The 57671-nt window shown below is 36.2% G+C and carries 53 protein-coding genes and 3 pseudogenes (1 of these 56 running past the window's edge); 43 read left to right on the top strand and 13 right to left on the bottom strand.

What is annotated here, in order from left to right; genetic code table 11:
- The 5 genes from AC6CHS_RS15085 to AC6CHS_RS15065 all read left to right on the top strand — a co-directional run.
- Window positions 1–244, top strand: the 3' portion of a protein-coding gene (locus AC6CHS_RS15085; protein ID WP_498237317.1) for a thioesterase family protein. 236 nt of this gene lie to the left of the window's left edge; 244 of the gene's 480 nt are visible here — the last part of the coding sequence; the start codon falls outside the window, past its left edge; its stop codon occupies window positions 242–244.
- Between the two features lie 47 nt (window positions 245–291).
- Complete coding sequence (locus tag AC6CHS_RS15080) at window positions 292–1494, top strand: quaternary amine ABC transporter ATP-binding protein (protein WP_498237315.1); 1203 nt, start codon at window positions 292–294, stop codon at window positions 1492–1494.
- Window positions 1491–2321 (top strand): ABC transporter permease, encoded by an 831-nt coding sequence (locus AC6CHS_RS15075; protein WP_498237313.1) that lies wholly within the window; start codon window positions 1491–1493, stop codon window positions 2319–2321. Before AC6CHS_RS15080 ends, AC6CHS_RS15075 begins: the two co-directional genes overlap by 4 nt.
- Before the next feature lie 56 nt (window positions 2322–2377).
- Complete coding sequence (locus AC6CHS_RS15070) at window positions 2378–3253, top strand: glycine betaine ABC transporter substrate-binding protein (RefSeq protein ID WP_498237311.1); 876 nt, start codon at window positions 2378–2380, stop codon at window positions 3251–3253.
- Window positions 3254–3353: 100 nt separating this feature from the next.
- Window positions 3354–5078, top strand: coding sequence for a CocE/NonD family hydrolase (locus AC6CHS_RS15065; protein WP_498237310.1), 1725 nt, complete (start codon window positions 3354–3356; stop codon window positions 5076–5078).
- Between the two features lie 132 nt (window positions 5079–5210).
- Here the strand turns inward: AC6CHS_RS15065 and AC6CHS_RS15060 are convergent, their stop codons facing one another.
- The 3 genes from AC6CHS_RS15060 to AC6CHS_RS15050 all read right to left on the bottom strand — a co-directional run bounded on the left by AC6CHS_RS15060 (window position 5211) and on the right by AC6CHS_RS15050 (window position 7174).
- Window positions 5211–5618 (bottom strand): DUF2000 family protein, encoded by a 408-nt coding sequence (locus AC6CHS_RS15060; protein WP_498237308.1) that lies wholly within the window; start codon window positions 5616–5618, stop codon window positions 5211–5213.
- Window positions 5619–5782: 164 nt separating this feature from the next.
- Entirely contained in the window at window positions 5783–6571 is a 789-nt protein-coding gene (locus tag AC6CHS_RS15055) for a helix-turn-helix domain-containing protein (RefSeq protein WP_498237306.1), read from the bottom strand.
- A gap of 27 nt (window positions 6572–6598) precedes the next feature.
- Complete coding sequence (locus AC6CHS_RS15050; RefSeq protein WP_498237304.1) at window positions 6599–7174, bottom strand: LysE family translocator; 576 nt, start codon at window positions 7172–7174, stop codon at window positions 6599–6601.
- Between the two features lie 209 nt (window positions 7175–7383).
- Between AC6CHS_RS15050 and AC6CHS_RS15045 the strand changes: the two genes are divergently transcribed.
- From AC6CHS_RS15045 to AC6CHS_RS15035, 3 genes are all read left to right on the top strand, one after another.
- A complete protein-coding gene (locus AC6CHS_RS15045; RefSeq protein WP_498237302.1) occupies window positions 7384–7932 on the top strand; it encodes a sigma-70 family RNA polymerase sigma factor in 549 nt (182 codons plus the stop codon).
- Window positions 7905–8645, top strand: a complete 741-nt coding sequence (locus AC6CHS_RS15040) for a hypothetical protein (RefSeq protein ID WP_498237301.1) — start codon at window positions 7905–7907, stop codon at window positions 8643–8645. The genes AC6CHS_RS15045 and AC6CHS_RS15040 overlap by 28 nt, the downstream gene beginning before the upstream one ends.
- A gap of 305 nt (window positions 8646–8950) precedes the next feature.
- The gene (locus AC6CHS_RS15035; RefSeq protein ID WP_498237300.1) at window positions 8951–9382 is read left to right on the top strand and encodes a hypothetical protein; all 432 of its coding nucleotides are present in this window, start codon (window positions 8951–8953) and stop codon (window positions 9380–9382) included.
- A 128-nt stretch (window positions 9383–9510) separates the two neighbouring features.
- Here the strand turns inward: AC6CHS_RS15035 and AC6CHS_RS15030 are convergent, their stop codons facing one another.
- The 4 genes from AC6CHS_RS15030 to proC all read right to left on the bottom strand — a co-directional run bounded on the left by AC6CHS_RS15030 (window position 9511) and on the right by proC (window position 13379).
- A complete protein-coding gene (locus AC6CHS_RS15030; RefSeq protein ID WP_498237298.1) occupies window positions 9511–9618 on the bottom strand; it encodes a DUF2000 family protein in 108 nt (35 codons plus the stop codon).
- 308 nt (window positions 9619–9926) lie between these two features.
- Window positions 9927–11186 (bottom strand): glutamate-5-semialdehyde dehydrogenase, encoded by a 1260-nt coding sequence (locus tag AC6CHS_RS15025; protein WP_498237296.1) that lies wholly within the window; start codon window positions 11184–11186, stop codon window positions 9927–9929.
- A 19-nt stretch (window positions 11187–11205) separates the two neighbouring features.
- Window positions 11206–12339 carry a glutamate 5-kinase gene (proB, locus tag AC6CHS_RS15020; protein ID WP_498237294.1) on the bottom strand — a complete coding sequence of 378 codons (1134 nt, stop codon included), beginning with the start codon at window positions 12337–12339 and terminating at the stop codon, window positions 11206–11208.
- A 173-nt stretch (window positions 12340–12512) separates the two neighbouring features.
- Window positions 12513–13379 carry a pyrroline-5-carboxylate reductase gene (gene proC / locus AC6CHS_RS15015; protein ID WP_498237365.1) on the bottom strand — a complete coding sequence of 289 codons (867 nt, stop codon included), beginning with the start codon at window positions 13377–13379 and terminating at the stop codon, window positions 12513–12515.
- Window positions 13380–13962: 583 nt separating this feature from the next.
- Between proC and AC6CHS_RS15010 the strand changes: the two genes are divergently transcribed.
- The 17 genes from AC6CHS_RS15010 (at window position 13963) to AC6CHS_RS14930 (ending at window position 24843) form a co-directional block, all read left to right on the top strand.
- The gene (locus AC6CHS_RS15010; protein WP_498237292.1) at window positions 13963–14739 is read left to right on the top strand and encodes a transporter substrate-binding domain-containing protein; all 777 of its coding nucleotides are present in this window, start codon (window positions 13963–13965) and stop codon (window positions 14737–14739) included.
- A gap of 76 nt (window positions 14740–14815) precedes the next feature.
- Window positions 14816–15478, top strand: coding sequence for an amino acid ABC transporter permease (locus tag AC6CHS_RS15005; protein WP_036574530.1), 663 nt, complete (start codon window positions 14816–14818; stop codon window positions 15476–15478).
- A complete protein-coding gene (locus AC6CHS_RS15000; protein WP_379553902.1) occupies window positions 15479–16201 on the top strand; it encodes an amino acid ABC transporter ATP-binding protein in 723 nt (240 codons plus the stop codon). It abuts the gene before it with no gap.
- A 416-nt stretch (window positions 16202–16617) separates the two neighbouring features.
- Window positions 16618–16740 carry a hypothetical protein gene (locus AC6CHS_RS14995; RefSeq protein ID WP_498237289.1) on the top strand — a complete coding sequence of 41 codons (123 nt, stop codon included), beginning with the start codon at window positions 16618–16620 and terminating at the stop codon, window positions 16738–16740.
- 371 nt (window positions 16741–17111) lie between these two features.
- Window positions 17112–17441, top strand: a complete 330-nt coding sequence (locus AC6CHS_RS14990; protein ID WP_498237288.1) for a GNAT family N-acetyltransferase — start codon at window positions 17112–17114, stop codon at window positions 17439–17441.
- Window positions 17442–17476: 35 nt separating this feature from the next.
- The gene (locus tag AC6CHS_RS14985) at window positions 17477–17650 is read left to right on the top strand and encodes a hypothetical protein (RefSeq protein ID WP_498237286.1); all 174 of its coding nucleotides are present in this window, start codon (window positions 17477–17479) and stop codon (window positions 17648–17650) included.
- A 66-nt stretch (window positions 17651–17716) separates the two neighbouring features.
- Window positions 17717–18256, top strand: coding sequence for a DUF1572 domain-containing protein (locus tag AC6CHS_RS14980; protein ID WP_498237284.1), 540 nt, complete (start codon window positions 17717–17719; stop codon window positions 18254–18256).
- Between the two features lie 440 nt (window positions 18257–18696).
- Entirely contained in the window at window positions 18697–19326 is a 630-nt protein-coding gene (locus AC6CHS_RS14975) for a TetR/AcrR family transcriptional regulator (RefSeq protein WP_498237282.1), read from the top strand.
- Window positions 19327–19352: 26 nt separating this feature from the next.
- Window positions 19353–20198, top strand: coding sequence for a transporter substrate-binding domain-containing protein (locus AC6CHS_RS14970; protein ID WP_498237280.1), 846 nt, complete (start codon window positions 19353–19355; stop codon window positions 20196–20198).
- 18 nt (window positions 20199–20216) lie between these two features.
- Window positions 20217–20861, top strand: coding sequence for an amino acid ABC transporter permease (locus AC6CHS_RS14965; protein WP_036574520.1), 645 nt, complete (start codon window positions 20217–20219; stop codon window positions 20859–20861).
- A 15-nt stretch (window positions 20862–20876) separates the two neighbouring features.
- Window positions 20877–21614 carry an amino acid ABC transporter ATP-binding protein gene (locus AC6CHS_RS14960; RefSeq protein WP_498237278.1) on the top strand — a complete coding sequence of 246 codons (738 nt, stop codon included), beginning with the start codon at window positions 20877–20879 and terminating at the stop codon, window positions 21612–21614.
- Window positions 21615–21648: 34 nt separating this feature from the next.
- Window positions 21649–22080 carry an OsmC family protein gene (locus AC6CHS_RS14955; protein WP_498237276.1) on the top strand — a complete coding sequence of 144 codons (432 nt, stop codon included), beginning with the start codon at window positions 21649–21651 and terminating at the stop codon, window positions 22078–22080.
- 384 nt (window positions 22081–22464) lie between these two features.
- Window positions 22465–22647, top strand: a complete 183-nt coding sequence (locus AC6CHS_RS14950; protein ID WP_498237274.1) for a hypothetical protein — start codon at window positions 22465–22467, stop codon at window positions 22645–22647.
- A 54-nt stretch (window positions 22648–22701) separates the two neighbouring features.
- Complete coding sequence (locus AC6CHS_RS14945; RefSeq protein WP_498237272.1) at window positions 22702–23163, top strand: NUDIX hydrolase; 462 nt, start codon at window positions 22702–22704, stop codon at window positions 23161–23163.
- A gap of 81 nt (window positions 23164–23244) precedes the next feature.
- A complete protein-coding gene (locus AC6CHS_RS14940) occupies window positions 23245–23664 on the top strand; it encodes a hypothetical protein (protein ID WP_498237271.1) in 420 nt (139 codons plus the stop codon).
- A 30-nt stretch (window positions 23665–23694) separates the two neighbouring features.
- A complete protein-coding gene (locus AC6CHS_RS14935) occupies window positions 23695–24429 on the top strand; it encodes a DUF1295 domain-containing protein (RefSeq protein WP_498237270.1) in 735 nt (244 codons plus the stop codon).
- A 183-nt stretch (window positions 24430–24612) separates the two neighbouring features.
- Complete coding sequence (locus AC6CHS_RS14930) at window positions 24613–24843, top strand: hypothetical protein (RefSeq protein WP_498237268.1); 231 nt, start codon at window positions 24613–24615, stop codon at window positions 24841–24843.
- Between the two features lie 407 nt (window positions 24844–25250).
- Here AC6CHS_RS14930 and arr read toward each other — a convergent pair.
- A pseudogene (gene arr, locus AC6CHS_RS14925) lies at window positions 25251–25666 on the bottom strand (NAD(+)--rifampin ADP-ribosyltransferase).
- A 321-nt stretch (window positions 25667–25987) separates the two neighbouring features.
- Here arr and AC6CHS_RS14920 point away from each other — a divergent pair.
- The 8 genes from AC6CHS_RS14920 (at window position 25988) to brxL (ending at window position 41362) form a co-directional block, all read left to right on the top strand.
- On the top strand, window positions 25988–26224 hold the full coding sequence (locus tag AC6CHS_RS14920) for a TIGR04540 family protein (protein WP_498237267.1): 237 nt from the start codon (window positions 25988–25990) through the stop codon (window positions 26222–26224).
- Between the two features lie 31 nt (window positions 26225–26255).
- Window positions 26256–26852 carry a DUF1819 family protein gene (locus tag AC6CHS_RS14915; RefSeq protein ID WP_498237266.1) on the top strand — a complete coding sequence of 199 codons (597 nt, stop codon included), beginning with the start codon at window positions 26256–26258 and terminating at the stop codon, window positions 26850–26852.
- A 12-nt stretch (window positions 26853–26864) separates the two neighbouring features.
- Window positions 26865–27431 carry a DUF1788 domain-containing protein gene (locus AC6CHS_RS14910; RefSeq protein WP_498237265.1) on the top strand — a complete coding sequence of 189 codons (567 nt, stop codon included), beginning with the start codon at window positions 26865–26867 and terminating at the stop codon, window positions 27429–27431.
- A 21-nt stretch (window positions 27432–27452) separates the two neighbouring features.
- Window positions 27453–31025 (top strand): BREX system P-loop protein BrxC, encoded by a 3573-nt coding sequence (gene brxC / locus AC6CHS_RS14905; RefSeq protein ID WP_498237264.1) that lies wholly within the window; start codon window positions 27453–27455, stop codon window positions 31023–31025.
- Between the two features lie 15 nt (window positions 31026–31040).
- On the top strand, window positions 31041–34589 hold the full coding sequence (gene pglX / locus AC6CHS_RS14900) for a BREX-1 system adenine-specific DNA-methyltransferase PglX (protein ID WP_498237262.1): 3549 nt from the start codon (window positions 31041–31043) through the stop codon (window positions 34587–34589).
- Window positions 34590–34683: 94 nt separating this feature from the next.
- Window positions 34684–36657: a DUF262 domain-containing protein gene (locus tag AC6CHS_RS14895; protein ID WP_498237261.1), complete on the top strand. Its 1974-nt coding sequence runs from the start codon at window positions 34684–34686 to the stop codon at window positions 36655–36657.
- A gap of 70 nt (window positions 36658–36727) precedes the next feature.
- On the top strand, window positions 36728–39286 hold the full coding sequence (pglZ, locus tag AC6CHS_RS14890) for a BREX-1 system phosphatase PglZ type A (protein ID WP_498237259.1): 2559 nt from the start codon (window positions 36728–36730) through the stop codon (window positions 39284–39286).
- Window positions 39287–39304: 18 nt separating this feature from the next.
- Window positions 39305–41362 (top strand): protease Lon-related BREX system protein BrxL, encoded by a 2058-nt coding sequence (gene brxL / locus AC6CHS_RS14885; RefSeq protein WP_498237257.1) that lies wholly within the window; start codon window positions 39305–39307, stop codon window positions 41360–41362.
- 452 nt (window positions 41363–41814) lie between these two features.
- Here the strand turns inward: brxL and AC6CHS_RS14880 are convergent.
- A pseudogene (locus AC6CHS_RS14880) lies at window positions 41815–42897 on the bottom strand (transposase).
- A gap of 430 nt (window positions 42898–43327) precedes the next feature.
- Between AC6CHS_RS14880 and AC6CHS_RS14875 the strand changes: the two are divergent.
- The 4 genes from AC6CHS_RS14875 to AC6CHS_RS14860 all read left to right on the top strand — a co-directional run bounded on the left by AC6CHS_RS14875 (window position 43328) and on the right by AC6CHS_RS14860 (window position 49763).
- The gene (locus AC6CHS_RS14875; RefSeq protein WP_498237255.1) at window positions 43328–47074 is read left to right on the top strand and encodes a PDDEXK-like endonuclease domain-containing protein; all 3747 of its coding nucleotides are present in this window, start codon (window positions 43328–43330) and stop codon (window positions 47072–47074) included.
- 157 nt (window positions 47075–47231) lie between these two features.
- Window positions 47232–47888 carry a hypothetical protein gene (locus tag AC6CHS_RS14870; protein ID WP_498237253.1) on the top strand — a complete coding sequence of 219 codons (657 nt, stop codon included), beginning with the start codon at window positions 47232–47234 and terminating at the stop codon, window positions 47886–47888.
- Between the two features lie 350 nt (window positions 47889–48238).
- Window positions 48239–49516, top strand: coding sequence for an Nramp family divalent metal transporter (locus AC6CHS_RS14865; protein WP_498237251.1), 1278 nt, complete (start codon window positions 48239–48241; stop codon window positions 49514–49516).
- Window positions 49517–49574: 58 nt separating this feature from the next.
- Window positions 49575–49763, top strand: coding sequence for a DUF4177 domain-containing protein (locus tag AC6CHS_RS14860; RefSeq protein ID WP_498237249.1), 189 nt, complete (start codon window positions 49575–49577; stop codon window positions 49761–49763).
- Window positions 49764–50216: 453 nt separating this feature from the next.
- On the opposite strand, the gene AC6CHS_RS14855 is transcribed toward AC6CHS_RS14860, so the two are convergent.
- Both AC6CHS_RS14855 and AC6CHS_RS14850 read right to left on the bottom strand, forming a co-directional pair.
- Window positions 50217–50777, bottom strand: a complete 561-nt coding sequence (locus tag AC6CHS_RS14855) for a DUF5412 family protein (RefSeq protein WP_498237247.1) — start codon at window positions 50775–50777, stop codon at window positions 50217–50219.
- 62 nt (window positions 50778–50839) lie between these two features.
- Window positions 50840–51292, bottom strand: a pseudogene (locus tag AC6CHS_RS14850) (NUDIX hydrolase).
- 404 nt (window positions 51293–51696) lie between these two features.
- Between AC6CHS_RS14850 and AC6CHS_RS14845 the strand changes: the two are divergent.
- The 6 genes from AC6CHS_RS14845 (at window position 51697) to AC6CHS_RS14820 (ending at window position 56413) form a co-directional block, all read left to right on the top strand.
- Window positions 51697–52470 (top strand): ABC transporter ATP-binding protein, encoded by a 774-nt coding sequence (locus tag AC6CHS_RS14845; protein WP_498237245.1) that lies wholly within the window; start codon window positions 51697–51699, stop codon window positions 52468–52470.
- A gap of 1 nt (window position 52471) precedes the next feature.
- Complete coding sequence (locus AC6CHS_RS14840) at window positions 52472–53227, top strand: ABC transporter permease (RefSeq protein ID WP_498237243.1); 756 nt, start codon at window positions 52472–52474, stop codon at window positions 53225–53227.
- Window positions 53228–53464: 237 nt separating this feature from the next.
- Window positions 53465–54055 (top strand): DNA-3-methyladenine glycosylase I, encoded by a 591-nt coding sequence (locus AC6CHS_RS14835; protein ID WP_498237241.1) that lies wholly within the window; start codon window positions 53465–53467, stop codon window positions 54053–54055.
- The gene (locus AC6CHS_RS14830; RefSeq protein ID WP_498237240.1) at window positions 54045–54359 is read left to right on the top strand and encodes a MazG-like protein; all 315 of its coding nucleotides are present in this window, start codon (window positions 54045–54047) and stop codon (window positions 54357–54359) included. Before AC6CHS_RS14835 ends, AC6CHS_RS14830 begins: the two co-directional genes overlap by 11 nt.
- 21 nt (window positions 54360–54380) lie before the next feature.
- Entirely contained in the window at window positions 54381–55292 is a 912-nt protein-coding gene (locus AC6CHS_RS14825) for a helix-turn-helix transcriptional regulator (RefSeq protein ID WP_498237238.1), read from the top strand.
- A 116-nt stretch (window positions 55293–55408) separates the two neighbouring features.
- Complete coding sequence (locus AC6CHS_RS14820; RefSeq protein ID WP_498237236.1) at window positions 55409–56413, top strand: DUF3231 family protein; 1005 nt, start codon at window positions 55409–55411, stop codon at window positions 56411–56413.
- Window positions 56414–56613: 200 nt separating this feature from the next.
- Here AC6CHS_RS14820 and AC6CHS_RS14815 read toward each other — a convergent pair whose 3' ends face one another.
- A complete protein-coding gene (locus tag AC6CHS_RS14815; RefSeq protein WP_498237235.1) occupies window positions 56614–57084 on the bottom strand; it encodes an SRPBCC family protein in 471 nt (156 codons plus the stop codon).
- Window positions 57068–57418, bottom strand: coding sequence for a MerR family transcriptional regulator (locus tag AC6CHS_RS14810; protein WP_498237233.1), 351 nt, complete (start codon window positions 57416–57418; stop codon window positions 57068–57070). The genes AC6CHS_RS14815 and AC6CHS_RS14810 overlap by 17 nt, the downstream gene beginning before the upstream one ends.
- Window positions 57419–57671: the final 253 nt, after the last annotated feature.

Below are 57671 nucleotides of genomic sequence, written 5' to 3'. Positions count from 1 at the left end.
GACTATACAGCTTTTAGACGTCGACAGCAAGCGTCTACACGTAATTTTCACAATGAAAAATGAAATGAACGAAGCAATCGCAACAAGTGAACAAATGTTAATGGGGATCAATACGGATCAAGAAAGACCTGCTCCCTTTCCTGCTCCTGTAGCAAATAGTATAGAAGTAATGTGGGACAAGGATAAGCAACTAAAAGCACCGAAGCAAGTGGGTAGAACGATAGGTATTAAGCGAAAAAGTTAAAGCGGTGCTTTTCCAAAAAGTATCTCTAAAAGAATAGGAGAATGTAGATGAATAAGATTGAAGTGAATCATTTGACGAAAATCTTTGGCTCTCATCCACAGCAAGGCCTAAAACGTTTGAGAAATGGAGAACAAAAAAATGAAATTCTAAAAAAAACTGGAATGACAGTTGGTGTTAACCAAGCATCGTTTGCAGTAAAACCTGGAGAAATTTTCGTTATTATGGGCCTTTCTGGAAGTGGTAAATCAACATTAATAAGATTAGTCAATCGGTTGATCGAACCCACAGATGGGGAAGTTTTAATCGATGGGGAAGACATTACCAAGATGGATAAACATACTCTAATTGAAACGAGACGTAAAAAATTAGGTATGGTCTTCCAAAAGTTTGGGCTACTACCACATAAAACAATTATGAACAATGTCGCTTATGGCTTAGAAATCCAAGGAATTGAAAGAGAAAAACGGGAAAAAATAGCACTAGAAACAATTGAGGATGTTGGGCTAAATGGATATGAAGATAGCTATCCTAGCGAATTAAGTGGAGGAATGCAGCAACGCGTCGGCATAGCTCGCGCACTTGCAAATGATACGGATATTCTATTGATGGATGAGGCGTTTAGTGCGCTAGATCCTATTATTCGTAAAGAAATGCAAGACGAACTCTTAAAGATCCAGAACAAATTGGGGAAAACTGTGTTATTTATTACCCATGATTTGGATGAGGCTCTAAAGCTTGGTGATCGGATTGCAATAATGAAGGACGGAAAAATTGTACAAATAGGAACATCAGAAGAGATTTTAGAAAATCCAGCAGATGATTATGTCTCCAACTTTGTAAAAGATGTAGACCGTTCCAAAGTCCTTGAAGCGTCCCATGTAATGAAAAAACCAGAAGTATTGTTATCATACAAGGACGGCCCTCGTTTAGCTGTAAGAAAAATGGAAGAAGCAAGTGTTTCTAGTATCTTTGTTACAGATAAAGAAAAGAATTTTAAGGGCCTCTTAACGATCGATGATGCAGTTAAAGCTTATCAAAACAATATCTCTATGGAAGAAATGCTTATAACAGAGGATGTTTATACTACTTCGCCAGATACACCATTAAATGATTTAATCGGCATTGCTGCTAATGTAAAGTATCCGATTGTCATTGTTGAAGATGGAAAGCTACTGGGTATCGTGTCACGCGTTTCCATATTGTCAGGCTTAGTGCTAGGGAAAGAGAAAGATGAGGTGGAGTCTATATGAACTATATCGACTTACCATTAGAAGAATGGACAAACAATTTTGTTAATGGTTGGTTACTGCCAGTCATGAGTGGTTTCTTTGATAGTATTAGTACTGCACTTAGTTCCTTTATAGACGGTGTTACGAATCTCATCATTTCTATCCCTCCTGAAATTATCGCAGTCGTCCTCATATTATTAGCTTGGAAACTTGCTGGAAGAGGTATCGCATTATTTACGTTAATAGGTTGTCTATATATCGGTTCTGTTGATTTATGGGCTGAAACAATGCAAACTGTTGCCATTGTAATCGTCTCGACAATTATATCCGTTATTTTTGGAGTTCCTGTTGGTATAGCAAGTGCAAAAAGTAGCCTCATAGATAAAATTGTCCGTCCAGTATTGGACTTTATGCAAACACTACCTATTTTCGTTTATTTAATTCCATCGATTCTATTATTTGGGCTTGGTGGTGTCCCAGCTGTTATAGCAACATTTGTATTTGCGGCTCCACCTGCCGTGCGTATGACTCGGTTGGGGATTTTACAAGTGCCTGAAGAAGTAGTTGAGGCATCAAAAGCATTTGGTACAACATCAAAACAATTACTATTTAAAGTTCAATTACCACTTGCTATACCAACCATCATGGCTGGTATAAACCAAACAATTATGTTGGCATTATCTATGGCAGTTGTGGCCTCCATGATTGGGGCTCCAGGACTTGGTTCGGTAGTATTGTCAGGGATTTCGACAGTTAACGTAGGACTGGGATTAACTGGCGGTTTAGCCATCGTTGTAATTGCCATTATACTTGACCGCATCACACAAGGTGTAGGGAATAAATTATAAACTAAATCTAATACTTCGGCGTATCAAGAAAATAGAAAATTAAAAGGAGAGTTATTATGAAAAAGGTATTACTAGGTATGATTAGTGCATTATTCGTAATGTTTGTCGTTGGTTGTTCCCAACAAAACGAAGATAGTGAAAATCAGACAGGTGCTGAAGAACAGCAAACAATCACATTAGGTGTAACGCCATGGACAAGCACTGTACCCCCTACAGAAATAGCTCAAATTTTATTGGAAGATATGGGTTATAACGTAGAACAAACACAAGCAGATGCTGGAAGCACCTATATTGGACTATCACGTGGTGATATCGATGTATTCATGGATGGGTGGTTCCCAGTCCATGACGTATATATCGAAAAGTATGGTGACTCTATTGAAGAAACAGCGGTTAGTTATACAGATGCTGATGCTGGTTTAGTCGTTCCGAGTTATATGGAAGATGTGAATTCAGTTGAGGACATCGTAGGTATGGAAGATCAGTTTAATAATGAATTGTATGGAATTGAAGAAGGAGCAAGTGTAACTGGTATCATTGATGACTTGATTGAAGGATATGGCCTGGATATGGAGCAAGTCAATTCATCTGAAGGTGGTATGCTTGCACAAGCTATGCGTAAATTGGAAAATGAAGAACCAGTTGTTTTCTATGGCTGGCGTCCACACACAATGTTTAATAAGTTAGACATTAAAGTAATTGAAGACACCAAAGGTTTCTTTGAAACAGCTACCGTTAAAGTGATTACGAACAAAGAACTGCAAGAAACAGCGCCTGACGCATACGAATTCTTAAGTAATTGGAGTATCCCACTTGATGATGTGGAAGAAATGATTGTTAAAATTGAGGAAGAAGACGTACCTGCCAGAGAAGTAGCGCAAGAGTGGATTGACAATAATCAAGATAAAGTAAATGAAATGTTAGGCAAATAATGGAGCGTCTGTGTTGACTGAGTCAGCACAGACCTTGTTTGTTTCTACTCTCTTAATCAAGTGTATGGTAAATTTCACCTTATTCGAAAGGAAGTTAAATATGTCAGACATAAATCAAGTAATCGTCGACCGAGAAGTTCCTTGTAAGTTAAGAGACGGAGTGATACTCTATGCAAATATTTATCGTCCACAAGCAAACGGAAACTTTCCTGTACTTTTAACTCGCTTACCTTACAATAAAAATCTTCCTAACTTTTCACATCGGTGGATTGATCCTATTCGTACCGCAATGGAAGGCTACATCGTTATAATCCAAGATGTTCGTGGCCGTTTTGCATCAGAAGGAGAATTTGAACCCTTTGTTCAAGAGGTAAAAGATGGCTATGACACCGTGGATTGGGCAGAGAGCTTACCCTATTCCAATGGTAAAGTAGGTATGTTTGGCCTCTCATATTATGCATTCACACAATTGTATGCAATGGTAGAACATCCCCCTGCTCTAAAAGCAATTTTCCCCGCGATGACAGGAAACATTTTTAAGGATGCCTTTGAGGAAAACGGCATACTCTCTTTAGCTGCAGCAGAAACGTGGATGCTCGATTCGTTAGCGCCTGATTATTTAAAACGAAAGCTAAGTCCAGAAGATTTTGCAAAAGCGATGGAGGAGATAGCCAACGACCTAAATCAGATTGAAAAATGGCATACATTCACTCCGATTAAAGAATTACCAGCAGTCATGAAGCATCCCGCGCTACAAGATATTTACCAGAAATATATTCATCAAGATTACAATAATAAAGCCATTGAGCATAAGAGTGTAAAGAGGTATTTTGATTTAATGGATATTCCAGCCTATCATCTTGCTGGTTGGTATGATAATTTTTTAAGTCAGACCCTATTGAATTATGAACAGATGCAGGCATATAGTCAAAATCAAAAGTTAATCATTGGTCCATGGGGACACGGAATGACTGGTACCGACTTAGGAGAACGTTCTTTTGGCGTAAATAGTTCAGGCGACTCTATTGATGGTAAAGATGACCTCACATCTTTGCATATTAAATGGTTTAACCATTGGTTGAAAGAAGAGAACGAGGTTCGAATAGATGATGAAGACCCTGTTAAAATTTTTGTTATGGGTATTAATCAATGGCGCTCTGAAAAGTCATGGCCATTGCAGCGTACTACATACACCAATTTCTATTTTCATAGTGATGGACAAGCAAATCTCAAGTCTGGCATCTTAAATACTACCCTTCCTGGAAATGAGCAAAAGGATCAATTTATTCATGATCCAACCAGCCCAGTACCAACAAATGGTGGTGGAACGCTATTTTATAACGGTAGAAACGCTGGGCCACGTGATCAAAGAAAAATAGAAGAACGAGAAGATGTTGTCGTCTACACGTCTGAAGAATTAGAACAGGAAGTAGAAGTAACTGGAACAGCAAAAGTAATTTTGTGGGCGTCTACAGATGCTCCAGATACTGATTTTACAGCAAAGTTAATCGATGTTTTCCCAGATGGAACTGCTTATAATTTAGCTGATGGTATTATCCGCGCCAAATATCGAAGTGGAAAAAGGGAACAAGAAAGTTTGAATGGTGAAATTATCCGTTATGAAATAGATTTATGTGCAACAAGCAATGTATTCTTACCAGGACACTCCATTCGAATTGAGATAGCTTCCAGTGATTTCCCGCGCTATGATGTGAATCCTAACACTGGCAATACAACATTAGAATCAAGAGAAATGAAAAAGGCAACCCAAAGTCTTTTTCATCAAAAAGAATACCCATCACATGTTATCCTGCCAATAGTGTAGCGAGAGATTTAATATTCGATGCAACTAAAAAAGCCCTTCGCCAAGAAGGGCTTTTAAATTTATGTTCTACCTAGTAAATCAACCTTCAAATAGGACTGTCCCTCAGGTTACCCTTCGTTTCATATTGCCCCTTTATTTATGTAAATCAAACCCCTTCAATAACTTATCAACATGAGTTTTCTTACCTCGAATTCCTATTCCAACGAGATTTAGTTCATCTGTTTGAAATGTTAAGACCACAGCTCGATTATCCTCATCATTATAAGTGTTAAATAATTCTTCCGTGTATATGGAAATAACTACTTCTTTTGTGGTTGCTTTTTGCAATAGCTCCTTCATACGTTCGCCCGTAGAGGAATGGATCATTATTGGTTGCTGTGACATAGGTAAATATTCAAGACCATCCCTATCTATATAAGGTTGTCCAATAATATTTTGAGTACCCGCAATTCCACTCATTAGAAAAGCTGTTACATTTAATTTTTGCCACATCTCAAGATCATCTCTTAAAACTAGTTTAATTTTGGTATCAAATGCCATTATTTCTTTGCTCCTTTCGAGGTGAATCCTTGAATGTTATCTTAATACCAAAATGTTGAAGTATATAGTATATTATTGCGCTCTTACTCTACTTCATTAGAGAATCTTGCCCGATAAAAAAGAGCCTAAATATCCTCTAGAGTTTGGCCCTTCATTTACAAACATTATCTACGATTTGATTTTAAGTAGGACATATATTCAAACGCAGTTGTTCCATATACGCTTTTGAAGTGTTTATTTAAATGGGTTAAATCAACAAACCCGCATTCAGCTACTGCAGCGTAAATATCTCTATTATTTTCAATTAATTGCTTGGCACGCTCAACCTTGCAGTTTAGAAAGTATTGGTATGGAGTTATACCAGTATGGGCCTTGAACAATCTGATAAATTGAAACTTGGATAAGTTTAACTCTTTACCTATCTCATCAAGTTTTAGTACATTTTCTAAGTTGCTATGAAGTAAATCCTTTGCTCTTCTAATTAAAACGTTGTCTTTCTTATAATTTGTCGTAAAATCGTTCTGGACAAGGCTATCTGTAAGGGATACGAGTAATTCATTACACAAAGCATCATCGCTTTCGTTTAATATTGCTTTAGAAAGATCCAATATTCTTTGTTCTAGTCCATAATTATAAACAATCGGCTTCGAGAATCGTACTAGCTCCTTTTTCTGGGTAACCTCTAAAAGCATTTGTGGATCAATATACAACATGACATAATCAAGGCCTGCCTTATCATGAGCCATTCCGTCGTGTGCTTGTTCTGGATTAAAAAGCATCACACCATTTTGATGGGATAAATGTAAACTACCATCTAAGTGATAGTGCTGAATTCCACGCAATGTTACGCCTATTGCATACTCTTGATGCGCATGCTTTTTATACTTAAAATCTGTCATACTTGCTGATAACGCTGTAATTCCAGCGGCTTTTTTATAAATAAATTTATCCATCTTATCACCTCTTAGAACGGTCTCCTATTAAACCCAAATCATAACTGTAGCGTAAAGTAAGCCTAGAGACATTATAACATTCACGATTTTTGTGTACTTCTGTAATAACTGTTTGAGGATAGCACCGAAAAAAATCCATGTAACAAATGCTAAAAAACCGATGATGGTTATTACGATAACACTTACTGATACAGCTTGAATGTTGTGATAGTAAGGCAGGACAAAGTTGGGAATGACCGTTAACGTAAATAATAGTACCTTTGGATTTAAAAATTGCATAAGAAATCCTGTAGTAAAAGTCCCAGCATTATAGTTCGTTGGTTTTGATGTATCCATTTTGTAGATTTGGTAAGCCAGATATAGCATGTATATGGTGCCGATAATTTGCATGCCTATTAAAACTTTGGGTAGGACGTTCATCAGCACCGTATTCAACATAGCAGAAATACCAAGTAATAAACCAAAAGCAATCGTTGCTCCATATGTATATGCCACAGCTTTTTTCACCCCAAAATTGTGGACGGTCGTTAAGATGACGATATTCGTAGGACCAGGAGTAAACGTAACAATAAAGCAATACAGGATAAAAGATGTTATATCCAAGATGAAGTCTCCCTTCAAGGTACTTTCATGAATATTACATCTTTCAGTTGAATGTATATAGTATATTATTGCGGGTTTGAGGATAAGACAATCTGCTTGTTTCTGTAGCCTAACTTTATTGAAAGTGAAACAGAGTATGTTTTATATCTTAAAAAAATGAATCTATAAATCTTTTTTCTCGTCTAATATATAGAAAGGAGGAAGAAAATTTGGAGGCAAACAAAGAACATCTAATCGTATTGATGGAAAAATACGGAACAGAGATCAAACGCTTAATTTATACATATGTAAACGATGAGAAAACAGCGGAAGATTTAACGCAAGATACTTTCGTCAAAGTATATAAAGAGGTTCATAATTTTGAGTTTAGATCAGATATCAATACTTGGATAACTAGGATTGCTATTAATGTATCAAAAGATTACTTAAAGAGTTCTTTTTATAAAAAAATCCAACTTACAAGATCTTCTAAAGAGAAAGATATAAGTAAGCACACAAGTAATACTCCAGAACAAATCACAATACAAAAGGAAGTAAGCGATGAGCTATCTAAGCACGTGTTGAGACTTCCTATTAAATATAAAGAAGTTATTATACTATTTTATTATAAAGATTATTCTATTCTTGAAATAAGTAACATCCTAAATACTCCAACTAATACGATCAAAACTCGGTTAAGACGTGCTAAAAAGAAATTACAAGAGAAATTAGTTAGTAAGGAGGATCAAGAATGGGTAAAAAGTTACATGAGAGTTTAAAAAGGGAGCTCTCGGGGATAGAATTTAAAAAAACTAGTTATAATGAAGTTTTGCAAAGAACAGAAAGGAATCAAAAAAGTAAAAAGAAATATAAAGGATTAAAGTCATTACTTACATACGGGTACGCCCTCATAGCCTTTAGTTTAATCTTAATTCTACTTTTGGATGGTTTTACAGAGTCAAACCTAACAATACCTGATCCATCAGACGAAGAATCGCAAACAACAGCACCCAGCTCAAACATTGGAAAGGAAGATAACACAAAGTCTCAGTTAGCCGATAATAAAACAATAGAGGGGCCTATGAACGGAAAGCCTTCACAGGAAGAAATAGAACAACTTGATATTCCTACTAATCTTAATATCGGAGAGCAAAAATCCTCATCTAAAGAGCCGCAGTTTTTAAAAACTAGAGATTCTGAATCCCTAAACATACGAGCTTATTTTCCAATAGGAGATAATATTGAGGTTCTAGTATCAGAAACAACTTATTTTAATGGCATTAATATCCTTGAGTTTACAGAAGAAGTAAAGAGTTGGTTTCCTGCCGAAACAATTGAAGACTTAACAATTAAAGGTCATATTGCTGTTTTGCACCAGCCTGACCCAGAGGTTTGTGAGTTGCAAATCATTACGGAAAAAAAGCTATTCACTGTAGCAGGCGCCGACAAAGAAACACTTATTAACATTGCTGAACAAATTAACTTTAAATAAGTGAAGCGAAGTAATAGACACGGGTTGGAAGGATTATAAATATGGTCGCCTCTAAAGTACTCTATCCCATCACAGAAGCGGCTCGATCCACCCGCAATAATGAGCTACCTTATGTTTTTCTTAAAGAACCGTATTGCTATTTTTCAAAGAAAAACCGCCTGTATAAATACAGGCGTTTTCTACGTATATTTGTGGCGAAGAATTATGTGTTCACATTCACATGTATTGCATTCCTCGTCTTACACAAATCAGCTCATCGCTTTATCATTTTAACACTAATGTGTAATTGAAGCCATTAGTAAAAAGTGGGTGAGGTTTCTAGTTTTTTTGAAGGGAGCGGGTCCAGAGTAGGGGAACGAATAGCGGATCGAGGTCAATATGGTACACCAGCCTTACTATATACGTACCCAGGAATGGCTTTACATCATGAGTTGGAAATATTTGTTGAAATTGGCTTTACCAAACTAGTGGATCTACAAGCAGCAATATTGATTACGGCTAAGTCTATTAATCAAGATAATATTGACACAATTCAAGAAGGAAAAATTGAAGATCTCGTCGTCTTAAACAAGAATCCATTAGAGAATATTAAACATACCAAGGAGATCGATTTCATCGTGAAAGGCGGAAAGGCATATAACCAAGATGAAATATTGAGCAGTATTCCAAGTGAGGAAGATGTTAATAGAGCTCTCCAAGCATTTATGGAGGAATGGGAAGCGGAACATGTGAAATGAATTTTGTGGAAATAAAGGGTCAGTCCCAAGTACATGAATTTACATTGGACTGTCCCATTTTCCATGTTGGGAACTTATCGTTCCTACAATAACTAAGTATAAAGGGTAACTGCTCTAGAATTGCCCTTTTATTTATGTAAATCAAATCCCTTCAATAACTTATCAACATGCGTTTTCTTACCTCGAATGCCTATTCCAACAAGATTTAGTTCATCTGTTTGAAATTTTGAAACCATAGCAAGATTATCCCGTCATTATAAGTATTAAATAATTCTTCGGTATAAATGGAAATAAGGTGCTTTTTACAGTGGCCTCGGACAGATCCTTTATCCTTGTCATGCAAAAACCCCAGTACTTGCCTACCAACAATCATGGGGTTTCAAATTTATATTTATCCCGGTGCAACCGTCCGTAAGTCTCCCACTTCAAAACATGAAGTGAAACCGTAAGTTTTTAGTGGGAGTAAACGGACGCTAACACCCCGATTCGTTCATCTAACAATCAGTGGGGAGGAACGAAAACCCCCACTGATTGAAGTTTCACTTTATCTAATCTGTCCGTTCCCGTGCATCATATATTTAATCGTTGTTAAAGCAGGTAATCCCATTGGGCCACGTGCGTGCAGCTTTTGTGTGGAAATTCCTATTTCAGCACCAAAGCCAAGTGCGCCTCCATCGGTAAAACGGGTGGAAGCATTGTGGTACAATGCTGCTGCATCGACTAGTTTCATGAATGTGTCAGCAGTTTGAACATTTTCCGTAATAATTGCTTCTGAGTGCTTGGTTCCATAGGTATCAATGTGGTCAATAGCATTACCCAGATTGTTTACCGTTTTGACAGCAATGTCTGTGCTTAAATATTCATTAGCCCAGTCATCTTCTCCTGCCAGAACAGCGTCAGGAAAAACCTGTACAGCGGCCTTGTCACCATGAACGTTGATGTTATTTTCGTTAAAAGCCTGGATTAAAGCAGCCTTGTTTGTTTCCAGCCAATCTTCATGAATGATGGCAGTTTCGACAGCGTTACAAACAGCGGGACGATCTGTTTTCGCATTGACAAGAATGGCTAAAGCCTTGTCTACATCCGCTTCTGTGTCAATGTAAATATGACAATTTCCCACACCCGTTTCCAAAACAGGAACGGTTGCATTGTTGACGACTGCCTGAATCAACGAGCCGCCACCACGAGGTATAAGCACATCGATGTGCTGTTTCATCGTGAATAACTGCTGTGTGGCTTCTCGATCGGTACTATCAATGAATTGTACGGCCTCTTTTGGTATTTTTGTTTTTTCCAATCCACGATGCATCACTTCGACAATCTGCTTATTGGATGTAATCGCAGATGAACCACCCTTCAGCACAATCGCGTTTCCAGATTTTAACGCTAATCCAGTCGCATCAACCGTTACATTGGGACGCGCTTCATAAATCATACCGATGACCCCAAGAGGGACGGTTACCTTTTGAACATTTAATCGATTGTCCAGTGTCCAATCGGAATCCACTATACCAGTTGGATCTTCGAGATTCGCTACGTCACGTAATCCTTGGGCGAACTCTTCGACACGTTCTTTGGTAAGCGTCAATCGATCTATGTATGCTGCGTCGTAGCCTTTGTTGCTTCCTTTTTCCAAATCTGCTTTATTGGCAGTTAAGATACTTTCATATTCTGTGTCTATTACATCGGCCAAAGTAAGCAGTGCTGCGTTTTTTTCTTCGGTTTTCAGTAAAGATAAGGTCTTAGCTGCTTTTTTGGCTTGAATGGCTTGTTCTTCGACGTTCACTTTGTTTATGACTGTCATTATACTCCTCCTAAAATGTTTAAACAGTTGTGAGCACGGATTTATCCAGGTGACAAACGAGCTGTTCACTTTCAATGGCTGCTTTTTCGTATTTTTCCAAATCAACATCAATCTTATTTATTAATTGATCCAGTGCTTTAGATGAGTAATTCACCACACCAAGACCAATTTCCTCGCCAGTTGGATCAAATATTTTCACAACAGCGCCTTTTTTAAACCGACCGTTGACACTGTAGACAGCTGAAGGTTCCAGGCTGGTATGGTTTTCAAGAATTGCTTCTTTGGCGGATGGTTTAATGGTAACTTCGCCTTCTGGCCCCGAATTAAATGCAATCCACTGCTTTTTTTGATTGAGTTCTTCCATGTCTTCTTGTGGTTCAAAGTACGTGCCGACTGCATTATTATAAACAGCATCATAGACGATGCCGTTGGTACTGGATTTTCCTAAGAAGGAGGAAATACCGGATGCCATCGCGATCTTAACGGCCTCGATTTTTGACTTCATTCCACCTGTGCCGACGGAACTACCAGGTTCACCAGCCGCTGCTTCGATCTCTGGGGTGATTTCATTTACTTTAGTAAGAAGCTTTGCGTCTTCATTTTTACGTGGATCACTATCATACAGTCCGTCAATATCAGAAAGGATGATTAATTGATCCGCATCAACTAGACCAGCGACTTTTGCTGAGAGTGTATCATTATCACCGAACTTCAGGAAATCCATCGTAATTGTGTCATTTTCATTTACGATTGGAACGATGCCCCGTTCCAGTAAAACATTTATCGTGTTTCTTGCATTGTTATAACGGTTCTCATCAGAGAAATCACTGCGGGTGATTAAAATTTGTGAAGCCACATAGCCGTGGGAAATAAAGAGATCCGAATACGTTTCGATTAATACCCCTTGTCCTATGGATGCGGCAGCTTGTCTTTCTGATAAAGAATCCGGGCGGGTAAGACAGCCTAGTTTACGATATCCGGCTGCTACTGCTCCAGAAGAAACAAGCAATACTTCGTGACCATCATCCTTTAATCGAACAACTTCTTCGACTAATTTTTCCAGTTTTCTGCGGCTTACTTCTCCGTTCATACTTGTCAATGAACTACTTCCAATTTTGATTACGATACGTTTCGTGTCTATACCAGGTGTCACTCCACCACTCCTATTATTTTCATTTCATTTTGTTAACTGCGTTTTAGTACTGGGTTTATGTAACTGGCAGTACACCACCTCAAAAATTCAAGCATGGGTGGGGGATATGCCAGAAAATGTCCGATTCGTTCAACTAACATTAAGTGGGGGAAAGAAACCACCCCACTTAATGTTTATTTTTGCAGGGCTAATTTTTTCTCTGGTTTTTTGCTTAATGCTTTTGAGCGGGAGGCTGCACTTTTAATTGCTTCGATAATGGCCATTCCACCACCATGCTCATTTAAAGCATCCAGTCCGGCCGCTGTTGTTCCATTAGGGGATGTAATATTTTCTCTCAGTTCTTTCGGGGTTTCTTCTTGTTCCATGATCATTTTTGCTGCACCGTAAAGGGTCTGGGCACCGATTTCGCGTACCAATTCGCGATCAAGTCCTGCCTGATGACCAACTTCTTCTACATGTTCCATTAAGTTATAAAAGTAAGCGGGTCCACTACCAGCGATTCCTGTATAAATGTCCATCTTATCTTCATCAAGGATATATGCTTCGCCAATACATTTCATTAGTTCCTTAACTAACAGCACCTGATCCATATCCACATATTTACCGGAGGAAACAGCAGTTGCTGATTCCTGAATCATGCTGGATGTATTCGGCATGACACGGATAACTTGCTGACGATCATTTAAGTTTTCTTCCATATAGGTAGTAGAGATACCAGCCAATACAGAAATGAGTAGCTGATCTGCAGTGATCTTCTGGCGTAGTTCTTCCATGACACCATCTATATCTTTTGGTTTCATTGCTAAAATAAAAATATCAATCGTTGTATAGTCCAACTGGTCTTTTGTAACTGCTTTTATGCCATACTTGTCCTTTAATTCGTTCAAACGCTCTTGGTTGTTTCGGTTTGTAACGACGATTTGCTCTGTTGATAATTTTCCTGATTGTATAAATCCTGAGATAATTGCTTCAGCCATGTTACCTGCACCTAAAAATGCGATTCGTTTGTTATTCAAATTCAATACGCTCCTATTTACGATTTCTTAACCGTTAATTAGCGTAACACGTACGTTTTATACTTCAAGGGTTTGAACACAAGTCGGGTGTATATAGCCGAAATAGTAAAGGTAAGCGCTAACATTTGGAGATATATTGTTCACATGCGCTTAGAAATGCCCAAATTCTCTATCATCGCTGTATATGGAAGTTGAAAATCTGGGGAGTGGAGGATTTGATCCAGGTAAGTTGAAAAAAGATAGTTGTAAATGATTCCAACAGCTTTTTTTAGTGGTGTATTATAGCTGCTATTGTAGTTATGATAAAAAATGGATGGTAAGTAGTTCATCTGATAAATCCGTATCTACCCTAAAAATGAGACTATTGGTCTGTGATAATTGTCGGTCTTTTTATGTAAGAATCCTTTACATAAATCAAAAGACGCTTCCAAATTTCGTGCATTTGGAAGTATTAGAGGGTATTTATCAGATATTTTTAAAAATAGCCTATTAAATACAGGAGAGGTAAGTAAATGGTGACTTAAAGCTGAGAATACATTTAAACGAAAATTCAAAAAGTTAGAATAATGTGAGAAGATTGAATATATGGAAAAGGGGGAGACATTAATTGAAAAATAAACTAATACTATTATTTACTGCAATAATTTTTATTGGATTGATTGCGGCTTGCGGAACAGATGAAGCCAGCGGTGATGGAGACGGAGAGACGTACACTGTCGCAACAGATTCCAACTTCCAGCCATTTGAGTATAAAAATCCTGATACAGGTGAAATGGAAGGCTTTGACATTGAGTTAATCGAAGCTATCGCTGAAGAATCCGGCTTTAATGTTGAATTTGAAACAATGGAATTTGACGGATTGCTAGCTTCCATGAGAACTTCCAAAAATGATATTGGTATCGCTGGTATTTCCATTACAGAAGAACGCAAAGAATTCATCGATTTCTCCGATAAATACTATGATTCCGGTTTAATTCTTGCAGTACCTGTTGATTCAGATATTGAATCCATTGATGATGTGGATGGCTTAACAGTTGGGGCACGTCAAGGTTCCACCAGTAATGCCTACTTAAAAGATAATACAGATGCTGATGTTGAAGCATACCCGGAGATTGTTACTGCCTACATGGATTTGGAAAGAGGACGTCTTGATGCAGTTTTATATGATCTTCCAAACGTCCAATACTATATCAGTGAAAATGCTTCTGATAAATTAAAAACAGTGGGAGACGTTATGGAAGGTCAACCATATGGTATAGCATTACCTAAAGGATCAGATCTAGTTGATCCAGTAAATGAAGGTTTAGCAGCAATTAAAGAAAATGGAACATATGCAGATATTTATGAGAAGTGGTTTGGTACACAGCCACCTGAAACCGAATAACAACTAAGCAGAATACAAATGAGGCGTAACAAGTAGTTACTTGTTACGCTGTTTTATTAAGGAGAGAGATAATAGAATGATCTATACGATTATGGATACAGCATATATTAAAAGTTTGCCTTTCTTAATAGATGGTTTAAAAATAACACTAAGTATTACGGTTATAGGTCTATTTTTAGGGATGATTATAGGATCATTAGCAGGTTTGGGGAAACTCTCTAAAAACAAATTCATCCGAGGGTTCTGGTCGGTGTACGTAGAAGTTGTACGTGGTACGCCAATCCTAGCACAAGCTTTATTTCTTTACTACGGTGTTTCCGAAGATTTAATCGGCTTAAATATAAGTTCTTTTACTGCAGGTGTTATTGCAATTGCAGTTAACGCTGGGGCATATATTGCAGAAATTGTTCGTGGAGCCGTTTATTCCATTGATAAAGGTCAGCATGAAGCAGGACGATCTATGGGATTAACCGAAAAGCAGACCATGCGATACATTATTTGGCCACAGGCATTTAAACGAATGATTCCACCTCTTGGAAACCAATTTATTATTAGCTTAAAAGACACGTCCGTGTTTTCTGTAATTGTCGTACACGATGTGGTGTTTATGGCAAAAGAGTATTACAATACGACGTTCGAAATATTTGAAACATTAGTCATGGTTTGTTTACTTTACTTATGTATAACTATTCCAACCGCACTGTATTTGAACAGATTAGAAAGGAAGTTGGATGTATAAATGATTACAGTAAAAGACTTGCACAAATCGTTTGGTGATTTAGAGGTATTAAAAGGAATTGATGCAACAGTTGATGAGAGTGAAGTGGTATGCGTGATTGGGCCATCTGGTTCTGGTAAGAGTACTTTTCTCAGATGCCTCAACCTATTGGAGGAAATAACTGCAGGTGAAGTTACGATCAATGGTGACAAGTTAACCGATCCATCAGTCAATATTAATGATGTTCGTTCCCAGGTTGGAATGGTGTTCCAGCACTTTAATCTGTTCCCCCATAAAACAGTTTTAGATAATATTACACTCGGCCCAATTAAGGTAAAAGGTCTTTCTGTAAATGAAGCCAAAGATGTTGGACTTAAACTACTTGAAAAAGTAGGATTATCTGATAAAGCGGATGATTATCCGGACAGTCTTTCCGGCGGGCAGAAACAACGCGTGGCTATTGCAAGGTCACTTGCGATGAATCCGAAAGTTATGCTGTTTGATGAGCCTACCTCTGCTCTTGACCCTGAATTAGTAGGGGATGTTCTCGAAGTAATGAAGGATTTAGCTGAAGAAGGGATGACAATGGTCGTTGTCACTCATGAAATGGGCTTTGCTAAGGAAGTTGGAGATCGTGTGTTATTCATGGATGAAGGAATTATTATGGAAGAGGGAGAGCCAACACAGATTTTTGATAATCCTCAAAATCCTAGAACCCAATCTTTTTTAAGTAAGATCTTGTAGGGCAATACCCATGATGGTGAATCTATGTCACAGTTAAAGGTAAAACTACTGTTGAAAGACTTTGTAAAAAGTAGGTTTTAAACCCGTCTCGGATCAGAAAATAGCTGACGGCATTGTTATAAATATTGAGTACTGTGGACAGAGATTGCTTGAAAAAGTATTGTAAAAGAAGATAAAACAAGTGCTCCTGAAACGGGGACCAATATTCTTTTGGAGAGCCACAGTTTCTAAAAACTAGAGATGCTGAATCTCTGAACATTAGAGCATTTATTCCTATAGAAGAAGGTATTGAAGTCCTGTTATCAGAAACAACATATTTTAATGGGTTTAATATCCCTGAGTTTACAGAAGAAGTAAAGAGTTGGTTCCCTGCCGAGATAATTGAAGACTTAACAATTAAAGGTCACGTTGCTGTTTTGCACCAGCCTGACCCAGAGGTTTGTGAGTTACAAATCATTACGGAAGAAAAGCTATTCACTGTAGCTGGGGCCGACAAAGAAACACTTATTAACATTGCTGAACAAATTAACTTTAAATAGAAGAAGTAATAGGCACAGGTTAGGAGAATTATAATCTAGTCGCCTCTACAGTACACCATCCCGTCTCAAAAGTGGCTCAATTCATCTGCGATAATGAACTATCTTATGCTTTCTTTAAAGAACCATATTGCTATTTTTCAAAAAAAAGACGCCTGTATAAAATACAGGCGTCTTCTACGTATATTTGTGGCGAAGAATTATGTGTTCACATTCACATGTATTGCATTCCTCGTCTTACACAAATCAGCTCATCGCTTTGTTATTATAGCATGAATGTGAATTTGAAGCCACTTAAGTTGAGAACTTTGTTAGAATTGCTTTAAAGCTAAAGAAGAATTAGTGGAGAAAGTACTTATTCTGGAGGTGAAAAAATGAAAATAAGATTAGCTGATAAAGAAGAATATCGATATATTGAAGATTTTGTATATGAGGTATTTAACAACACTAATTATTCTCAAGGAATAACTGAAAAAGCTTTAGTTAAAGAGATTCGAGAAAAACCATTTTACATTCCCCATCTAGATTTAGTTGTTGAGGAAGATGGTTTGATCATTGGACACTTTATCCTTTCAAAGCTTGCAATTAGTAATAAGTATGAAAACGAGATATTGATGCTATCACCAGTTTCAGTAGCAGTCACTCATCAACGTCAGGGTGTTGGTACGTATATGTTACAGGAAGGTATTAAATTAGCTGCTTAAATGGAATATAAGGAAATAATTGTGGAAGGAGATCCTTGTTACTACCAACGGCTTCGGATTTAGGACATCAACTGAATTTGGTACATGCTTCCACGAAAAACCTACCACCTTCTGAAGAGAATTTGATGGCGATTGAATTACGCCAAAATAGCTTGAGTAATATTGCGGGTGAAGTAGATTATTCGATGTATGATGCCCTAAGACATTGATCAGTAATAGCGAGGATAAAAGGGTTCAATAGATTATTGTAATATTTTTTAAGGGGAGGAATTTACGTGGAGATTGGAAATGAATATTTGAAGGTGGTAATAACAAGGTTTAATAATGTTAAAAGCCTTGGAGACAAGACAATAAATCAATTATCGGCAAAGGAAATACATTGGAATTATAATAGCGAATCCACCAGCGTAGCCATAATAGTAAAGCATTTAAGTGGAAATATGGTTTCGCGGTGGACTGACTTTTTAACCTCTGATGGAGAAAAAGAATATAGAAATCGTGATGAAGAATTTATAAATGATATAACAACGAAAGACGAGTTAATTGCCGTTTGGGAAAAAGGTTGGAAAGCCCTCCTGGAGACACTAACGGATTTAAGTGAGCAAGATCTATTAAAGAAAATATATATTCGAGGAGAAAAGCATTTAGTCTTAGAGGCTATTGAAAGGCAAATGGCCCATTACGCATATCATGTCGGGCAAATTGTTTATATTGGTAAACAACTAAAGGAACATAATTGGAAAAGTCTCAGCATTCCAAAAGGGAAATCGGAAGACTATTTAAAGGACATGCTTAAAAAGCATCAAGATAAATAGGTCGATGAGAAAAGCTCATGTTGCAAAGTTGAACTTAAAGTACAGACGCAAGAGTTAAGAAGGCGATCAGTTTAAATTGACCGTCTTTTCTTATGCAATTTTTTTGAGTTATCCTGCTCGGGAGTATCGGACATATGAGTTTTGGAGTAAAAGAGATATTAGAAAATCCCCAAGCAAGTTTAAAAAACACCAACAGTATTTTGACAGAATTGAAGGAAAGAAAGTCAAATAAAGTATTGTAAACCCTAGAGTGATGAGCATCACAATCAGACTAGAAAAAGCGATAGGAAAGGTTGTATAGCCTGCCTGTTCATAGCCAACCATTCCCCAAAAAACTCACTAAAATTTTAAATCCCGACAATTCTGATCAAGTTTATTGACTTTAAAACTAGTAACAGCTAAAATAACACTTACTTGACTGACTGATCAATCAAGAGGAGGTGGATTACATTACTACACAAGATCAAGGATCTGAACGAAGAGAGCAAATCTTAGAGGTTGCCTTAAAACAGTTTTCTGATGATGGCTATCATAAGACAAAAGTATCGGATATTGTGAAGGCTGCTGGTGTCGCGCAAGGTACTTTCTATTGGTATTTTAAAAGTAAAGAGGCTATCGCTTTAGAAATTATACATAAAAAGGAAGCCGATTTGATTGCCGTAGTTTCACAGGGATATAGGGAGTCGAAAGTAACGGTCCAGGAAGTGGTACAAGCATCAGAAAAATTATTTGAGGACTTCTTTGCTTTCTCTCAAGAAAATAAATATTTCATGCGGCTTCTTTTAAAAGGGATGGAAACAGAGGAATCTGTCCAATCTGCCATCCTTGAAACAAGGATAAAGCTTGAGGTCGCTTTTCAAAAAAATATTGAAAGAGCAGCTGAACTCGGTATTCTGCCACAAAAGGATCCAATGGTACAGTCTGCACTTTTGGTAAGTCTTTTAGAAGGAATGTTGGAGAGATGGTTATTTAACCCACAACAAGGTTATTCTAAATTACAAAGTCAAAGTGCAAAACAACTAGCCAAGGATGTCGTTCAATTTGAATTTTTTGGGTTACTAGGAATTTAATTAAATTTTAAAAAGGGTGGTTAATTATGATGAAGAAAAAATCGTTTTTACTAGGTATATTGCTTGCAGTGTTTGCTATTATGCTAACGGCTTGTGGGTCAGATGCAGATAAACAAGAGGGAGAAGAGTCACAAGGGACAAATACAGAAGGATCATCATTACTAAATCAAATTAAAGAAGAAGGCAAATTAAAAGTAGGTTTGATGGGTACCTATAAACCGTATAACTTCATTAATGAAGATCAGGAAATGGACGGATTCGATGCGGATATCGCCAAAGAGGTTGCCAATCGTTTAGGTGTTGGCGTTGAGTTTGTTGCACAAGAATTTTCCGGAATGATTGCAGGGTTACAATCTGAAAAATTTGATGTGGTTATTAGTCAAATGACCATTACAGATGAAAGAAAAGAACAAATGGACTTCTCAGATCCTTATATCACCAATCAAGTTAAAGTTATTGTGAAAGAGGATAATGATTCCATTACGTCAGTGGAAGATTTCAAGGGGAAAAACATCGGAGTTGGTTTAGGGACAAACGATGAAACCTACTTAAGAACAGAACTTATGCCTGAGGTTGGAGACTTTACTATTATGACCTATGATGATGTGGTTACAACACTAAAAGATCTTGATACAGGGCGTATTGATGCGACAATAAATAATATTTACGCTATAACTCCAGTTGTAGAACAAAATGGTTTTAAAATTAAAGCTGTCGGTGAGCCAATTAAATCAGACCAAGCTGGAATTGCTACGCGTAAAGGGAATGAAGAACTTATAGCGGAATTAAATAGTATTTTAGCGGAGATGAAAGAAGATGGAACGTATAATGAAATCTTTGTAAAATGGTTTGGGGAAGAGCCTCAAGCGTAAGAGAAAGGAATTTTAAAAATGGATATTGTCATTGATCATTTGCCATTTTTGTTCCAAGGAGCATACTATACACTTCTGATCACAGTTATTTCCATGTTATTTGGCTCCATAATAGCTGCGATCGTTGCGGTTGCAAGACTTAAAGGGGCGCCGCCAATTAGGTGGATTGCTAGAGCGTATGTATCCATTATTCGGGGAACCCCGACCTTGGTTCAGATTATTATTGTTTATTATGGCCTTGTGGATTTTGGAATTAGGCTGCAGCCATTACCGGCTGCAATTATTGCCCTTAGTATAAGCATTGGGGCATACCTTTCAGAAACTTTACGAGGTGCGCTACAATCCATTCCAAAAGGACAGATGGAAGCTGCATATGCGTCTGGCCTAACGCCTGTACAAACAATGCGACGTATTATCTTTCCACAAGCAATACGAATTGCAATTCCACCGGCGGGTAATACGTTCATTGGTATGTTAAAAGAAACATCTCTCGTTTCTGTCATTACCGTTACGGAATTGTTGCGATCCGCGCAACTATTAATTGCGCAGTACTATGTCTACATGCCGTTTTATCTATCGATTGCACTCATGTATTGGATCATGAGTACAGGCTTTTCTTTCTTATTAGAAAGATGGGAAAAGAAGCTATCCATTTATGTATAAGTTGGGGTTGTATATATGATAACAATAAAACATTTATCGAAGCGTTTTGAAAAACTAGAAGTACTGAAGGACATTAATTTAGAAGTGGAAAACGGCGAAGTTATCACAATTCTTGGACCAAGTGGTTCAGGGAAAAGTACACTTTTAAGATGTCTAAACGGATTAGAAGACATGACAAGTGGCGAAATTGTAGTAGCAGGATCGACGGTGAACACGGATGATAGTAAGAAAAAGCAATTAAATGCATACCGTCAGATCAGGTTGCATAGTGGGATGGTGTTTCAACAGTTTAACCTATATCCACATAAAACCGTATTGGGAAATGTGATTGAAGCTTTGCTAACGGTTAGGAAATGGTCAAAGGAAAAAGCCACTAAAAAGGGTGAAGCTTTACTAGAAAGAGTGGGCCTGTCTGAAAAACGGGATGTATATCCATCGCGATTATCTGGTGGTCAACAGCAGCGGGTGGCAATTGCACGTGCTTTGGCTGTTGAACCAGAAGTGATGTTGTTTGATGAACCTACATCCGCGTTAGACCCTGAATTGGTTGGCGAGGTGTTAGCAGTTATAAAGGAACTTGCTAAAGAAGGAATGACCATGGTTATTGTGACGCATGAAATTGAATTTGCGCGTGAGGTGGCTGATCGTGTCATTTTTATGGATGAAGGAGTGGTTGTGGAACAAGGTACTCCAGATTCATTTTTCAACCAACCTAAAACAGAGAGAGCGAGAAAGTTTTTAAATAAAATGTAGGCCGATTATTTAATCCAAGAAGGGAATGTCAGCAATGAAGATACAAACAAAATGGAATGGTCAACGAGCTTTCACAGCAGTAGGCGATTCTGGATATGAACTCAACATGGACGCTACGGAAGTTTATGGTGGCGAAGGAAAAGGTGTAACACCTACTGAAATGTTGCTCGCATCCGTTGCAGGCTGCATCGGGATTGATGTAACCATGATACTAAAACCGCATCTTGATGCAATTACAAATATCGAGATCGAAACAGATGGAACGCGAAAAGAAGACTTACCTAAAGGATTTACTGCCATTGCTGTAACCTTTACGGTTGACGGTGATATTGATGCCAAGAAGGTATGGAGAGCCATTAATTTAGGGAAGCAGAAGTATTGTGCTGTTTCAGACTCATTAAAAGCTGACATTTCATTCCGCCTCATGTTGAATGGTGAAGAAGCGGAGAATATCTATCAAAATTAAAATATAAATAAAGGCTTCAAAAAGGGAAAACGTCTGTATACATACAGGCGTTTTCTTTATATATTTGTGGGAACGTATAATCATTATTGGGTGAACAAGCAACTGTATAGCGCTTGAATTTTAAACAGGGAGATCATTTATTGATCTCCTTTTCTTATGCAAAAATTTTAAAAATGATTTTTGAATATTATGTTAGTATTGAACTAAATATATTTACTTAAATAAACGGCAGGTTAGTGGATAGAGGTGTTTAAGGATCTTTTACAGCACTAATACCGTTTACTGGATGTCAGGAAGCCTGGCGACTATGATGAGCATGATAAACTGCAGAATTTATAATTGATTAAAAAAATGGATCATTTGTATTGTAAGGAGGAATTCAAAATGAACAGTAAAACTGTTATTGCACTAATAGGAAGTGTTTTTATTACTGTAGTGGGGCTATATCGATTATTCTCTGAGTCGCTTTCTTCAACTCCTTTATTTATAGCATATCTATTCATTATTACCGGATTAATGGGGGTATGCGCTAATGGAATAAAGTTATTCAAATATAAAAAGATCTAAAGCTTAAGTGATTATAGTAAATTCTCATATAAATATGTTCAAGGAGGAAATGTAATGGATACTGCACCAAAACATATAATTGCGGTTTCTGCTAATGTTACTAACGAAAAAGGAGAAACTCTCTTAGTTAAGACACATTTACGGTCTGATACTTGGGAAGCTCCGGGAGGACAGGTTGAAGAAGGAGAACCTCTTGATAAAGCAGTATGTAGAGAAATATTAGAGGAAACGGGAATAGTTATCTCGCTTTTGGGAGTAACAGGTTCGTATTACAATGCCACATACCACTTATTGTCTGTTGTGTTTAAAGCGAAATATATTACTGGGGACATAAAAGTTCAACCTGAAGAAATTAAAGATGCTAGATTTATAAAGCTTACAGAGGAAAATATAGATCAATACATAACTCGTCCACATATGAAATCCCGCACAATCGATTGTTTAAATGCTACAAGTTTCATACCTTATGAAACTTGGGAGGTAAATCCTTATAACTTAGTAGGTAGATTATCTTAATACAACTATCGGTGCTTTAGTAAGTGAATAGTACGATAGTAATTACTCTTGCTATCAACTAATAAGTCAGGGGGTATGACAATGAGAAGAGTCCTAACAGCATTACTATCTACTATTCTGTTCGCAATAATATATTCTTGGATTTTCTATGTTCCTAGTTCACAACAGGAACCGAATGTTTATTACTTTGGCTTTTTAGAAATAAGTGTTTTTGTGATTATTTACACGGCTCCAGCTTATTTTCTTGTAGGAATACTTGTTTCGATATTAATTGATAAGTTAGTCGGAAATGTTGATAGAAATTCAAAATGGAAACTTTACTTTATTCAGTTAGGTTTGTATTCTTTGGCTGGTATACTAGTCGGATTTATATATCTTATAATATTTTCCAATAGTATATATCTAGTGGAAGTTATTTACTTCTCATTATTCGGATTTGCTGCATCTAATTTATACTTTCACCTATTGTTGTTGGTACGGAAAATTATAAGGGGAAGATAAGGTCAATAGTGGTAGTATCCACTACAGAGCTTGACCAGACAGTCGGACTGGGACATAGTTTATCTTCGTCTAATTGATTTAGAAAAAGGGTGGTTTGCCATGTACGGTTCAGCGAACAAATCTTGGCCACAGCGATTAACGATTATTGCATATGAGTGTGTTTTCATTGTCCTCGTCTACTGGTTCTTATTTTTAGCCGGTAATGAAGTCTTGCATTTGCCCGAAGGTGATTTTCAGAGAAGAGTGCTGCTGTTCGGTTTTTGTCTGGTCGTCTTTTTAAGGATGAGTTTTATGGTAGTTTATTTGTTGAAACGAGGAATTACATGGAGAGAAACAGTAAGTGTCTCTTTTGCCTTCGCTCTCTATTATATTGTTTTTTCCCTGTTAGGAGGAACCAACGACCAGCCCTTGGATTGGATAGACGGAATTGCTGTATTTATATTTCTTGCAGGTTCAATAATTAATACAATGTCTGAGGTGTTAAGGAATCAATGGAAAAAAGATAACCGAAATAAAGGAAAACTCTATTCTGGGGGATTATACAGGTATGCGATCCATATCAATTATTTCGGAGATTTCGTGTGGGTAAGCGGTTTTGCATTGCTGACAAGAAATGCATGGGCAGGGCTGATACCCATCTTTCTATTCTTCATGTTTGTTTTCTTTAATATCCCGGAGCATGATCGATACTTAAGGGGGAAATACGGCAGGGATTTTGTAAAGTATGAGCAGACGACGAAGAAGTTCATTCCGTATATATATTAAGCTGTGTACATACACATAAATACTTGTGCTTTAATTTTTATATAAATGTCTTAAATAGGACTAAATAGAGAGATAGAATTAGATAGGTGAAAGATGAGGTATTACTGGGATGTGTCATCATTGCCATGGCCTCAACGAATAGAGTTCTTGGTGCTGTAAACAATTAATAGAGGAGGGAAAGTCATGAGTTTAGACCAGCTTAGGGAATTTGTGGAGAAAAATAAAGAGGAATACTTAGAAACATTATTTACATTGTTACGCCAGAAAAGTATTAGTGCACAAAATATTGGGATGGAAGAAACGAGTGCCATGCTACTTAAGATGTTAGAAGATATCGGAATGGCCATCTCGGACGTCTCCGGATCTGGATGTCGTAAAGGTTGTCAAGGAGGCAGTCAAGGAAGCTTACCATGAGGAACCAGTTTTACAGCCTAGCCTAGGTGGTAGTTTACCAGATTATGTCTGGACCCAAATACTAGGAGTACCTTCTGTTATCGTTCCATATGCAAATTCTGATGAAGCAAACCATTCACCAAATGAAAATCTTAATGTAGATAATTTCTTCAAAGGGATAATTTGTACCTGTTCTGTGATTCGTTCATTAGGGGAGTAGTTGGATAGGGAAATGGGCACATTCAAGTCAGGAATAAATTAAAAGTCAGATTATTAATTGGTAACAGTGGCCTGTGCAGAATACCAAATTGAAAAACGGTTCCTCATTGTTATAAGGGACCGTTTTTTCTATGTGTAATTGGTTTAACATTGTAAATTGCATTTTCCAGACACTATTCCATTTAGATAATGACCTTTGAGGTAGTGCATCAATCGTAGATGACAGCTTTGCCTTGTTCTCGTAATTTTTTTAAGGATATAAGCATATGATTTAATTCTCATCGGAATGTCTATTCCAAGAACATAATTCAGCTACTATTTTCAAAGGCGATTTAGACCTATAGGAACGTGTTGGGTTTCCTGGGAATCTTTTATCCGTTACGTTTGGGTCATTTTCAAATTCACCTAATGGTTCTACTACGTAAATTCTTTCTTTTGACTTGGATGTTGCTAATTCAGCACCCCATTTAGCCGCATCTAAAGTAGCAGTGAAATATATATAGTTCGATTTTTTATCTTGATAATTTGATAAGTATTGCGGTTCCAAAAGATCTCCAATATTTAGTTCTGCTTTAGTACCATGAAAGAAAGGCCCATTATCTAAGACATCTTTTTTGTCATTCATACAGATACACCTCTAATTTTAGATTTGTATATAACAGTATAGAACAGGAAACTTGGAAAAAGTAGTCTATTAACAATTTATTATTCGTAATATGGGAAGTTATGGTGTGGATAATGTACTCAATCAATCTCGAATATGGTCTTTATGTGGTGAATTAAGCATGGAGTGTTAAACTGAACTGGGTTGAGAACTTATCTTATTTAGTTAGGTTAACACAAATTTAAAGTATTGAATGAAAAATACCTTACCATTTTCATTGAGTTCTCAATTGAATAAGACTAAAATAATTAGTAAGTAAGAATGATGCAAGGGGTGAAGCCTATGGAACTAAAAATGTTTTATCGTACACAAAGAGAATTGGCAATTGATCTAAACAAATTAGTTGATTTGTATTGGAAAGAAAAGATTAATGAGAAAGAACTAATAGAAGGAATAAAGAATTTGTATGAGAATAATGAGGAAAAACTATTAAAAAACAATCAATTTACAAAGGTCGTACAGCAGCAATGTGGTAAGAGACGTTTGGCTGTTGTGGGGAAAGTGTTAGAAAAAGAATAGGAAAATAGTCTTGTCTGAAAGGTTTGATTGTATGACAATAGAATTAGAATATTCTTCAAGTTTAAATGGAGCTTCCTTTTTGCTTTTTGAGTTTAAGCAGGTTTTAAAGCTGAAACAACTAGGCCATTCTAATCAGGATATAAGAAAAAAGGTAAAAGAGGAAAATCTATTTCAATTTAACAATCAAGGCAGAATCACTCGAACATTGCCCTCCGTGATGAAAAGAGCAGAAGTCATTGATGAGGTACTCATTTCTATCATACTAGAAGGTTCAATAGAAATAGGAAAAACCCTGAACCTATATGCCATCATGAAAACCGATCTGTTGTTTTTTGAATTCATGGATGAGGTTATTGGAGATAAACTACATAATAATGATTATCTACTGGAAAAAAAAGATCTTAATCTTTTCTTCACTGCTAAATCTGAGCAAAGTGAAAAGGTGGCCAGTTGGAGTGATATTAATATTGAAAAACTGAAAAGAGCTTATATGCAAGTATTGTATGAAAGCGGGTTGTTGAGGACGAGAAAAGGTAAAGAACTTAACAGGTTGATAATTGATGAACAGATAAAAAATCATCTTACTCATATTGGCGAGGAGCGTTATATACGTGCTATGGGTGAATAAAGAGGTGGATGTATGGCAAATTTGAGTGCTAGATTGGATCAGGTTATACCAAAAATAAAAGAAGATAAGTTCATTGAAGGTCGTGGTCTTGGTAATGAAATTAGTTTTTACGTATTTGATTATGATCCGCAAAACGAACTTGTAGTAAGGGATTATATCAAGCACATTAAAAAAGAGTTTGGTTATGAGGGGTCCAACCGAAGAATCATTGAATTTGATTTGTATAAGATGCTGCTAGACATTGCAAAAGATAGAAAGATCTTTGACCGTATTTTTGAAATGGAAGAACGTCAAGGTAAAGAACAATTGTTTAAAGCGATGACTACATTTGCTAAACCGGAAGTATTCTTGAGGAAAATACAGGAACAAATGGGTGGCTATAATGTGGTGTTCCTCACGGGAATAGGAAAGGTTTACCCGTTCGTTCGCTCTCATAATATTTTAAATAACCTACAAGAAGTTTTAGACAATATACCTGTAATCATGTTCTTCCCAGGAAAGTATGATGGACAATCCTTGCAGCTATTCGGGAAGTTTAAAGATGATAATTACTATCGAGCATTTCGATTAGTCGATTAAAAAGGGAAGAGGGGGATATAGATGAATATTAAAGATATGTTTCAAAAGGATATAGAGCGGGATATTCGTGGAGTCATTAAAGTAGCTCAACAGGATGAAGATAATAAATATCAAGAGTTAGATGAGTATGTTGTTACAAAGGAATTACAAAAGCACTTTTCTAAATTCTACGAGAACTACCAAAAAGGGATAAATGGTGTAACGGATAAGATGGGCGTTTGGATATCTGGATTCTTCGGTTCCGGTAAATCACACTTTTTAAAAATCCTTGCTTATTTGCTTGAAAACAAAGAGATAAATGGGAAACAAGCGATTGATTTCTTTGAAGATAAAGTTCAGGATCCACTCGTTTATGCGAATATGCAACGCACTGCCGACGTAGAAACAGAAACTATCTTGTTTAATATTGATTCAAAGGGTTCACTCGATAATAAATCCAAGGAAGATGCAATTCTCAGGGTGTTTATGAAGGTTTTTTATGAACATCGTGGCTATTACGGGGACATCCCCGGTGTGGCTGAGATGGAAAAGTACTTGGATAAACAGGGAGTCTATGAAGCCTTTAAAGGGGAATTTAAGGCATTAGCTGGTGAATCATGGGGAGAACGTCGTAATAGCTTCTATTTTGATGCAGATTTTGTTATTGGGGCTCTAACGAAAGTAACCGATATGACAGAAGAATCAGCACGAAACTGGTTTGAAAACGGGGTGAATAACTTCGAAATCAGTATTGAAAAGTTTGCGAAAGACGTTAATGAATACGTCAACGGAAAAGGCAAAAATTTTCATCTTATCTTTCTAGTGGATGAAATCGGGCAATACATTGGGGATAACCGTAATTTGATGCTGAACTTACAAACAGTATCGGAAGATTTGGGAACTCATTGTAACGGAAAAGTTTGGATAATGGTTACTTCCCAAGAAAGTATTGATAGCATTATCAAAGTCAAAGGGGATGACTTTTCCCGTATTCAAGGACGATTCGATACGAGACTTTCCCTATCATCCATTTCTGTTGATGAAGTTATTAAAAAGCGGATTCTTTTGAAAAAGGATTTTGCTAATGATAGATTGAAGCTCCTTTATCCTGAGAAAAGTGCAATTCTAAAAAACCTAATTAGTTTCCGTGAAAGTACAGCAGACTTGCGTGGCTTTGACAATGAGCAGGAATTTGCGGATGTGTACCCATTTATTCCATATCAGTTCAAACTCTTACAAAATGTGTTTGAACAAGTACGTAAACATGGTTCTTCTGGTAAGCATTTGTCTGAAGGGGAACGTTCGATGTTGTCAGCATTTAAAGAAGCTGGCCTGCAATATAAGGATGCTGAAGAAGGGACAGTCATACCATTTTATGCTTTCTACGATACAATTAAGGAATTCTTGAATCCATCCATTTCAAGGGTAATTGAAGGTGCTTATGAGAATCCAGCCTTAAAAGATGAAGACTTTAACATGAATCTATTAAAGGTTCTATTCATGATTAAATATGTGAAAGAACTACCAGCAAATCTTGATAATATTGCAACACTAATGGTTACGCACATTGATGAGGATAAGTTGCAACTAAAAGAAAAAATTAAGGTTTCTCTGAGAAAGCTCATCTCCCAAACATTGGTCCAGAAAAATGGAGATCATTATATCTTCTTAACCGATGATGAGCAAGACATTAATAGGGAAATTAAATCCATGAATATAGATGAGGATATTGTTAAACGGGAGTTAGCAAACTATATTTTCCAAGACCTTTTCGATGAGAAACGTTTCCGTTATTCCAGTGAATATGCCTTCACTTACAACCAGAAAATGGATGAGAAAAATTTTGGAAACCAGACATCTAATATTGGTATACAAATTCTCTCCCCATTATCGGATCACTATCATAAATCTGAACAAGAATTGATGATGATGACCCAAGATAGTGGCGAAATGATTATTAAAATGGGCGGAAATGAAGCGTACATCGAGGAAATTGGAGAGGCCTTACGAATAGAAGAATTCCGTAAGAAAACGAACATAACGCAACTTCCAGAAAGTATTCAAAATATCTTAAATAATAAACAGGCAGAGGTTCGTGAACGAAGAAGAAGAGTTCGTGAACTTTTGGAGGAAGCCATTAAAGACGGTACATTCTATATCAATGGTGATAAAGCGGATATTAAAGGGTCAACCGTACGGGAAAAGGTTAATGCCGCCTTTACCATGTTAGTCGATAATGTCTATACGAAACTTGGCTATATCAAAGAACATACAGAAAATGAAAGGGAATTAATTTCGATTCTAGCTGCAAACGATGAGCAAATGTCATTGGAAGACACATCAAAGGTAAACCCAAATGAATTGGCTAAGGGAGAAATATCGGATTTTATTAGTTTGCAAGATAATCTGAAAAAACAAGTTCGTGTAAGAATCTTATTTGACCGTTTTGGCGGGAAGCCTTATGGTTGGAAAACGCTTGATATAGCAGCGTTAATAGCTTATTTACTAAAAGACCAACGTATACGCATTCGTTATAATGCTGAATATCTGGAACCAGAAGAAAATGTAAACATGCTTATTACAGCATTTACCAAAACTGCGGATTCGGATAAGGCAATTGTGTTGAAGAGAGTAAAAGTAGATGAAAAGTTAATCAAAACAGCTAAAAGAGTTTGTAAAGATGTTTTCAATAAAACTGATTTGGCTGATGATGAAGACGGATTACTGAAGGACATACGGATCCTTGTTGAAAAACAAATTGACGAAATTAAGAGTTACAAGGCTCGTTATGAAGGTCGGAAGTATCCTGGCATGAGCTTGCTTGATAAAGGACTGGAATATTTTGAGCAGTTCCATAATGGCTTAGACAATGTATCTTACTTCAATAAGTTAAAGGAATTGGAAGATGATTTACTTGATTGGGAAGAGGATATTGTTTATGTTAAAAGTTTCTTCAGCACTGATCAAAAGAAAATTTTTGATGAGGCTTTAGCTGCCTTAAAGAAATATGAAGAAAATAATGCCTATCTATTTGGTGAAGAGATAGAGACCGTCATAGATAAGCTCCAGTCGATTGTTCAGGATCCGATTCCTTACAGAAAAATAAAAGATATTCCAGAACTTATTAACGCAATGGATGAACAAATAAATTCCGTGCTAAAAGAGAAGAAAGAAAATGCCCATAAAAAATTAAAAGAAGACAATACTTATTTATCATCATTGACATCACAATACGGTGTATCCAATGAAACAAAAGAACGGGTAGATCGGTACTATCAAGAACTTAATACAAATGTAGATACTTTTAATGATATTTTTAAAGTTGATGCAACGATTTCCCAAAGCACGAGCTTTAAAGAAAAAATGGAAAGAGATATTGACAGAGAAATTAAAGAATGGCAACGGAAAAAAGTAGAAGAAGAGAGAGAACGTACTGGTGGAAAAGTTGTTGAACATGTGGTTCCGACCATTCAAAAGCAACCTGTTAGGGTATCAAAATTGGTGAGTGTTAGAACCTTAACGACGGAGGATGAGGTTAATAACTATATCAATACCCTGGCAAATAAGTTAAAACAAATCATTAAAGAAAACAAACAAATCGAGTTTATCGAATAATGGGGGTGGAAATGGATGAATAAGTCAGCACTGAAGACCTTTGCAACAAGTGCCCGAAGAGAGCTATTGAAAAAAGTCGAAGCAAAAGCCATGAAAATTGGCATAGCCGAAGATAACATAAAAAAAGCCGATATTGAAAGCTCAGATGCCATCTTTATTGATGGCAGACAGCTTTCTAAAGAAGAAAAAATTCAACGAGACAGATTAATTGATCGCATTAACCGAATTGGATTCAACCAAGTAATGGATGAAGTTGCTTATACATGGTTCAACCGATTCACTGCCTTACGCTTTATGGAGGTAAATGACTATTTACCAACGAAAGTGAGAGTGCTATCTTCCATTAATGCAGAAAGTCCAGAACCAGATATGATGAAAGAAGCATTATCATTGGACTTGGATTTGGACAAGGAATTCGTTTATGAACTAAAAATGAATAATAATGCTGAGGAATTGTTTAAATATCTGATTATCAAACATTGTAATGACTTGAATCGTTATATGCCATTCATGTTTGAAACGATTGATGATTATAGAGAAATTCTATTTCCAGAAGGTCTTCTCGCAACTGACTCTTTTGTTCGGCAGATGACGGATATTGAGGCTATCCCTGAAGATAATTGGAATGAGATTGAAGTGATCGGGTGGCTTTATCAGTACTATATTGCGGAAGAAAAAGATCGAGTTTTTAAAGCAAAAAAGAAATATAAAGCTGAAGAAATTCCTTTTGCAACGCAGCTGTTCACGCCTGATTGGATTGTTCGTTATATGGTGCAAAATTCCCTTGGACGTTACTGGGTTGAGTCACATCCTGAACATTGGGAATTACAAAACGATTGGGAATTTTATTTAGAACATGAACAAGAAGATTTTCAAGCTAAAATTGCTCCTTATGTAAATAAAGAACTGAATGTAGAGGATATAAAATGCTTCGATCCCGCAATGGGAAGTGGGCATATTCTTGTGTATATGTTCGATGTCCTTTATGAAATCTATAGCAAATGTGGTTACATGGAACGAGAAATACCAAGACTTATTATTGAGAATAACCTGCGTGGACTTGACATAGATGACCGTGCATATCAATTAGCCTGTTTCTCGGTGGTCATGAAAGCACAGGAGTACAACAGAAAATTTCTAAGAAGCGTTCAGCGAGATGGACTAACTCTAAATCTAGCATCAATTCAGGAAACCAACGGATGGACAGACGATGATATAGCGTATATTGTTGGTGACGCTAGTGGGGAGAAATTTGATTCTGTAAAAAAATTTGTAGAGCAGTATGTAAATGGAAAAACATATGGTTCTCTTATTAGAGTGGAAAATACAGACACTGCTTTTTTGGAGAACAGATTAAAGGAAATAGAATCAAAGCCTGTTGAGGATTTATTTCAAGTAGAAAAACGAGAACGAGTATTGTCATTACTCCCGCAACTCATTAAACAAACAGGAATAATGGAGAAACAATATAGTGTGGTCATTTTGAATCCACCTTATATGGGATCAGCTAGTATGAACAGAGAGTTATCCAGTTTTCTAAAAAAGAATTATCCTAATTCTAAGTCTGATCTGTTCGCTGCATTTATGGAGATTGATCATTATATAAATGAAAATGGCTTTTATGCTGCTATTAATCAACATTCTTGGATGTTTTTATCGAGTTTCGAGAAATTAAGAAAAAATATCATTAGTAATAAATTTATCGATACAATGCTACACCTAGGCCCAAGAGCTTTTGAGGAAATAAGCGGAGAAGTTGTACAATCGACTACATTTGTTTTGAGGAATATAGAACCTTTTAAGGCAAACGGAACATATTTAAGATTGACTGAGGCGAAAAACGCAGCTGATAAAAGGGAAAAGGCAATTCAAGCTGCAAAAAACCTATTAGTTTCTTATCGTTATTCATTTAAGCAAGAAGACTACATAAAAGTCTCAGGAAATCCTATAGCTTATTGGGTGAGCGATCAAATCATAAAAAATTTTAACGAGAATGAACAGATTGGGGAAATAGGTCAATTTAAAAGTGGAATGTCTACTACTGACAATAAGAGATTTTTAAGATATTGGTATGAAGTGTCCATCGAAAAAGTTGGGTTTGGTTGCAAAAGCTATAATGAAGTTATGTCTCAAAATAAGAAGTGGGTCCCTTATAATAAAGGTGGAGGCTATAAAAAATGGTACGGTTATAATGAGTATTTAGTGAATTGGTACAATAATGGTGAAGAAATTAAATTAGCTGTGGTCTCTAACCCCTCCGACCCTAATACTAAGCATTGGTCAAGGCGAATTTTTAACCATGAATATTTTTTTAGTGAGGGGCTTACCTGGTCAACTTTAAGTTCAGGATTATTTTCAATGAGGTTTTTTCCTAATGGATTTATATTTGATTCAAAAGGAGCATGTGTATTCTTTAAGGAGGAAAATGAAAAATATTATAGTTTAGGATTATTAAATTCAAAAGTTGCCGAAACATTTTTATCAATCCTATCGCCTACGTTAGATTTTAACCCTGGTCAAGTTTCAAAAATACCTTATAAATACAACAACGATGTAAATATATTGGATATAGAAAAAATTGTAAAAGAAAATATTCTAATTTCGAAAAATGATTGGGATTCATATGAAATGTCATGGGATTTTTCACAACATCCTTTAATTAGGGAAAGAGGAGTATCGAAAATTAAAGACTCGTACAAAAAATGGGAAGGATTCATTGAAAACCAGTTCAACCAACTTAAAATGAATGAGGAAGAATTGAACCGGAAATTCATTGATATATATAACCTGTATGAAGACTTAACTCCAGAATTAAAAGATGAGGAAGTTACAATACAAAAAGCAGATTTGGTAAGGAATATAAAAAGTCTCATTTCTTATGCTATTGGATGTTCGTTTGGTCGATATTCGTTAGATGAAGAGGGCCTTGTTTATGCAGGTGGGGAGTTTGACTCTTCAAAATATAATACATTCCAAGTTGATAGGGATAACATTCTACCAATACTCCCTGGTGCTTATTTTGAAGATGACATTGTCTCAAGATTTGAAGATTTTGTTCAAGTAACATTCGGAAAAGAAACACTATCGGAAAATCTCGACTTTATTGCCGATGCACTTAGTAGAAAGAAAGGCGAAACGGCAAAAGAAACGCTTCGTCGCTATTTCTTAAATGATTTTTATAAAGATCATCTCAAGACTTATAGTAAGCGACCAATTTATTGGTTATTTTCTTCTGGGAAAGAAAAGGCATTTAACTGTCTGATTTACATGCACCGTTACGATAAAACGACATTGTCCCGTATTCGTACAGACTATTTGCATGATTACCAAATTCGCCTTGATGCTGAAAAGAATGACTTGCTCAATATCATTAATGGGGATTCTACAGTGAAAGAAATTAGCAATGCCAAGAAAGAACTAAAATCCCTTGAAAAAAAAATAGACGAATTGAAAGCATATGATGAATTATTACACCACATGGCTGATATGCAAATTGAAATTGATTTAGATGATGGAATTAAGGTGAATTATGAAAAGTTTAAGGGATTAGTAGCAAAAATATAATGCTTTAGGGAAGTGAGCCTTTGAGGTTTGCTTCTCTAGTACATAAATTAGTTTTGTTGGGCGGTAGTAGTAGTTAAATAAAGGGTGTGAATAGATGAAAGCTAGTGAAACAAATCTTCAAGATATTATAGAAGGTACAAAACAATACATTATACCGATGTTTCAACGTACATATAGCTGGGGTGAAAAACAGTGGAAACAGTTATGGGAAGATATGATTGATTTAATAGAAGACGATCAGAGCTCATCACATTTTATAGGTTCCATTGTGTCCATACCAGTTAATGCGAATACACATGGAGTACAACAGTTTTTGGTTATTGATGGTCAACAAAGAATGACTACGTTACTTATTTTACTTGCGGCTACAAGGGATACTGCAGAAAAGCAAGGGGAACAAAATTTAGCAGATGAGATACACCATACATTGTTGATGAATAGCTATAAATCAGGGGTGGAAAAATATAAATTCCTTCCAACCCAAGTAGATAAAGAACACTTTAAGAAATTTATCAATAAAGAATCTGTAGATGGTATAGAGAATTCATTAGTTGTTAAGGCATACCAGTTCTTCTTTAAGATAATTCAGGAAAAGTCAATAGATTTGTCTGTCTTAAAAGCTACGGTTACTGCGGATTTATCCATTGTTAGCATTGTTTTATCGCCTGACGATAATCCTTATCTCGTCTTTGAAAGTTTGAATGCTAAAGGGCAACCACTCACACAGACTGATTTAATTCGAAATTATTTATTTATGAGGATTCCTGCGGCAGACCAAGAAGATTATTATCTACGTTATTGGCTGCCTATGCAAGAAGAATTAGGTGAAAATCTGACTGAATTTATCCGGCACTTCTTGTTAGGCGTAAATATCAATGTAAAGAAAAACGATGTTTACGTAAAATTCAAAGAAAAAGTGGATAGCCAAGATGTAAAAGAGTTCTTAAAGATTATTGCAAGTTTTGCAGGATACTATGCTAGATTGCTTTATCCACAATTAGAAGACAATCATAATATCCGTAATATGCTGGAGAGAATCAGCGATTTTGAAGCAAAAACTGCCTATCCTTTCTTACTATATATCTACCAGGATTATAGAAAAGGTAAGTATGATGACAAACAATTTTGTGAAATTTTAACTATTGTTGAGAACTACTTAATTAGGCGTTACGTTTGTAACATAGATTCAAAATCGTTGAATAAAGTCTTTGCATCTTTATATAACCAAATTAGTACCCATGAAGCTAATGATTCTATTTCAGAACTAACTGGGTATCTACAAAATAGAGGATATCCGAAAAATCCTGAAGTGATATCATCTTTAAAAGAAAACCATTTTTATGGACAAGGGGATCGTAGGAAAAAAGGGGCTTTTATTTTAAAAGTGATTGAAGACTCGTATTCCCACAAAGAAAAGGCAGATTTATCGAAGGCTACAATTGAACATGTTATGCCACAGACATTGACTGAGAAGTGGCTGGAAGTGTTGGGTGACAACGCAGACTACGTTCACTCTGTCTATTTGCATACGTTAGGAAACTTAACACTATCTGCCTATAATACTGAACTATCAAACGAGCCATTTTCCGTGAAAAGAAGATATTATAAGGAAAGTAATATACGTTTGAATAAGGACCTTTCCAAATTTGAAAAATGGGATCAAAGTAGTATTGAGCAACGTGCAAATACGTTGATTGAAAAGTTTCTTGAAATCTGGCCTTATTTCGGAAAGCCGGAAAATGAAGTGAAAAAAATTACTGGAAGTTCACCAAGGCTTTTAATGATTAATCAGCAATCTCATCCAGTTAAATCTTGGCGAGAAGTAATGGAAAAAACAATTATGGCAATATTTGATGATGATATAAAAAGGTACCAAAAAGTCATGGAGAAGAACCCTGGATTTTTATCTGTAGATGGAAAAGAAATGAGATCACCCAAAAAATTAGGGAATGATCATTATATGGAGGCCAATCTTAATGCAAAAGGAATTTATAACTTTTGCATTAAGGCTTTTGAAGGTGCAGGTTACAACAAAGAAGACTGGCATGTTGAAATTGAGTTTAAATAGATCAACCAAGATACATCGGTCACTGCGATGTATCTTTCCACTATAATGATTGTAGAAAGTAGGTGAGGTTTTGAACATAAACCAAATAAAGTTTGCATTATCAGATATATTCAACGAACCATTAAAAGATGGTGAGCAGCGAAAGATTGTTTTTTGGGTAGATAAGGATAATGAATTCACTGAGGATATAGAACAGTTATCAATTGATGATGTGAAGATTCATACGCTAACAGATCGCAACCAATTCAAAACAAAATATCTACTTGAAGAAGAGGATTCCACGTCCTCCTACTTGATTTATACAAACATTGAACTAGGAGTGGAAGAAAACTGGTTAGCGGATACGGTATTTTACTCGAAGACATTCTACGCAGATCGTATTTCACTTATTCTAAGTGAGTTGAATATTGACCCGTCACTTCGGGCGGTAATTAAAAAGTATGAACGTTTCTTTAACAATAAAGAACGTTTTAGAAAATTCTCAGCATTAAATATTGAGTCCTATACCGAAGAAATAATAGAACTATCAATCATGTGTGTCCTATGTAACGTTAAAACACCAGATTTTGAAGCAGTGTTAAAATCTGTGTTAATGGAAACGCTGAATGACAGTGACAACAAATATTTAACTCTTCTTGAAAAATTCTTTGATATTGAAGTGTTCTGGACGTATGTAGAAAATCATTATGGTTATGAACGGGAAGAGAAAAATTTAAAAACATTAATAATCCATTTAATGGTTACTGCATTTAGCCAATCATTTGCTGAAGAGGATATATGGGATCTAGAAGTTTTTATTTCCAATCGGAACAAAACAAATGCGTTAGTATTTATCGACCATTGGATGCACCATAAGACAGATTACGTGGTGTTTGATGAATATGCAGAAATGGCTGAGCAGGAAATTCAGCTTGCTAATATCATCAATAATTTACCTGTTGATACATTTAAGCAAGCAGAGATTTTTCCGTATATAGACAAGGCAATCATCATTTATATTGCCAATAGCCTTGTCACACAGCTTGAAGATTATGAGGAATACACGAAGCTGATTAAACTGAGAAGAGCCAAGCATTACTATGAAAGATTCGCTTCTATTTATGAGGCTCTATACTATACAGTTAAAATGCAGGAATTTTATAAAGAACATAGCCAAGGCATTCCACAGGGACGAGCTATTGATTTGTATAAATCTTATGTAAAAGAATACCACCTTATGGATACATACTACCGTAAGTTTTATGTAGCATATGATGAAGAAAGTAACCATGATCTCTTGAAAAAGCTAAAGACACTTGTAGAAGATTTGTATACGAATTGGTATATGGGAGAGTTAAGCTCCCATTGGTCAAAAGCCGTTGAAAATGAGATGACACAAGATTGGTCGATGCCCGGTGTGACAAGTCAGCAAAATTTTTATTCCTCTAGTCTGGATTCTAAAGTTCGGAATGGAGATAGAGTTTTTGTCATTGTTTCGGATGCAATGCGTTATGAAATAGGTGTAGAACTAGCTAATCGCCTTAATACCGAGACAATGGGTGTGTGTGATATAGAAACGATGCTTGGTGTCATGCCTTCTATTACAAAGCTCGGGATGCCCTCACTTCTTCCACACAGAGATATTGACATAGATACGAATGGAAGGGCCTTTGTTGATGGAAAGGATTCTTCAGGACTCGGGAATCGGAAGAAGATTATTGAATCAAAAGTGACTGATAGCATTGCTGTTCATTTCCAAGATGTACTGGCAATGAATAAAGCTGGTCGAAGGGAAACGTTCAAAGGAAAAAAACTTATTTATATTTATCATGATACCATTGATGCAATGGGTGATAAGGCTTCAACAGAAGTCTACACATTTAATGCGGTAGAAACAGCCCTGGACCAATTATATGATCTTGTTAAAATTATTCGGGATGATTTAAGCGGGACGAATGTGTTGATAACTGCCGATCACGGATTTCTATACCAGCGTGATGCACTGGAAGAAAGTGATAAGATTGGACAAGATTCAAAGGATGCAATTGAAGTAAAACGCCGTTATATCCTGTCAAAGGAGCAACAAGATGTTTCCGGGCAGTTGGCTATAAACCTGTCATCTATCATTAAGAACGACCAACAGTTAACGGCATACGTTCCAAAATCTACATTACGATATAAAATGCAAGGTTCAGGCATTAACTTTGTCCATGGTGGTGCAAGTCTCCAAGAAGTGGTAGTTCCATTGTTGTCCTTTAGAAATAAGCGGACTGGACAAAAAGGTGCTAAGACGATTAAAAAAGTGGATATTGTAATTACGAATACAACCCGTAAGATTACGAATAGCATTTTTAATCTAGAGTTTTTCCAAACAGAAAGAGTGGAAAACAAATTTATTCCACGTACTGTTGTCATTTGCATGGCTGATGAGGACGGTAATATCCTGTCTAATGAAGAGACAATTATCGGGGATCGAACATTTGACAATCCAGCAGATCGTACCTTTAGACTACGGTTTGTATTGAAAAGCATCCCATATGACCGTAATAAAACGTATTACTTGGTAATAAAGGATACAGAAACCAGTGTTGTTGTGGAAAAGATTCCGTTTAACATAAATTTGGGGATTATTAGTGACTTTGACTTTTAAGAGGGAGGGGGACCGCGGATGGAAGAACAAATGAATGAAGAATTAACAGTGGATTTAGATAAAAAACTAAATGACGTATTTGCTGGAAGAGTTGTACGTAAAGATTTAACAAATCTTATTAAAGAAGGGGCTAATGTCCCTGTTTACGTCCTGGAATATCTTCTTGGCATGTATGCTGCAACTGATGATGAGGACAGTATTCATGAAGGAGTAGAACGGGTCAAGAAAATCCTTTCCGAAAACTTTGTACGTCCCGATGAGGCAGAGAAAATTAAATCACGCATTCGAGAACTCGGTCAGTACTCCGTCATAGATAAGGTAACAGTGGCATTAAATCCAAAGATTGATACTTATGAGGCGGAGTTCTCTAATCTTGGATTAAAGGGTGTTCCAGTTTCTCCTATGTATGTAAAGGAATTTGATAAGCTCCTTGTCGGCGGCATATGGTGCATGGTCAAAATTGATTATTACTATGATGAAGAGCTACGAAATGCTAATCCTTTTAATGTTAGCAGCTTGCAGCCAATTCAAATGCCAAATATGGATATTCATGAGGTATTTGAGGGAAGGAAGAGCTTTACAAAAGATGAATGGATTGATGTGTTGGTTCGTTCAACAGGGATGGAACCAACACAATTAGATGAACGAACAAAGTGGCATTTGTTGCTGCGTCTCGTTCCACTCGTAGAAAATAATTTTAATATGTGTGAACTTGGCCCAAGGGGCACTGGTAAATCCCATGTCTATAAAGAATTGTCGCCGAATTCGATTCTGGTTTCAGGTGGCCAAACAACGGTTGCTAATCTCTTCTATAACATGTCTACAAGAAAGATAGGGCTTGTAGGGATGTGGGATTGTGTCACTTTTGACGAGGTTGCGGGTATCCGTTTTAAAGATAAAGATGGGATCCAAATCATGAAGGACTATATGGCATCAGGTTCATTTGCAAGAGGTAAGGAAGAAAAGAATGCCTCTGCCTCCATGGTATTTGTGGGGAATGTGAATCAGAGCGTGGATACGTTAATTAAAACATCCCATTTATTTGCACCGTTCCCTGAAGAGATGGCTAATGATAGTGCATTCTTTGATCGTATGCACTATTATCTTCCTGGTTGGGAGATTCCAAAAATGCGTCCAGACCTTATCACAGAAAAATATGGATTCATTGTGGATTATATTGCAGAATTCTTCCGGGAGATGAGGAAGCGGACATTTAGTGATGCAATTAATCGCTATTTCAAGCTCGGAAACAATTTAAACCAACGTGATACGAATGCGGTAAGAAAAACTGTTTCTGGTATGTTAAAACTCCTTTATCCGCATGGCAAATTTACAAAGGAAGAAGTCACTGAAGTGTTGGAATATGCTCTTGAAGGCCGACGACGTGTGAAGGAACAGTTGAAGAAAATTGGTGGTATGGAATTCTACGATGTTATGTTTTCCTATATAGATAGGGAAAGCCTTGAGGAACATTACGTCTCAGTACCGGAACAAGGTGGAGGGAAATTGATTCCTGAAGGCATGGGGAAACCGGGGCATGTTTATGTTGCAGGGCACGGACATTCTGGGATGATTGGTGTTTATAAACTCGAAAATCAAGTGGTTAGTGGAACTGGAAAGTTTGATAAATCAGGCGTAGGCTCCAATCGTGAAGCTAAAGAAAGTCTAGATACAGCTTTTCGGTTCTTTACAGCCAATAGTAAGAGTGTAAGCAATACCATTAGTACGAAAACCAAGGACTACCTCATGCACATTAGTGATATACAAGGTATTGGGTTAACTGATGAACTAGCAATTGCTGAATTAATCGGACTTTGCTCAGGTGCATTAGGAAAGCCACCACAGGAAAGTTTGGTCATCATAGGTAATATGACTGTTGGTGGAACCATTTCTAAGGTAGAGGAATTTGCAAACATTTTACAAGTCTGTGTAGATGCAGGGGCCAGAAAAGTATTAATTCCAGCAACGTCAGTTATGGACTTGCAAACAGTCCCACCTGACTTATTGGTAAAAGTGCAGCCGGTGTTTTATTCTGATCCAATTGATGCAGTGTTTAAAGCATTAGGGGTCAGTTGATAAAAAGATAACATTTAAGTAATGAATCGGTTCCCCGGTCCTATTTCTTTTAGCCTATTATGAAATTCTTCTTAGGATGTAATGATTTTCTCCGTAATGAGGGCTGTTTTCCTTGTAAAAATTGATTAAATGCTTCATTCATGTACTTAAAGGAAGGATGAGGTCCTATGTAATAGAAGAACAAAACAATTATATGGGTGCAGCAATATGGTATTGAACCATAAGTTGATTTTACTCAATCTATTTTTCAGTAAATACTTGAACTCTTCACATTGCTTCTTTTGTTGCAATTAGGTGGTTGGTTTTCCTTATGGGGAAAGATTCCCTTGATATCAAAAGTGCTGTACACATAGTTGGGTGGTAGGTATTCGTTAAAACTTAATCTATTCTACAAAAATGCTTAAACCCTTTTGGCATTCTATTTGAAAGCTGGTATGTCAACACTACAAAAATTATAGGGGCTGTTGTTTGAATTCTATTGGTGTTATATAGTCTAAAGTTCCGTGAATTCGAATATTATTAAACCAATAAACTTAATCATCAAAATAAACTCATTTCACTCATATAAGAATCTGTTACCCCAACTTAATTAAATAAAAGAGTAGAGAAATAGAACTGTTAGCGAATTCTGTTTTCAATACCTTGAATTTAAACATCGCTTCAGCCACGGCATTATCATAAGGACTTCCTTTCATGCTCAGCTATCTTTGGATGCCAAATGTCTCCAGTGCTTCGGAAATAAGCTTATTATCAAACTCTTTACCAAGATCTGTATGGAACATTCTGCACGTCGTAAGTTACCTTTAATGCACGGTAACGTCTGATAGACTAACTCTGCATTCTTATTAGAACCAGCACTACGGCCAATGATTTCACGGTTAAAAAGTTCGACAAATAAGCATACGTAATGACGTTTTTTAATTCGACTTTTATCAACTCTTCATTACAGATTATGTGGCTTATATGGGCTACAGTATAGTTAAATACAAGCCTAAGTTTATTCATTAATCGGCCAATTCGATGCCGTGATATGTGTTTTGGCTGTGGTAATCTACTTAATTCTTTCTTAATTTTGCGCGTGCCTTTCAGCTTTCTTTACAAATTCGGGAGATCTTCTGGGAAAGCTCTTTATCTTCCAATTTAAGCAGTCGTCGGTCGTGCAAATTGGCATTATAGTAATAAGTACTTTTGGGAATCAGGAGGGCTTCACGCATTGCTGATACCGAATAGTTGTGAGCGTTATTTCGAATCACATCTATTTTGTCCCATGATCAGCACTGCTTTCTTTAAAATATCATTTTCCATCATGAGACGTTGATTTCCTTGAGTAACTTAGCTAGTTCATTCTCTTCTTCAGAACGATTATCCTCGGGGGCAAATGAACCTGTTTCTTGATGATTTTTAATCCATCGGTCTAATGCAGAAGGCGTGATATCATACTCTCTCGCAATGTCTGCACGAGATTTTCCATTTTCATAAAGCTTCACTAATTGCAGTTTAAATTCGTGTGTAAAAGTTCGACGTTGACGGGTCATCGTAGTCACGCTCCCTTAAGTTATTGTCTAAGTTTACAAACCCTTATTTTATCTGTCCAACTTAATGTAGCCTATCCATTGCAACTATGACAGAGTGGTAGATATTTTGAGTAGGGATGACTAATGTATTGATACCTGTTTGGGGAGATGAGGGTATTGCTTTTAATGGATGGCTGCTAATGGGGGATAAAAGAAAATATGCTAATAAAGTCTAAACTGAAAATGTTAGTGTTTCTCACCTTCATTATAGAAATCAATATTATGAGCGTTGCTATATATAAGCGTGCAATGTGAGAAGTTATTGCCTCTTGATTCATTTCTGGCTTAAAAGCCTTATATTTAAGGGATGATTAGTCGGAATATAAGCTATACACCTTTATTAGCCATACACACTATAGTATAATAGCACCATCTTACAAGTGAAAAATGGGTGAAATTGATGAAAGATAAACTACAAGTACTAAGTGATCGGCTAAATGATATAAGCAGAAGCAATCGTTCGATTCGACTGCTGAAACTGTATAATAAATGGACATTTGACTTAAGTGAGCTAACTAGAATAGATAAAAATCCAATGGAATTATTACTAGCTTTAACAGATAACAAATCAAAACTCTTTGCAAAAGAAAATTCGAGTAATCAAGCAGAATTATCTCTGTCACGAAAATTAACCACTTTATATCGTAATATACGCTCGATTGAAGAGGAAACTGGGCTCTATGATCTTTATCTAGGCTACCCTATGATGGAAGGGGCATTGTCTGATGGCACCTATGTTAGAGCTCCATTATTTTTATATCCAGTCCGTTTGGAAAGGAAAAAGAGAAGTAGTGTTGAATGGCATGTTGAACCTTTAAGTGATCAATCACCGCAATTGAATCGCACGTTGTTTTTAGCATTACAAAAATTTAGCAATATACATATGCCAGAATCTTTATTTGATGAAGCAGAAACAAATGCTAAATCCATTAATATAGTAGAGTGGAGCAACTGGTTAGCTACACATGATTTTACGGTAGCTGCAAATACCACGGAGCAATTACAAATAGTTGAAGAGTACACAAAAGAAGAGATCCCGACCTTTAACAAAGGGTCTTTCCGATTAAATCAACAGGCTGTTATTGGTCATTTCCCTCAAGGCAATTCAGCTATTTTACGTGATTATGAAAAATTTATCGAGTTGCTGGAACAAGGAGAAGAAGATCTAGGTTTAGTATCAGAACTTCTTGATATTAATGTCCAAGGAACTAACGAAGATGTAGACAATCTACCCTCTAAACAAGAACAATCCTATCAAGATAAATTAGCTCAAGAAAAGAATAAATATTACGTACTTGATACGGATGCATCTCAGGAAAAATTACTGGATGCACTCAATCAAGAAAAGGGAATGGTTGTGCATGGCCCACCAGGAACAGGAAAATCACAAGTAATTGTTAATATGATTTCTAATGCAATGGCCAAAGGACAACGAGTTATGCTTGTTACACAGAAGCGGGCAGCATTAGATGTCGTTTACCAACGTTTAGATACACTTAATCTCTCATCGAATATAGCATTATTACACGATGAGAAGAATGATCGAAAAAACTTTTACCAGAAATTGAATTTACAGTTGAACAGAAGCCATTCCTATCAAGACTTACAGTGGGAATTCGAACAATTGTCTGAGAAAATTATCAATACAGAAGATAAATTAGATCAAATAGCGCAAGCACTATTTGAAGTGCAACCACACGGCTTTAGAGCATATGACTTATTTGGTTTTAGCAAAACATCTAAAGAACAAGATAAAATGATTTCGTTAGAAAATATATTAGAAGGTTTGAATAAGCATAATCTAACCGATATCTTACGAAAAGTAAGTACATATGGCAATTATTATGGAACGTTTGGGGGTGATAACCCACTTCACGATAGAAAACCTTTTACGGATCTGGAATTAAAAGATCGAATTAAAATCATCGGAATATTGGATAAGGCCATTAACGAATCGGAGCAAAGTATCAAACACATAGATCATTTTAATGATGAAGATATTACTCCAGCTTATAGCCTTCAAATTGATAAAAAGCTTGAAAAAATATATGAAGATTTGAAATCAGAGGATAAAAAAACGCTGCAGAAACTGCGATTATGGCTATGGACAACCTTCACTGGTAAAACCATTATTGAGGACTTATTAGATGGTGAAAAATTCAGCGGGTTATCATCAAAAGAGTGGCCCAAGTTAAAAGAGAGTTTAACGGTACTATATGACTTATCTCAAGCAACTGAAGGATTATTCGAACAGTTAGAATCTATAGAACCGTATTTTAAAGTTGTTTCTATTAAAACTCTAAAAAAACGTATATCAAAAGGTGACATTCCTTTAGAAACGTTAAAAAAGAAACAAGCCTATATAAAGGAATACTTTGATGAATTACGTGAAATGGACCGCTTATATGATGAAAGTGCAAAAGAAGTGCAGAAGATTATTGATCGATTAATTGAACGGAATTTGTCAGATGCCGATAACTTAGCTGAAGAATGGGCAGAAGTAGCTAAACAATCTGCTTATATTCACTGGATAGATAAAATAGAAAGAAAATATCCAGAGATAGCTATGATTGGTACAGGTAATTTTCAACGGTTAACAGAAGAGTTAAAGGAACTACTAACAAAAAAACAAACTTTGACCATCAATTTACTACAAAATCAAATGCTTCAAAAGGTAGAAGAAGTAAAAGCAAATAATCCGAAAGCTGTAAAAGACATGGTCTATCAAACGGGTAAAAAACGCCAGCTTTGGCCAGTTCGTCGTTTAGTAAATGAATTTGCTTTAAAAGGGTTACTGGATGTAATCCCTGTGTGGTTAGTATCACCAGAGATAGCTTCAGCCATTTTCCCGTTAGAAGAAAAAATCTTTGATCTGGTGATTTTTGATGAAGCTTCCCAATGTACCGTAGAAAACGGAATGCCGTCTATTTACAGGGGAAATAAAGTGGTAGTAGCGGGGGATGAGCAACAATTACCACCTTCTTCTTTATTTAAAGGAGAAGTTGAAGCGGATGAAGATGATGAACAGGAAGAATTTGAAGAATCACAGAGCTTACTTAATTTAGCTAAACGTATATTACCAAGTAGTTTATTGGAATGGCATTACCGATCAAAATCTGAAGAATTGATTAATTTTTCGAACCACGCTTTTTATAATGGACATATGCAAATAGCACCAAACGTCAATCATCTTCAAGACCCAGCAGCAATTCAATGGCACAAATCTAATGGCCGATGGATCAATCAACAAAATACTGTTGAAGCTGAGGATGTTGTAGAACTACTAAAGCAAAAATTAATTGAAGATGTATCGAAAACGATTGGGATTATTACCTTTAATGCGAAACAACAAACGGCAATTGAGAATGCGATTGATCGACATAGTGAAATAGATCCTGAATTTGGAGTAATTTATGAACAGGTAATGAGTAGGGATTTAGACGAAAGAATCTTTGTAAAAAACATTGAAAATGTGCAAGGTGATGAACGAGACATCATAATTTTCTCCATTGCCTATGCGAAAAATAAAGAAGGAAAAGTCTATAATCGCTTTGGTACACTTGGAATGGAAGGCGGAGAAAACCGTTTAAATGTTGCCGTAACACGTGCCAAACAAGAAATTCATTTAGTGTCCAGTATCGACCCCCATGAATTGAATGTTACTGGCTCCAAAAATATAGGACCGAGATTATTAAAATCATATATGGAATATGCTCAGGCTGTTTCCAACCTGAATAAGGATAAAGTAGAAGCATCGTTAACAAACCTAAGTGGCGAGATAAATACGACTAAACAAGAAGGTCACTTACAATTTGATTCGCCGTTTGAAGAAGAAGTATACGAAAAACTAACTGAAATTGGTTACACTGTTGATACACAAGTAGGTATGTCTGGTTATCGTATTGATTTAGCTATAGTAGATCCAAACGATCCGAGTAAGTATGTATTAGGAATAGAATGTGATGGCGCAATGTACCATAGTTCACCTGTAGCAAGAGAACGTGATATTTACCGACAACGATTTTTGGAGCAAAAGGGCTGGGAAATAGATCGTATTTGGAGTCGTAATTGGTGGAAAGATCCTTATGGGGAAATTGAGCGTATTGATCAAATGGTGAAGAAATTGAGTCAACAGTAATTGTATTAAATAACACAGGTGATTTTTAATAATCTAATTATGTTGAAGGGAGAGGTAGTACGCATACCTTCTCTTCTATAGTACAACTAATTTTATGAGGAGGCTTTTTTATGGTTTCAGTAACAAATAGTGTGAAACAAGTGAAACTTACCAAGAGGTGCATTCGACAGGTAAGATAGAGAAATTATTAGAATGGCGGGCTAAAAAGATGGAAATAAGTTCAAAATTGAAAGTGATTAATTCTCAAGATATAAGACATGAAGTACATATTTCTGGTGTGCCAATCTCATCATTCAAATTAAAAAAGAATAAATACATATTGAAGGTTAAGAAACAATATACAAACCAAAGAGTGGTTGTTAAAGTTATGCTAGATATCTCCTTAATTCAGAAAGGGGAAAACTTTACTGAAGGTCTTCTTGCTATTAAATTTAATGGTAATAACGTCAATATTTATATAGAGAAGCACGGTGCAGCCAAAAGTTTCAAAAAAAGGTTGGGGAAATACCATATAGCCTATATGCCAATTAATGATGAAACAGTCTCTCTTAAAATAAAGGGAGATTTTAAACAAGCTTTTTATAAAAACGTAATACTAAGGCGTATAAACAATATGAGAAATAAAGAAGAACGAGTAAAGCAAAACAAAGAAATTAACACTGCTAATGAAATACGCAAAAAGGATTTTCTTTATTCAGATAAGTTTCCTTACACCTATTCCCCCAATAGTGATGGAAAAAGATCAAGAAGGGAAGTCTTTGGAGGAGCATTTTCAGGCAGCTCAAGGTCAGGGGGTAAACGTAATCGTAAGTAAAATAGATTTATTAGAGGAAATTTATTAGTAAATAATAATAAGGAGAGAGATTTCATGGAAGAAGTAATAGCGTATGACAAGCAGCTATTTGTGCCTATGGATTTGTTTAATTTGGTGCGATGTGGCACGATGTGTCATGGAGCCATGATCAAAAAATGCCTATTTTTAAAATCACCCCGAGAAGTAATTAGACAAAATTAGCTTTTTATTTACCTCTAGCACTATTGTCCTAATTGGTAAGTAACCGTATACAATCGGAAATACCCTATGATAATATAATATTACGAAAATTATAACAAAAATTATAAACAAAGATTCAAGAAGGATAGACAGCGTCAGGGGGTTACTTTATGCAAGAAAAGGTAGTGAGCAAAGAGGTAGAATCATTTTCCGATAAGCAAGAACCAACAAAATGGAAACTTATCGGCCCTGGACTTATCGTAGCAGCCACTGGAGTAGGGGCTGGTGATTTAGCGACAGCATTGGTTTCTGGAGCGGAGTATGGTCTCGCCTTTTTATGGGCTATTGTATTAGGAGTTATTGTGAAGTTTGCCATTGGGGAAGGTGTGGGGCGTTACACACTAGCAAGTGGGAATACAATACTCGAGGGCTGGCGAGGCATTGGAAAATGGACTACAGGGTACTTCGGCATTTATTCGGTTATCTGGGGATTTGTATATGGAGCTGCCGGAACAGCATCCTGTGCATTAGCTGCATATGCTCTCTTTCCACAAATTAGTTTAACGTGGTGGGCTGTTATTAATGGGATTATTTGTTATGCGTTAGTTCTTACTGGAAAGTATGGCTCCTTTGAAAAGGTCATTACAGCACTAGTTGCGGTCATGTTTATCACCGTTATTGGTTCCATGATTTTCGTATTACCTGATCTACTTCCACACTTAAATACAATTGTACCAGTCATGAATGATGACACCATCATCTATTCACTAGGATTAATTGGCGGTGTTGGTGGATCGATTACCATGGCAAGTTATGGTTATTGGCTAAAAGAAAAAAATTGGTCGGAAAAACGCCATATAAAAATTATGCGCTGGGATTCCTTAAGTGCGTACATTATAACAAGTATTTTTGCTCTGGGAATTATGGTTCTTGGAACAGCAATTATTTTTGGCACGGGAGATATCATTAGTGGAGAAGAGGCACTTGTCGTTTTTTCAAGTAGGCTAGGGGAAGTGCTAAGTCCTACCGCTCAATATTTCTTCCTAATTGGATTCTGGGCTGCTTCCTTTACGTCCATTTTGGGAGTGTGGAATGGTGTTTCCTATCTGTTTGCTGATTTCATCCGAACCACTCGACATACAGGAGTGAAACAAGATGATATTAGCAAAACAAAGTCCTATAAGTTTTATCTTTTTTGGTTAACTTTCCCACCGATAGTATTACATCTTTTCGGTAAACCTGTTGCCTTAATCATCCTTTATGGATTTCTAGGTGCACTCTTTATGCCGTTTTTAGCTATAACACTTATTTATCTCTTAAATTCTAGGCAAATTGACAAACCGTTTAGAAGTGGCAAACTTTCAAATATTGTTCTTTCGCTTAGTGCATTATTATTTACTGTCCTAACTTGTATCAAACTGTACGACATAATTGGAGGGCTCTTTTAGATAGAAAATATATACGGATAGGCCTTAGTGAAAGATGGGAATTTTAGGAGGTATTTTCATGTATGAACACAAATTTGTGAAAGTTAAGTTATCTAGTTTCAAATCCGCTCCTGAAGAAGATTACCATGCAGTTGTTTATGAACACGAAAAGGAAGGGTGGGAGTTAGTTCAAATTTTTGCACCAGGAATAAAAAGCTATGGCATGCCACCCTTCTTTGAACTAATATTTAAACGAAAGAAGGACTAAAAAGAGGGAAGTGGAATTGAAAGACTGGGATTGCCATTATTGTCGAGAAGGTCTTAATAAAGGAAAGGATCTTCCGTAGTGTTGATGCAGATCACGCTCTTATAAGCTTTTCTTTACTTATTCGTCTTTGAAGCAATAGAGAGACCTTTGTCCCACCCTCTTATTGTTAACTGATAAAATTGACAATAGGTGGATGGAGCAACCACCAATTACGGTAAATAGAAATAAACTGAACTCGAAAGATTAAACTGGCAAAATCTAATTGGCGCATATCTCAAGGCCTTTAATATCAGAAAATGTATGTTAAAGGTCTTTTGATTATGGCGTTTATGCAAGTAAATCTAGCAGTAGCAATACCTAAGAAAACACAGTAATCTGTATTAATACATAGATACATAATAAAAGGATATGCATTAATTCTTCTCTAATTAACGCACCCTTCTGTTCAATAAGTTATTCGTTTTGGTAGCAAGTCTCATATTCGTCTTTCATTAACAAACTTTTACAAGCTAAACCATTTTCATGGTAAATTTCTTTACCGATTTCTAATTCGATACTTCTATTTGAATTTGAATAATTAGGGTTGTCATTTAGTATGTTAAGTGTATCTTCGTCAAGCCATTCTAAAGAAATATTGCTTTTTGCATCACTATAATAAACAGTTTGCATTTTATTTTTCCCATTGTTGTTTGTAATTTCCACCATTAGATTAACACCGCCTGCTGCACCACCATATAAATCATAATAAGCATTAGCCGTGTATGCTCCAGTGGGTGATATTAATGGTCCAGGACCTTTTTGAGTCGATTCGCTATCAATCTCGCTAAACGTAAAAAAGTACGTTTCATATAGATAGATTGAAGAAACCAGAATAACTCCAGACAACGTTGCAATCAGTAATCTTTTAGGAAAAGGTTTCTTTTTAATTAAAGAAACGATTATTCTTGTACATAAAATCAAAACTAATATAACGGTAATAAAAGATAGTAAGAGTCCAAATAAAATTAAAATCATAATCCCCCCATTCTAAGTTCAATAACTCCAAATACGATAAATCTTATTCAACACCCATTAGTTTAATAAACGCTACTAGTATATTCATTTAATATAGGCACATCAGGTGGATTAATATTTTGAGGAAGTTCGTCTAACTTAAAAAACTTTAATGCTTGAACTTCATTTTCCCCGCGCCTTAATTCACCTTCAAACTCACTGCATATATAGACAGATACAACATTATATACCTCATCACCATGAGGGTACTTATAGTAGAATTCTTCTCCTGAGTACACATGTAATAACATTAATCTTTTTGCAATCAATCCTGTCTCTTCGAATAGTTCCCTCTTGGCAACTTGTTCTAAAGTTTCACCTAACTCTAATGAGCCACCTGCTAATCCCCAGCACTTATTATCATTTCGAAGTTGTAAAAGTATTTCTTTCTAATGGTTGAGTAATATCACACACGCCCCAACCATTAGAAGAGGTCGATTTCCCACTAACTTTCTTAATTCCATTATGTAGCCCATAGATTATCTCCTTTTTAATTATATATTAACTTTAATTATCATACTGTCAAAACGTACATATATTAACTGTACGTTTTGATCAAGAGAAAGAAAAGTTTCTAGTGGTTAAAATAAACACAGGGTTTAAAAATTTGAAAATTTACAATATAATAGCAGTATCGGACTTGTAGTTACCTTAAGAGAAATCTTTCCTCAGAAATTTACTATTAGAGTTGTGCAATTTTATTGCTTTATGTGTAACAAACTTCCACTTTTATTCAACTCAGAACATCCTACCAACCTTTGAGAATGCTTCCAAGCTTATAATATTATTACACGCATAACCTAAACAACTAGGGGAGGGTTGTTTAGGGATTGAGATTGTATGGTATTCCCGCAATATAATGATGTTGGAGGATTATAATATGAGCATTGTTCCAAATGAAGAAGTTTTACCGAGTGAACCATCCTTAATTGTTGATAATTTAACAAAAAAGTACGCAGATAATATTGTCTTAGACCAGTTATCCCTCACCGTCAATCCAGGGGAGATTCACGGTATCTTAGGGAGGAACGGCATTGGGAAAACAACTCTAATTGAATGTGTGGTCGGATTAAGACCTTTTAATCAAGGAACCATCAAAGTTGGAGGACTTGATATCTTAAGAGATAGAGACGAGATAATGAAACAAGTAGGGATTCAACCGCAAGAAGCTAACTTATTCCCTAGGTTATCTATTGAAGAAACCATGCAGTTATTTTCTAGCTTTTATGGAGACCCTTTAGCTTATAGTGAGATTATGAATGTATTAGATTTAGAAAGAATTAAGAATAAGCGGGTGAAGAGCTTATCTACAGGGCAAAAACAACGATTATTAGTGGCGCTTTCCTTAATTGGGAATCCTTCCTTTATCATATTAGATGAACCAACAACAGGGATAGACCCGCAAGTAAAACAATTAATTTGGAAGGTGTTACGTAAAGAGAAGACAGATAATAATGCAATATTATTATCGACACATAACATGGAAGAAGCAGAGAAAATCTGCGACCGGGTTTCTATCCTACATAATAAAAAGATAGTCGCTTCAGGTACGCCGAAAGAAATTATCATGAATAATAGAAAAACAATGAACGACACTTTAGAGGATGTATTCCTTCATCTAACCGCCTCGTCATTACGAGGGGAGATTGATTAATATGGTGATGGATAAAATAGCCTTAAAATACATAGTTATAACTGGACTCAAAGAGATCTTTAGGGAACCAAAAATCTTCTTTTTCACCTTATTATTCCCGTTTTTCTTTTTAGCCATGTTCGGTGGTATGAGTATGGTAATTGTTCCTTCAGAAGAGTTAGGATTGTCTTTTATAGAATACTTATTTCCAGGCATTTTAATTTTTGCTCTTTTGTCTGTTGGGTTTTTGGGTACTTCAGTTCCATTAATTGAAATGAGACAGAAAGGGATATTAAAAACACTACGAACAATCCCGCTTAACGAGATTACTTTTATCTTTTCGCAAATTATAGTTCGATTGATTTTAGGGTTTATGCAGATCTTTATTTTTACTATTTTAGGTTTTTTTATGGGACTGATTAGTTTAGGAAACATCATTCCGTTCATATTGATTGGGCTAATAGGATTGGTTATGATTCTAACATTTGGATTTCTCTTAGGAGGAATTTTCAATAAGACAGAACTAGCATCAGGTGTGTTAAGTTTTGGGATGATGCCCCTCATCATGCTTAGTGGTGCCATGTTACCACTACACATCCTTCCAGACGTGTTTAAGACAATTTCTTATTTTATCCCATTCACGTACTTAACAGAGCTCTTTCACCAAGTCTTACTTGATCTTGATGCTGCATTGCCGATTTATGGAAATGTTATCGTCTTACTCATCATCAGCGTCGCGATTTTCTTTTTAACAAAATTGACCTTCCGTTGGACTTAATCAGCGAAGGGTAAATATCGAGTATGTATATACCGAGTAGCTCGCAAACTATGCTTTGCGAGTTACTTTTTATATGCTTATTCTATAACAAAATAATAAAGGGAAGATACGGTGAGATTATGGTGTTTGATTCCCCCGAGCCTTTATATTTTTTGCAAAAGGTGAGACTAATCATTTTAAATATGACAGATACATGTCTTATTTAAAGTGATATAGTAATCACTAACTGAGGGGGGAATGAAAATGGAATGTTCATGGCCGGGTAATAATCAGCTTATGAGAATGTATCACAACGAAGAATGGTGTGTACCGACCACTGATGACCAATATATTTTTGAAATGCTGACATTAGAGGGTGCACAGGCGGGTTTGTCTTGGAGTATTGTATTATCTAAACGAGAGGCTTATCAAAAAGCTTTTCATAATTTTGATATTAGTTTTTGTTCAAATCTAACGGATAACGACTTGACTATCATAAAAGAACAATATAATGTCATTAAACATCTTGCTAAGCTTCAATCCGTGAGAAGTAATGCTCAAGCGGTCATAAAAATAACAAAAGAGTTTGGTAGCTTTTCAAATTTTTTATGGCACTATGTTGATTTTGAACCATTAATCAATGACTGGCATTCAGAAGGTCAAATACCTGCTCAAACAGACCTATCAAACCAGATTAGTAAGGATTTGAAAAAAAGGGGATTCAAATTTGTTGGCCCAGTAACAATGTATTCCTTTATGCAAGCAATTGGTATGGTGGATGACCACGTGACAAGCTGTGTGTACCACACTTCAAACAAAGAAAGGAAGATAAAAGAAAATGGATTTTAATAACGCAGTTAATCGTTCGTTACAAATTAGAAAAGCTTATCATCAGCTCGAGAAAAAATATCATGGCTCTGAATGGACAGTAGAAGAAGATGCACTTGCGTTTCTAACCGATGCGGCACTTGTTGGGAGATTAGCAATGGCAAACCAAGAAAGATGGCCAACAGGGGCTGATTCAGAAACGGACTTAGAACATAAAATCGCGGAGTCATTCTGGTGGCTGATGGTTTTGGCAGAACGAATGGACATTGACAGTGGACAGGCATTGGAGAATTTTCTAAAGAAGAAAGAAGATCAATTCTTGTAAAGTGAAGTAGGAGGATTTCACATGACCATTAGTCGGCATTTTGAAATCATCTATCTCTTATTGGATAGAAAAGTGGTTACTGCAAAGGAATTGTCCGAGCATTTTGAGGTTTCCACAAGAACGATCTATAGAGATGTGGATGTGTTAAGTGGGGCAGGAATCCCTATCTATGCTAATAAGGGAAGAGGAGGGGGGATTTCTCTTTTAGAGGGATACTCCTTCAATGCTTCCATGTTAACAAGTGATGAACAAGAAGACATATTAGTTGGACTACAAACATTAGCTGTTACTGAATTTCCAAATACAGATCTCATTCTAAAAAAAGTAGCTCGGCTGTTTAAAAAACAAACAACAAACTGGATTGATGTTGATTTTTCTCCATGGGGAAGTGGAGAAAAGAAGAAACAGTTATTTATCCTATTAAGAGATGCAATTTCCCAACAATTTGTCATTCACTTTCGCTATTTTAACTCACTTGGTGAGCAAAGTGTACGAGAAGTAGAGCCGATTCAATTATTATTCAAAAAAAATGCTTGGTATCTTTCTGGATATTGTTTAGGCCGGGAGGATTTTCGTATCTTTAAAATTAGTCGCATGGATCAAGTGTGTGTTTCAGATCAAACATTTACCATGAGATCAACTGAAGATGCGATAAAAGAGGCCGAAAAACAAATAGGGGAAACCTCTATACCGATAAAGATTAGAATTTCTTCTCAAGGTGCGTACCGGGTCTATGATGAGTTTGACGACCATATGATTACGAAAAATAAAGATGGCTCGTACACCGTTGTAGCAAATTTCCCTGTTGGCACATGGCTAGATAGTTATCTTTTGTCCTTTGGTATATTAATTGAAGATATTCATCCTATTTATATACGCGAACGGTTATTGAAAATAATGGATAAGTTGAAGCATAACTTAGAAAATCAGTAAAAAAATAAAACAAGTCAACGCTTTCCTCTGATTAATATTCACCTTAAATAATACATTTTATTAACAAAATAGCTAACAATATATGAAAAGGATATATTGATTGGAGAATTTTTGTTATGAATACAGGTATTTCAAATTTAACTTCAGCAGAGATGGGAAAACTTTGGGCAACATATACTGGTAATACAATGGCGAAATGTGTGCTTCGTTCTTACTTGAACAATGTAGAAGATAAGGAAGTTAAAAAGGTATTGGAATATGCTTTAACCTTAGCTCAATCATTTGTAAAAAAGGTAGAAGGCTTCTTTAAAAAAGAAGGTTTTCCTGTACCAATAGGTTTTACTGATGAAGACGTGAACTTAAAGGCACCGAAACTTTTTAGTGATGAATTCTACCTGTATTATTTGCAATATACAGGAAAGGCCGGAATGAGCATCTATACTGCTGCGATTGCAATCGTAACCAGTAAGGATATAAGAGATTTTTTTGTTGAAAGTCTAAGTGATACGGTTAAATTGATGAACAAAACAAATGACATCTTGCAATCAAAAGGGAAGTTAATGAATGCACCCACAGTACCGAATCCGAAAGAAGCTGAGTTTCTTCATAGCCAAAGCTTTTTAAATGGTTATATAGGAGATATAAGGCCACTTCATGGTCTAGAAGTTGCACATTTATTTGACAATATTAACAATGACGTCGCAAGTAAAGCACTTATCATTGGGTTTAGCCAAGGCGCGCAAGATAAAAGAGTAAAAAAGTATTTAGAGCGAGGAAGAAATATTAATAAAAAACATGTTGAACTACTTTCAAAGAAACTTCATGATGATAACTTACCTTCACCCACTTATTTAGATCATATGGTAACGGCATCTACCGTACCTCCATTTTCTGATAAACTAATGGTCGCTCATAAAATTGATATGTTTTCGATGAAGATAAGAGAATATGCTAATGGCTTATCATTAAATGGAAGAAAAGATATTGGAGTACTATATGCAAAATGTTTAATGGATGTTTCGTTATATGTAGAGGATGGAGCGAATATTATGATCGACAATGGCTGGATGGAGCAACCGCCGATTACGGTTAATAGAAATAAGCTGAATTCGAAAGAATAAACTTACGAAACTAAATGGTACATTACTGCAGAACATAAGCCTAATTCCTTTGAAAGGGATTAGGCTATTTTATTTCACAATCCTTGATATTATGGAACTTATTCTGCTGTCTAGAACGGAAAGTGTCTGTTTCTATTAGTAATGGAAGAGCGTGATAAATTGCTAATACTGGCTCGCCAGCTTCCATATATGCTTTTTGATTAATCTGTAGTATGGTTCAACGCTTCTTGGTTCACTCTTTCCATAAATTCATGAACAACTTTTTGGCTTCCTTTTTTGTTTGCAAGCTTCATCATTGCCCTGCCGACGAAGTTGACGCCTTTGTTATGGCCGGAGTATATGAACTTTGTGTTATTTTCGTCCATTTTTTCAAGGGTAAAACTAAAGTTAACTTCAAACGCTTTCCCAATTACAAAACAAACTGTTTTAAGTTTCTTGTCCGGTGTATCTTCGTAGGCTAAGGTTTCCACGATGTACGTTTCAACGCGTTTCCCTTCACGGTAGCTCTGCTGATGCTTCGCTCCTACTTCTGTTTCTGACTTTTCTACTATTGTATGTTCTTCAACTTTTGGCATTATTTTTTTAATGTTTTTATTCGAAAATAAGCTCCAAACGGTTTCAATATCTCTTTCAATTATCGTTTCTTCTTTCCATTCAATCATCGTTTTCATCTTCCCTTCCAGATTTTAAAAAGTCATCAATCTCCTCAGTTTGTTTACGCAGGTCTTCTATTTTAAGCTGTATGTTTTCCCTTTTTTGAATTAGCAGATCTTCTAAGTGATAGAACGATTCGTCCTCCATAACAGAAATCATCTCTTGAATGGTAAATCCGAATCGCCTTAATTTCCCTAAAAGAATTGCTAAGAAGTAGCTACCATCATCGTAATATCGGTAATTATTGTGTGGATCAATATAAGCTGGCTCTAATAGTTTCACTTCGGCGTAGTAGCGAAGTGTTTCTTTAGTCAAACCGGTTATTTCGGCAAATTCACTTATTTTATACATGATTCCTGTCCTTTCACTTCGAGTTTAAACTATGTGGTGCACAACAGAGTCAATGTTTGTTTTATAGATAGTTTCTATTTTGCAGAAAAATAGGGGAGAACGTTAATAAGAGTCCCTATTTATTGAATCAGATAGAGGGAGAAATGTATATGATATTTCAGCTAAAAGGAACAGAAAACAGTCCTAACTACTTAAGAAAGTATTATAAGTAGTTAGGAAGGAGAAAAGGTATAGAGTGTTGAATTAAATTAGT

It is taken from the genome of Oceanobacillus sp. GQ8 (assembly GCF_059758495.1).
This window is presented reverse-complemented; position numbering and strand designations above follow the sequence as displayed.

Excerpts from the sequence above, each read along its gene's own strand:
- AC6CHS_RS15080 (WP_498237315.1), top strand. The coding sequence starts at position 292 with ATGAATAAGATTGAAGTGAATCATTTGACGAAAATCTTTGGCTCTCAT.
- AC6CHS_RS15075 (WP_498237313.1), top strand. The coding sequence starts at position 1,491 with ATGAACTATATCGACTTACCATTAGAAGAATGGACAAACAATTTTGTT.
- AC6CHS_RS15070 (WP_498237311.1), top strand. The coding sequence starts at position 2,378 with ATGAAAAAGGTATTACTAGGTATGATTAGTGCATTATTCGTAATGTTT.
- AC6CHS_RS15065 (WP_498237310.1), top strand. The coding sequence starts at position 3,354 with ATGTCAGACATAAATCAAGTAATCGTCGACCGAGAAGTTCCTTGTAAG.
- AC6CHS_RS15060 (WP_498237308.1), bottom strand. The coding sequence starts at position 5,618 with ATGGCATTTGATACCAAAATTAAACTAGTTTTAAGAGATGATCTTGAG.
- AC6CHS_RS15055 (WP_498237306.1), bottom strand. The coding sequence starts at position 6,571 with ATGGATAAATTTATTTATAAAAAAGCCGCTGGAATTACAGCGTTATCA.
- AC6CHS_RS15040 (WP_498237301.1), top strand. The coding sequence starts at position 7,905 with ATGGGTAAAAAGTTACATGAGAGTTTAAAAAGGGAGCTCTCGGGGATA.
- AC6CHS_RS15030 (WP_498237298.1), bottom strand. The coding sequence starts at position 9,618 with ATGGTTTCAAAATTTCAAACAGATGAACTAAATCTTGTTGGAATAGGC.
- AC6CHS_RS15025 (WP_498237296.1), bottom strand. The coding sequence starts at position 11,186 with ATGACAGTCATAAACAAAGTGAACGTCGAAGAACAAGCCATTCAAGCC.
- AC6CHS_RS15005 (WP_036574530.1), top strand. The coding sequence starts at position 14,816 with ATGATCTATACGATTATGGATACAGCATATATTAAAAGTTTGCCTTTC.
- AC6CHS_RS15000 (WP_379553902.1), top strand. The coding sequence starts at position 15,479 with ATGATTACAGTAAAAGACTTGCACAAATCGTTTGGTGATTTAGAGGTA.
- AC6CHS_RS14990 (WP_498237288.1), top strand. The coding sequence starts at position 17,112 with ATGAAAATAAGATTAGCTGATAAAGAAGAATATCGATATATTGAAGAT.
- AC6CHS_RS14970 (WP_498237280.1), top strand. The coding sequence starts at position 19,353 with ATGATGAAGAAAAAATCGTTTTTACTAGGTATATTGCTTGCAGTGTTT.
- AC6CHS_RS14965 (WP_036574520.1), top strand. The coding sequence starts at position 20,217 with ATGGATATTGTCATTGATCATTTGCCATTTTTGTTCCAAGGAGCATAC.
- AC6CHS_RS14960 (WP_498237278.1), top strand. The coding sequence starts at position 20,877 with ATGATAACAATAAAACATTTATCGAAGCGTTTTGAAAAACTAGAAGTA.
- AC6CHS_RS14955 (WP_498237276.1), top strand. The coding sequence starts at position 21,649 with ATGAAGATACAAACAAAATGGAATGGTCAACGAGCTTTCACAGCAGTA.
- AC6CHS_RS14950 (WP_498237274.1), top strand. The coding sequence starts at position 22,465 with ATGAACAGTAAAACTGTTATTGCACTAATAGGAAGTGTTTTTATTACT.
- AC6CHS_RS14945 (WP_498237272.1), top strand. The coding sequence starts at position 22,702 with ATGGATACTGCACCAAAACATATAATTGCGGTTTCTGCTAATGTTACT.
- AC6CHS_RS14940 (WP_498237271.1), top strand. The coding sequence starts at position 23,245 with ATGAGAAGAGTCCTAACAGCATTACTATCTACTATTCTGTTCGCAATA.
- AC6CHS_RS14930 (WP_498237268.1), top strand. The coding sequence starts at position 24,613 with ATGAGTTTAGACCAGCTTAGGGAATTTGTGGAGAAAAATAAAGAGGAA.
- AC6CHS_RS14920 (WP_498237267.1), top strand. The coding sequence starts at position 25,988 with ATGGAACTAAAAATGTTTTATCGTACACAAAGAGAATTGGCAATTGAT.
- AC6CHS_RS14915 (WP_498237266.1), top strand. The coding sequence starts at position 26,256 with ATGACAATAGAATTAGAATATTCTTCAAGTTTAAATGGAGCTTCCTTT.
- AC6CHS_RS14910 (WP_498237265.1), top strand. The coding sequence starts at position 26,865 with ATGGCAAATTTGAGTGCTAGATTGGATCAGGTTATACCAAAAATAAAA.
- brxC (WP_498237264.1), top strand. The coding sequence starts at position 27,453 with ATGAATATTAAAGATATGTTTCAAAAGGATATAGAGCGGGATATTCGT.
- pglX (WP_498237262.1), top strand. The coding sequence starts at position 31,041 with ATGAATAAGTCAGCACTGAAGACCTTTGCAACAAGTGCCCGAAGAGAG.
- AC6CHS_RS14895 (WP_498237261.1), top strand. The coding sequence starts at position 34,684 with ATGAAAGCTAGTGAAACAAATCTTCAAGATATTATAGAAGGTACAAAA.
- brxL (WP_498237257.1), top strand. The coding sequence starts at position 39,305 with ATGGAAGAACAAATGAATGAAGAATTAACAGTGGATTTAGATAAAAAA.
- AC6CHS_RS14865 (WP_498237251.1), top strand. The coding sequence starts at position 48,239 with ATGCAAGAAAAGGTAGTGAGCAAAGAGGTAGAATCATTTTCCGATAAG.
- AC6CHS_RS14860 (WP_498237249.1), top strand. The coding sequence starts at position 49,575 with ATGTATGAACACAAATTTGTGAAAGTTAAGTTATCTAGTTTCAAATCC.
- AC6CHS_RS14855 (WP_498237247.1), bottom strand. The coding sequence starts at position 50,777 with ATGATTTTAATTTTATTTGGACTCTTACTATCTTTTATTACCGTTATA.
- AC6CHS_RS14845 (WP_498237245.1), top strand. The coding sequence starts at position 51,697 with ATGAGCATTGTTCCAAATGAAGAAGTTTTACCGAGTGAACCATCCTTA.
- AC6CHS_RS14840 (WP_498237243.1), top strand. The coding sequence starts at position 52,472 with ATGGTGATGGATAAAATAGCCTTAAAATACATAGTTATAACTGGACTC.
- AC6CHS_RS14835 (WP_498237241.1), top strand. The coding sequence starts at position 53,465 with ATGAAAATGGAATGTTCATGGCCGGGTAATAATCAGCTTATGAGAATG.
- AC6CHS_RS14830 (WP_498237240.1), top strand. The coding sequence starts at position 54,045 with ATGGATTTTAATAACGCAGTTAATCGTTCGTTACAAATTAGAAAAGCT.
- AC6CHS_RS14825 (WP_498237238.1), top strand. The coding sequence starts at position 54,381 with ATGACCATTAGTCGGCATTTTGAAATCATCTATCTCTTATTGGATAGA.
- AC6CHS_RS14820 (WP_498237236.1), top strand. The coding sequence starts at position 55,409 with ATGAATACAGGTATTTCAAATTTAACTTCAGCAGAGATGGGAAAACTT.
- AC6CHS_RS14815 (WP_498237235.1), bottom strand. The coding sequence starts at position 57,084 with ATGAAAACGATGATTGAATGGAAAGAAGAAACGATAATTGAAAGAGAT.
- AC6CHS_RS14810 (WP_498237233.1), bottom strand. The coding sequence starts at position 57,418 with ATGTATAAAATAAGTGAATTTGCCGAAATAACCGGTTTGACTAAAGAA.